This is a genomic window from Streptomyces sp. NPDC001513 (genome assembly GCF_042894695.1).
Lineage (GTDB): Bacteria > Actinomycetota > Actinomycetes > Streptomycetales > Streptomycetaceae > Streptomyces.
This window is the reverse complement of the sequence record NZ_JBIAVU010000022.1, coordinates 1-55,228: the sequence shown is the minus strand read 5'-3', so window position 1 is coordinate 55,228 and position 55,228 is coordinate 1. Positions and strand designations below refer to the sequence as shown.

55 protein-coding genes (1 of these 55 cut by a window edge) are annotated in these 55,228 nt (G+C 70.9%); 21 read left to right on the top strand and 34 right to left on the bottom strand.

Features of this window, described 5'->3' with window-relative positions; genetic code table 11:
* From ACFYZ4_RS36865 to ACFYZ4_RS36855, 3 genes are all read left to right on the top strand, one after another.
* Positions 1-1,298: the 3' portion of an MFS transporter gene (locus ACFYZ4_RS36865; RefSeq protein WP_351289410.1), read on the top strand. 199 nt of this gene lie to the left of the window's left edge; 1,298 of the gene's 1,497 nt are visible here — the last part of the coding sequence; the start codon falls outside the window, past its left edge; it ends in the stop codon at positions 1,296-1,298.
* 27 nt (positions 1,299-1,325) lie between these two features.
* Positions 1,326-1,955, top strand: a complete 630-nt coding sequence (locus tag ACFYZ4_RS36860; RefSeq protein WP_390786043.1) for a DUF6629 family protein — start codon at positions 1,326-1,328, stop codon at positions 1,953-1,955.
* Between the two features lie 87 nt (positions 1,956-2,042).
* The gene (locus tag ACFYZ4_RS36855; protein WP_390786042.1) at positions 2,043-3,683 is read left to right on the top strand and encodes a GMC oxidoreductase; all 1,641 of its coding nucleotides are present in this window, start codon (positions 2,043-2,045) and stop codon (positions 3,681-3,683) included.
* An 82-nt stretch (positions 3,684-3,765) separates the two neighbouring features.
* Here ACFYZ4_RS36855 and ACFYZ4_RS36850 read toward each other — a convergent pair whose 3' ends face one another.
* From ACFYZ4_RS36850 to ACFYZ4_RS36830, 5 genes are all read right to left on the bottom strand, one after another.
* Positions 3,766-4,245: a carboxymuconolactone decarboxylase family protein gene (locus ACFYZ4_RS36850; protein ID WP_351289404.1), complete on the bottom strand. Its 480-nt coding sequence runs from the start codon at positions 4,243-4,245 to the stop codon at positions 3,766-3,768.
* Positions 4,242-5,324 carry a dihydrodipicolinate reductase gene (locus ACFYZ4_RS36845; RefSeq protein ID WP_390786041.1) on the bottom strand — a complete coding sequence of 361 codons (1,083 nt, stop codon included), beginning with the start codon at positions 5,322-5,324 and terminating at the stop codon, positions 4,242-4,244. Before ACFYZ4_RS36845 ends, ACFYZ4_RS36850 begins: the two co-directional genes overlap by 4 nt.
* Positions 5,325-5,394: 70 nt before the next feature.
* Positions 5,395-5,568 (bottom strand): DUF6126 family protein, encoded by a 174-nt coding sequence (locus tag ACFYZ4_RS36840; protein WP_390786040.1) that lies wholly within the window; start codon positions 5,566-5,568, stop codon positions 5,395-5,397.
* A 17-nt stretch (positions 5,569-5,585) separates the two neighbouring features.
* Positions 5,586-6,218 carry a helix-turn-helix domain-containing protein gene (locus ACFYZ4_RS36835; protein WP_384352043.1) on the bottom strand — a complete coding sequence of 211 codons (633 nt, stop codon included), beginning with the start codon at positions 6,216-6,218 and terminating at the stop codon, positions 5,586-5,588.
* A 139-nt stretch (positions 6,219-6,357) separates the two neighbouring features.
* Entirely contained in the window at positions 6,358-7,893 is a 1,536-nt protein-coding gene (locus tag ACFYZ4_RS36830; RefSeq protein ID WP_390786039.1) for an ATP-dependent DNA ligase, read from the bottom strand.
* A gap of 152 nt (positions 7,894-8,045) precedes the next feature.
* Here ACFYZ4_RS36830 and ACFYZ4_RS36825 point away from each other — a divergent pair, with 152 nt between their 5' ends.
* The gene (locus tag ACFYZ4_RS36825) at positions 8,046-10,754 is read left to right on the top strand and encodes an alpha/beta fold hydrolase (protein ID WP_390786038.1); all 2,709 of its coding nucleotides are present in this window, start codon (positions 8,046-8,048) and stop codon (positions 10,752-10,754) included.
* Positions 10,751-11,614 (top strand): ABC transporter permease, encoded by an 864-nt coding sequence (locus tag ACFYZ4_RS36820; protein WP_390786037.1) that lies wholly within the window; start codon positions 10,751-10,753, stop codon positions 11,612-11,614. The genes ACFYZ4_RS36825 and ACFYZ4_RS36820 overlap by 4 nt, the downstream gene beginning before the upstream one ends.
* A gap of 173 nt (positions 11,615-11,787) precedes the next feature.
* Here the strand turns inward: ACFYZ4_RS36820 and ACFYZ4_RS36815 are convergent, their stop codons facing one another.
* The 4 genes from ACFYZ4_RS36815 to ACFYZ4_RS36800 form a co-directional block, all read right to left on the bottom strand.
* Entirely contained in the window at positions 11,788-12,765 is a 978-nt protein-coding gene (locus ACFYZ4_RS36815; RefSeq protein WP_390786036.1) for a D-2-hydroxyacid dehydrogenase family protein, read from the bottom strand.
* Entirely contained in the window at positions 12,762-13,712 is a 951-nt protein-coding gene (locus tag ACFYZ4_RS36810) for an aldo/keto reductase (RefSeq protein ID WP_390786035.1), read from the bottom strand. The genes ACFYZ4_RS36815 and ACFYZ4_RS36810 overlap by 4 nt, the downstream gene beginning before the upstream one ends.
* 44 nt (positions 13,713-13,756) lie before the next feature.
* Entirely contained in the window at positions 13,757-14,395 is a 639-nt protein-coding gene (locus ACFYZ4_RS36805; RefSeq protein ID WP_390786034.1) for a hypothetical protein, read from the bottom strand.
* Positions 14,396-14,486: 91 nt separating this feature from the next.
* A complete protein-coding gene (locus ACFYZ4_RS36800) occupies positions 14,487-16,298 on the bottom strand; it encodes a beta-galactosidase family protein (protein ID WP_390786033.1) in 1,812 nt (603 codons plus the stop codon).
* A gap of 221 nt (positions 16,299-16,519) precedes the next feature.
* Between ACFYZ4_RS36800 and ACFYZ4_RS36795 the strand changes: the two genes are divergently transcribed.
* A complete protein-coding gene (locus tag ACFYZ4_RS36795) occupies positions 16,520-17,611 on the top strand; it encodes a substrate-binding domain-containing protein (RefSeq protein WP_390786032.1) in 1,092 nt (363 codons plus the stop codon).
* Positions 17,612-17,627: 16 nt separating this feature from the next.
* On the opposite strand, the gene ACFYZ4_RS36790 is transcribed toward ACFYZ4_RS36795, so the two are convergent.
* Positions 17,628-18,530 (bottom strand): ABC transporter substrate-binding protein, encoded by a 903-nt coding sequence (locus ACFYZ4_RS36790; RefSeq protein WP_390786031.1) that lies wholly within the window; start codon positions 18,528-18,530, stop codon positions 17,628-17,630.
* Between the two features lie 323 nt (positions 18,531-18,853).
* Here ACFYZ4_RS36790 and ACFYZ4_RS36785 point away from each other — a divergent pair, with 323 nt between their 5' ends.
* Complete coding sequence (locus tag ACFYZ4_RS36785; protein ID WP_384352467.1) at positions 18,854-19,882, top strand: S66 peptidase family protein; 1,029 nt, start codon at positions 18,854-18,856, stop codon at positions 19,880-19,882.
* Between the two features lie 45 nt (positions 19,883-19,927).
* Here the strand turns inward: ACFYZ4_RS36785 and ACFYZ4_RS36780 are convergent, their stop codons facing one another.
* The 4 genes from ACFYZ4_RS36780 to ACFYZ4_RS36765 all read right to left on the bottom strand — a co-directional run bounded on the left by ACFYZ4_RS36780 (position 19,928) and on the right by ACFYZ4_RS36765 (position 24,208).
* On the bottom strand, positions 19,928-20,434 hold the full coding sequence (locus ACFYZ4_RS36780; RefSeq protein ID WP_351591231.1) for a DinB family protein: 507 nt from the start codon (positions 20,432-20,434) through the stop codon (positions 19,928-19,930).
* Positions 20,435-20,736: 302 nt separating this feature from the next.
* Positions 20,737-22,173 (bottom strand): carotenoid oxygenase family protein, encoded by a 1,437-nt coding sequence (locus tag ACFYZ4_RS36775; RefSeq protein WP_390786030.1) that lies wholly within the window; start codon positions 22,171-22,173, stop codon positions 20,737-20,739.
* 310 nt (positions 22,174-22,483) lie between these two features.
* Positions 22,484-23,008: a hypothetical protein gene (locus tag ACFYZ4_RS36770; RefSeq protein WP_351289374.1), complete on the bottom strand. Its 525-nt coding sequence runs from the start codon at positions 23,006-23,008 to the stop codon at positions 22,484-22,486.
* A gap of 213 nt (positions 23,009-23,221) precedes the next feature.
* Positions 23,222-24,208, bottom strand: a complete 987-nt coding sequence (locus tag ACFYZ4_RS36765; RefSeq protein ID WP_390786029.1) for an alpha/beta fold hydrolase — start codon at positions 24,206-24,208, stop codon at positions 23,222-23,224.
* 156 nt (positions 24,209-24,364) lie between these two features.
* Between ACFYZ4_RS36765 and ACFYZ4_RS36760 the strand changes: the two genes are divergently transcribed.
* Positions 24,365-24,976 (top strand): helix-turn-helix domain-containing protein, encoded by a 612-nt coding sequence (locus tag ACFYZ4_RS36760; protein ID WP_390786028.1) that lies wholly within the window; start codon positions 24,365-24,367, stop codon positions 24,974-24,976.
* Between the two features lie 311 nt (positions 24,977-25,287).
* Here the strand turns inward: ACFYZ4_RS36760 and ACFYZ4_RS36755 are convergent, their stop codons facing one another.
* The 3 genes from ACFYZ4_RS36755 to ACFYZ4_RS36745 form a co-directional block, all read right to left on the bottom strand.
* Positions 25,288-25,626 carry a peptidase inhibitor family I36 protein gene (locus tag ACFYZ4_RS36755; protein ID WP_351289368.1) on the bottom strand — a complete coding sequence of 113 codons (339 nt, stop codon included), beginning with the start codon at positions 25,624-25,626 and terminating at the stop codon, positions 25,288-25,290.
* A 304-nt stretch (positions 25,627-25,930) separates the two neighbouring features.
* Positions 25,931-26,575 (bottom strand): NADPH-dependent F420 reductase, encoded by a 645-nt coding sequence (locus ACFYZ4_RS36750; protein WP_390786027.1) that lies wholly within the window; start codon positions 26,573-26,575, stop codon positions 25,931-25,933.
* A 44-nt stretch (positions 26,576-26,619) separates the two neighbouring features.
* Positions 26,620-27,432 (bottom strand): inositol monophosphatase family protein, encoded by an 813-nt coding sequence (locus ACFYZ4_RS36745; RefSeq protein ID WP_390786026.1) that lies wholly within the window; start codon positions 27,430-27,432, stop codon positions 26,620-26,622.
* Positions 27,433-27,552: 120 nt separating this feature from the next.
* Between ACFYZ4_RS36745 and ACFYZ4_RS36740 the strand changes: the two genes are divergently transcribed.
* Together ACFYZ4_RS36740 and ACFYZ4_RS36735 are read left to right on the top strand one after the other, a co-directional pair.
* Positions 27,553-28,497, top strand: a complete 945-nt coding sequence (locus ACFYZ4_RS36740) for a LysR family transcriptional regulator (protein WP_390786025.1) — start codon at positions 27,553-27,555, stop codon at positions 28,495-28,497.
* Positions 28,498-28,799: 302 nt separating this feature from the next.
* On the top strand, positions 28,800-29,039 hold the full coding sequence (locus ACFYZ4_RS36735) for a hypothetical protein (RefSeq protein ID WP_390786024.1): 240 nt from the start codon (positions 28,800-28,802) through the stop codon (positions 29,037-29,039).
* Positions 29,040-29,224: 185 nt separating this feature from the next.
* On the opposite strand, the gene ACFYZ4_RS36730 is transcribed toward ACFYZ4_RS36735, so the two are convergent.
* From ACFYZ4_RS36730 to ACFYZ4_RS36720, 3 genes are all read right to left on the bottom strand, one after another.
* The gene (locus tag ACFYZ4_RS36730; RefSeq protein WP_390786023.1) at positions 29,225-29,905 is read right to left on the bottom strand and encodes a 2-phosphosulfolactate phosphatase; all 681 of its coding nucleotides are present in this window, start codon (positions 29,903-29,905) and stop codon (positions 29,225-29,227) included.
* Between the two features lie 124 nt (positions 29,906-30,029).
* On the bottom strand, positions 30,030-30,500 hold the full coding sequence (locus tag ACFYZ4_RS36725) for a hypothetical protein (RefSeq protein WP_390786022.1): 471 nt from the start codon (positions 30,498-30,500) through the stop codon (positions 30,030-30,032).
* A 90-nt stretch (positions 30,501-30,590) separates the two neighbouring features.
* Positions 30,591-31,295, bottom strand: coding sequence for a hypothetical protein (locus ACFYZ4_RS36720; RefSeq protein WP_384351014.1), 705 nt, complete (start codon positions 31,293-31,295; stop codon positions 30,591-30,593).
* 781 nt (positions 31,296-32,076) lie between these two features.
* Between ACFYZ4_RS36720 and ACFYZ4_RS36715 the strand changes: the two genes are divergently transcribed.
* Positions 32,077-32,337 (top strand): hypothetical protein, encoded by a 261-nt coding sequence (locus ACFYZ4_RS36715; RefSeq protein WP_390786021.1) that lies wholly within the window; start codon positions 32,077-32,079, stop codon positions 32,335-32,337.
* Between the two features lie 53 nt (positions 32,338-32,390).
* On the opposite strand, the gene ACFYZ4_RS36710 is transcribed toward ACFYZ4_RS36715, so the two are convergent.
* Both ACFYZ4_RS36710 and ACFYZ4_RS36705 read right to left on the bottom strand, forming a co-directional pair.
* Complete coding sequence (locus ACFYZ4_RS36710) at positions 32,391-33,290, bottom strand: hypothetical protein (RefSeq protein ID WP_351289354.1); 900 nt, start codon at positions 33,288-33,290, stop codon at positions 32,391-32,393.
* Positions 33,287-34,327 carry an SPFH domain-containing protein gene (locus ACFYZ4_RS36705; protein WP_390786020.1) on the bottom strand — a complete coding sequence of 347 codons (1,041 nt, stop codon included), beginning with the start codon at positions 34,325-34,327 and terminating at the stop codon, positions 33,287-33,289. The genes ACFYZ4_RS36710 and ACFYZ4_RS36705 overlap by 4 nt, the downstream gene beginning before the upstream one ends.
* 176 nt (positions 34,328-34,503) lie before the next feature.
* Here ACFYZ4_RS36705 and ACFYZ4_RS36700 point away from each other — a divergent pair, with 176 nt between their 5' ends.
* The 3 genes from ACFYZ4_RS36700 to ACFYZ4_RS36690 all read left to right on the top strand — a co-directional run bounded on the left by ACFYZ4_RS36700 (position 34,504) and on the right by ACFYZ4_RS36690 (position 37,322).
* Positions 34,504-34,971, top strand: coding sequence for a hypothetical protein (locus ACFYZ4_RS36700; RefSeq protein ID WP_384351029.1), 468 nt, complete (start codon positions 34,504-34,506; stop codon positions 34,969-34,971).
* A gap of 386 nt (positions 34,972-35,357) precedes the next feature.
* Positions 35,358-35,792, top strand: a complete 435-nt coding sequence (locus ACFYZ4_RS36695; protein ID WP_390786019.1) for a pyridoxamine 5'-phosphate oxidase family protein — start codon at positions 35,358-35,360, stop codon at positions 35,790-35,792.
* 720 nt (positions 35,793-36,512) lie between these two features.
* Positions 36,513-37,322, top strand: a complete 810-nt coding sequence (locus ACFYZ4_RS36690) for a hypothetical protein (RefSeq protein ID WP_390786018.1) — start codon at positions 36,513-36,515, stop codon at positions 37,320-37,322.
* 109 nt (positions 37,323-37,431) lie between these two features.
* Here the strand turns inward: ACFYZ4_RS36690 and ACFYZ4_RS36685 are convergent, their stop codons facing one another.
* Complete coding sequence (locus tag ACFYZ4_RS36685; RefSeq protein WP_351591271.1) at positions 37,432-37,659, bottom strand: DUF6480 family protein; 228 nt, start codon at positions 37,657-37,659, stop codon at positions 37,432-37,434.
* Positions 37,660-38,779: 1,120 nt separating this feature from the next.
* Between ACFYZ4_RS36685 and ACFYZ4_RS36680 the strand changes: the two genes are divergently transcribed.
* The 4 genes from ACFYZ4_RS36680 to ACFYZ4_RS36665 all read left to right on the top strand — a co-directional run bounded on the left by ACFYZ4_RS36680 (position 38,780) and on the right by ACFYZ4_RS36665 (position 44,712).
* Positions 38,780-39,613, top strand: a complete 834-nt coding sequence (locus ACFYZ4_RS36680) for a PIG-L family deacetylase (RefSeq protein WP_390786017.1) — start codon at positions 38,780-38,782, stop codon at positions 39,611-39,613.
* 234 nt (positions 39,614-39,847) lie between these two features.
* The gene (locus ACFYZ4_RS36675; RefSeq protein ID WP_390786016.1) at positions 39,848-41,482 is read left to right on the top strand and encodes a hypothetical protein; all 1,635 of its coding nucleotides are present in this window, start codon (positions 39,848-39,850) and stop codon (positions 41,480-41,482) included.
* Positions 41,483-42,679: 1,197 nt separating this feature from the next.
* Positions 42,680-43,666, top strand: coding sequence for a hypothetical protein (locus tag ACFYZ4_RS36670; protein ID WP_390786015.1), 987 nt, complete (start codon positions 42,680-42,682; stop codon positions 43,664-43,666).
* Positions 43,667-43,707: 41 nt separating this feature from the next.
* A complete protein-coding gene (locus ACFYZ4_RS36665; protein ID WP_390786014.1) occupies positions 43,708-44,712 on the top strand; it encodes a TauD/TfdA family dioxygenase in 1,005 nt (334 codons plus the stop codon).
* 411 nt (positions 44,713-45,123) lie between these two features.
* Here ACFYZ4_RS36665 and ACFYZ4_RS36660 read toward each other — a convergent pair whose 3' ends face one another.
* The 10 genes from ACFYZ4_RS36660 to ACFYZ4_RS36615 form a co-directional block, all read right to left on the bottom strand.
* On the bottom strand, positions 45,124-45,939 hold the full coding sequence (locus ACFYZ4_RS36660; protein ID WP_390786013.1) for a hypothetical protein: 816 nt from the start codon (positions 45,937-45,939) through the stop codon (positions 45,124-45,126).
* 230 nt (positions 45,940-46,169) lie between these two features.
* Entirely contained in the window at positions 46,170-47,459 is a 1,290-nt protein-coding gene (locus ACFYZ4_RS36655; RefSeq protein ID WP_390786012.1) for a YhgE/Pip domain-containing protein, read from the bottom strand.
* Between the two features lie 531 nt (positions 47,460-47,990).
* Positions 47,991-48,146, bottom strand: coding sequence for a hypothetical protein (locus ACFYZ4_RS36650; RefSeq protein ID WP_390786011.1), 156 nt, complete (start codon positions 48,144-48,146; stop codon positions 47,991-47,993).
* A 220-nt stretch (positions 48,147-48,366) separates the two neighbouring features.
* The gene (locus tag ACFYZ4_RS36645) at positions 48,367-48,762 is read right to left on the bottom strand and encodes a hypothetical protein (protein WP_390786010.1); all 396 of its coding nucleotides are present in this window, start codon (positions 48,760-48,762) and stop codon (positions 48,367-48,369) included.
* A 39-nt stretch (positions 48,763-48,801) separates the two neighbouring features.
* A complete protein-coding gene (locus tag ACFYZ4_RS36640; RefSeq protein ID WP_351289324.1) occupies positions 48,802-49,116 on the bottom strand; it encodes a hypothetical protein in 315 nt (104 codons plus the stop codon).
* A gap of 241 nt (positions 49,117-49,357) precedes the next feature.
* Positions 49,358-49,585 (bottom strand): hypothetical protein, encoded by a 228-nt coding sequence (locus tag ACFYZ4_RS36635; protein ID WP_351598742.1) that lies wholly within the window; start codon positions 49,583-49,585, stop codon positions 49,358-49,360.
* A gap of 379 nt (positions 49,586-49,964) precedes the next feature.
* The gene (locus ACFYZ4_RS36630; protein WP_384352064.1) at positions 49,965-50,567 is read right to left on the bottom strand and encodes a DUF4352 domain-containing protein; all 603 of its coding nucleotides are present in this window, start codon (positions 50,565-50,567) and stop codon (positions 49,965-49,967) included.
* Positions 50,568-50,793: 226 nt separating this feature from the next.
* Complete coding sequence (locus ACFYZ4_RS36625) at positions 50,794-51,030, bottom strand: hypothetical protein (protein WP_351289318.1); 237 nt, start codon at positions 51,028-51,030, stop codon at positions 50,794-50,796.
* A gap of 44 nt (positions 51,031-51,074) precedes the next feature.
* Positions 51,075-51,284, bottom strand: coding sequence for a hypothetical protein (locus ACFYZ4_RS36620; protein WP_351289316.1), 210 nt, complete (start codon positions 51,282-51,284; stop codon positions 51,075-51,077).
* 574 nt (positions 51,285-51,858) lie between these two features.
* Positions 51,859-52,170 (bottom strand): hypothetical protein, encoded by a 312-nt coding sequence (locus ACFYZ4_RS36615; RefSeq protein ID WP_351289314.1) that lies wholly within the window; start codon positions 52,168-52,170, stop codon positions 51,859-51,861.
* A 372-nt stretch (positions 52,171-52,542) separates the two neighbouring features.
* On the opposite strand from ACFYZ4_RS36615, the gene ACFYZ4_RS36610 reads away from it, so the two are divergent.
* The 3 genes from ACFYZ4_RS36610 to ACFYZ4_RS36600 all read left to right on the top strand — a co-directional run bounded on the left by ACFYZ4_RS36610 (position 52,543) and on the right by ACFYZ4_RS36600 (position 53,955).
* Positions 52,543-53,283, top strand: a complete 741-nt coding sequence (locus ACFYZ4_RS36610) for a nucleotidyltransferase domain-containing protein (protein ID WP_390786009.1) — start codon at positions 52,543-52,545, stop codon at positions 53,281-53,283.
* A gap of 165 nt (positions 53,284-53,448) precedes the next feature.
* Entirely contained in the window at positions 53,449-53,592 is a 144-nt protein-coding gene (locus tag ACFYZ4_RS36605) for a hypothetical protein (RefSeq protein WP_390786008.1), read from the top strand.
* A 51-nt stretch (positions 53,593-53,643) separates the two neighbouring features.
* Positions 53,644-53,955 carry a hypothetical protein gene (locus ACFYZ4_RS36600; protein ID WP_390786007.1) on the top strand — a complete coding sequence of 104 codons (312 nt, stop codon included), beginning with the start codon at positions 53,644-53,646 and terminating at the stop codon, positions 53,953-53,955.
* Positions 53,956-53,977: 22 nt separating this feature from the next.
* Here ACFYZ4_RS36600 and ACFYZ4_RS36595 read toward each other — a convergent pair whose 3' ends face one another.
* Positions 53,978-54,592: a chorismate mutase gene (locus tag ACFYZ4_RS36595; RefSeq protein WP_390786006.1), complete on the bottom strand. Its 615-nt coding sequence runs from the start codon at positions 54,590-54,592 to the stop codon at positions 53,978-53,980.
* Between the last annotated feature and the right edge of the window lie 636 nt (positions 54,593-55,228).

Below are 55,228 nucleotides of genomic sequence, written 5' to 3'. Positions count from 1 at the left end.
TGACCCTGGCCGGGCTGATCCTGGTCGGCGGGTCGCTGAGCGACCGGTTCGGGCGGCGCCGGATCTTCGTCCTCGGCGTCGTCTGGTTCGCGGTGGGTTCGCTGCTGTGCGGGATCGCGCCGAACGCCGGGGTGCTGATCGCCTCCCGGGCCCTGCAGGGCATCGGCGGGGCGCTGCTGGCGCCCGGCTCCCTGGCCCTGATCCAGGCGTCGATCCGCGCCGAGGACCGGGGACGGGCGATCGGCCTGTGGTCGGGGTTCGGCGGGGTGGGCGCGGCCGTGGGACCGTTCCTCGGCGGCTGGCTGGTGGACGGGCCGGGCTGGCGGTGGGTGTTCCTGCTGAACGTGCCGCTGGCCGCGGTGTGCGTGCCGGTCGCGCTGCGGCACGTACCGGAGTCCCGGGACCCGCAGGCGCACGGGCGGTTCGACGTGGCCGGGGCGGTACTCGGTGCGACCGCCCTGGGGCTGGTCACCTACGCGCTGATCGAAGCCCGGTCGGGCACGGTGGCGGTGGCCGTCGCGGCGGTGCTCGGGGTCCTGCTGGCCGTCGCCTTCGTCTTCGTGGAGCGGCGGCGGTCCGACCCGATGGTGCCGCCGGACATCTTCGCGTCCCGGCAGTTCACCGCGGTCAACCTCGTCACCCTATGCGTGTACGGGGCCATCGGCGGGTTCTTCTTCCTCGCGGTGCTCCAGCTCCAGGTGGTGTCCGGCTACTCGGCGCTGGCCGCCGGGGCCGCGATGCTGCCGACGACCCTCCTGATGCTCCTCCTGTCCGCCCGCTCGGGTGAGCTCGGGGAGCGGATCGGGCCGCGCATTCCGCTCACCGTGGGGCCGCTGCTGTGCGCGGCCGGGACGCTGCTGATGCTGCGGGTGGGGCCCGCGGCCTCGTACGTACGGGACGTGCTGCCCGCGATGGTCGTGATGGGCATGGGCCTGGTGGCCCTGGTCGCTCCGCTGACGTCGACCGTGCTGGCCTCGGTGGATCCCGGCCGGGCGGGCCTGGCCAGCGGCATCAACAACGCCGCGGCGCGCGTCGCCGGGCTGCTCGCGGTGGCGGCGCTGCCGCTGCTGTCCGGCATGGGACCGGAGTCGTACCGCTCGGCGACCCAGTTCGACGCCGCTTTCGGGCGGGCCATGCTCTGGTGCACCGGGGCGTTCCTGGCCGGCGCCGCCGTGTCCTGGGCGACCGTACGCTCCCCCGCGCCCGCCGAGGCGTGCCACCCGCAGTGCCATACGTACTGCGCGGTGACGGCCCCGCCGCTCGAACCGCCGCGGGAGGAGAAGCGGGGACTTGGCTGAGTTCCGGGTCGGGTCCGGCTGATCCCCGTGTGCTGGAGCGCGACGGCCGATCTGGTGGCGGGCACGGTCATCGCCGCCGTCGGAGTCGTGTGCGTGGCGCGCGTGCGGCGGGCCCGCGATCTGCCGATCGCCGCGCTGCCGCTGCTGCTGGGCGCGCACCAGCTGGTGGAGGCCGCCGTCTGGAGTTCCGGTGGCGGCTGCTCCGCGGCGACCACGGCCTGGGCCGTGATCGCCCTGCCGCTGCTGCCGGTCTGGGTGCCGGTGGGGGTGCTGCTCGCGGCCGCGCCCGGGACGCGGCGCCGCCTGTGGGGGCCGGTGGCCGTGGGTCTCGCCACCGCCGCGGTGCTCGTGTACTGCCTCGCGACCCGGCCGGTGACGGCCGAGATCCGGGGCCGCACCATCGGCTACGGCGTGAATGTTCCGTGGATGCCGCTCGTCCTGACGGGCTACCTGTTCGCCACCCTCGGCGCCCTGCTGCTCGCCGGGGACCGGCGGCTGCGGACGCTCGGCGTGGTGCTGGCCGCCGGGGCGCTGGCCTGCTCAGCGCTGTGGCGGCTGGAATTCGCCTCCACCTGGTGCGCCTTCGCCGCGGTCGCGTCCGTGCTCGTCCTGGGCTGGGTACGGCGCCGGGAACCTCTCCCCTCCGCCACACGCTGACCGAAAGTTACCTAGACGTATGTAGTGACTTCACATGCACCCGGCAGTAGAACTCGTTCCTATTCCACCGAGAGTGAGGAACGTCACATGGGTGACAAAACCCTGCCCGGAAATAGCTCCAGGGGAATTTCCCGTCGTGGATTCATCGGTAGAACAGGTTCTATTTTGGGAGCCGTGGCCCTGGCGGGCCACATCACCCCGGCCCAGGCCGCTCCCGCGGCCGCCCCGATCGCCGACGGCGCCCGCGTACCGGCCCTGGTCATCGGCACCGGTTACGGCGGCTCCGTCGCGGCGCTGCGCCTCGCGCAGGCCGGCGTGGACGTGCAGATGATCGAGATGGGCATGTCCTGGGACACCCCGGGCTCGGACGGGAAGATCTTCCCGAAGGTGACCACTCCGGACTACCGGTCCTTCTGGCTCCGCACCCGGACCAAGGCACCGCTCAGCAACTTCCTCGGCTTCCCGATCGACAAGGACGTCCCCAAGTACACGGGAATCCTCGACGCCGAGGACTTCGCCGGCATCACGGTCTACCAGGGCCGCGGCGTCGGCGGCGGTTCGCTGGTCAACGGCGGCATGGCGGTCACGCCCAAGCGCGCCAACTTCGCCGCCGTCCTCCCGTCGGTGGACGCCGACGAGATGTACGCGACCTACTACCCCCGGGCCAACGCCGGTCTCGGGGTGGGCATGATCGACCCGGCGTGGTTCGACACCGCGGACTGCTACCAGTTCTCCCGCGTCGGCCGCAAGCACGCCCAGCGCTCCGGATTCGCCTGGACCTTCGTACCCGACGTGTACGACTGGGACTACATGAAGCAGGAGGCCGCCGGCACCGCCACCAAGTCCGCCCTGGCCGGCGAGATCCTCTACGGCAACAACCACGGCAAGAAGTCGCTGGTGCAGACGTACCTCGCGCAGGCCAGGGCGACCGGAAAGGTCACCATCTCGGCGCTGCACAAGGTCACTTCGGTCTCCCCCGCCGCGGGCGGCGGCTACACGGTCACCATCGACCAGATCAACACCACCGGCGACACCGTGGCCACCAAGACGGTGACCGCGGACCGGGTGTTCTTCGCGGCCGGCAGCGTCGGCACCAGCAAGCTCCTGGTCAAGCTGAAAGCCACCGGAGCGCTGCCGAACCTCAACAGCGAGGTCGGCAAGGGCTGGGGCGAGAACGGCAACGTCATGTGCGGCCGCGCCAACCACCTGTGGGACCCGACCGGCAAGCTCCAGTCGACCATCCCCTGTTCCGGCATCGACAACTGGGACGCCGGCGGCGCCTTCGCCGAGGTCGCACCGCTCCCCACCGGGATCGAGACCTACGCCTCCTTCTACCTGTCGATCACGAAGAACCCGAACCGCGCCGAGTTCACCTGGAACGCCGCGACGGGCAAGGCCGACCTGAGCTGGCAGACCGCCTGGAAGCAGCCGTCCATCGGCATGGCCAAGACCATCTTCGACAAGATCAACTCGAAGGAGGGGACGATCTACCGGACCGACCTGTTCGGCGGCAACAAGATCTGGAACGACACCCTCACCTACCACCCGCTCGGTGGCGCCGTCCTGAACAAGGCCACCGACAACTACGGCCGCCTGCACGGCTACACCGGCCTGTACGTGATCGACGGAGCGCTGATCCCCGGAAACGCCAGCGTCAACCCGTTCGTCACCATCACGGCACTCGCCGAGCGCAACATAGAGAAGATCATCGCAACCGACCTCCCGTAGGGCCGCGTCCTCCCCCCAGCGGCCGGGGCCGTTCGGATTCACCGAACGGCCCCTTTTCATTCCCCGTCGCGCTCCGCCCCGCTCAGTGGCCGGGCAGTACGCACACGCTGTCGAGGCCGAGCACGTGGTTGAGCCGGCCGAAGGCCAGCCAGGACCCGATGCTCATGGTCAGCTCCACGATCTCCAACTGGCTGTAGCGCGCGGTCATCCGGTCCCAGAACGCGTCGTCGAGGCCGTGGTGGTCCAGGGTGTACCGCTCGGCGTACTCCGCCGCCAGCCGGGTGCGCTCGTCGAAGCGGTCGGTGGTGCGCCACTCGGTGACGGCCTCGGAGAACTCCTCCTCGACCTTCTCCCCGTCCCGCTCCGTGCGCCAGTCGAGGCAGAAGACGCACCCGTTGATCTGCGCGACGCGCAGCCGGGCCGCCTCGAACTCGCGCAGGCCCAGGGTGGTGTGGGCGTACACGGACAGGGAGAAGTTCGCGGCGGCCATGCCGATGCCGGGGACCATGTCGCCCCACACGTACTCGATCGGGTGCTGGCCTTCGGGGATGTCGATCCTCATGACTTTTTCCTTCCGAGTCTGCCGGTGGCGGGGCGCAGCGGGATGTCGAGGGCGTCGTAGAGTCCGGGCTCCGCCTCGGTGAGCCAGTCGATGGCACTGACGAGGCGGCCGACGGCGGTGGCGTTGCCGCCGACCGAGCGGTTCTCACCCTCGTCGGTGGCCTCGATGGTGACCTCGATGCGCGGCCGGCCCTCGATGACGACCCGGTGGGCGCCGTCGCCGCCGTCGGGGGGCGTGGGCCAGTCCGGTGCGCAGGAGGCGTGGATGCGGGTGACGTGCTCGATGACGATGCGGGGCTCGCCCTCGACGATGCCCTGTACCTCGAAGCGGATCGCACCCTGGGTGCCGGCCCCGAACTCGCCCATGGTCCGGGTAGTCACGGTGGTGTCGAGGGCGCGGCGCTCCGACGTCTCGCGGATCTCGTCGAGTTCGACGCCGAGGGCCCGGGCCATCATCCGTATCTGCCCGCCCCACACCATGGTCGGGATCGAGGGCATGAGCATCATCGGCTCGTAGTCCATGGGGTGGCCCATGCCGATGAGGTGGCGGACGGAGTCCGGCTGGTCGTAGGTGGAGTAGTCGAAGATCTCCTGGCAGCGGATGACGTCGATGGTGGTGCCGAGCCCGCTGAGCAGGAGCGGGAGCACGTCGTTGCCCCAGCCGGGGTCGACTCCGGAGGCGAAGAGCGAGCCGCCGCCCTCCGCGATGGCGGCGAGCACCGGATCGCGGAACTCCGGCGGGGCGCTGCGGTGGTCGTAGAGCGGATAGAGGGCGGGGCTGACGACGACGGCGCCGGACCGGATGGCCCGGGTGATGTCGGCGAGGGCCTCGTCGGGCCGGACGTCCCCGGACGCGGCGTACACCACGGCCCGGGGGCGGGCGGCCAGGACGGCTTCGATGTCGTCGGTGGCCTCGACCCCCAACAGGTGGTCGAGGCCGCCGAGTTCGCCCGCGTCGCGGCCGACCTTGGCTGGATTGTGGACGATGACGGCGGAGAGTTTCAGCGCGGGATGGGCCTCGACGGCGCGGATGGCCAGACGGCCGACGTTGCCGGTACCCCAGACAACCGTGGAAATCATGCGCGGAGGGTAGCCACAGGGCCCTCACGTTGCCAGAGCCGCGCGGCCCGAACTCGTCCGCCCCGCCGGGTTACTGGTTCTGGCCACCCAGGACGAAGAGGAGGTAGACGAAGAACGCGAAGAGGTGGCCGACGAACAGGTAGGCGATCAGCCGGATGATCAGACCGCGCGGGAACTTGGACTCGAAGCGGTCCCGGACGCTCGTGGGCGCGGCCGTGGTCGCGGGCTTCTCGGCTTGGGACATGGGGTACGGCTCCTCCGCTATCGGTGGTGCGTGGTGGTGGTCGTGCCGCCGAGGCACAGCCCGGCGAGGCTGCTCTGCAGCAGGGTGTGGACGAACAGCAGGTCGGCGCCCCCGGAGGAGGCCGCGCCGATCCGGTGCGGGGTGAGCGAGTCGAAGTGCGCGCTGTCCCCCGGCTCCAGCAGGTGCTCGGCCTCCCCCAGGTACAGCCGCAGCCGTCCGTCCAGGACGTACAGCCATTCCTCGCCGGGATGTACGCGGACCAGCTCGCCCTGGCTGCGGCCGTGCGGGACGTGCACGCGCAGGGCCTGCATGCCGCGGCCGGAGCCGCCCGCCTGCCAGTACGTCCATCCGTCGGCCTCGCGGGCGCCGGGACCGCCGGCCCGTACGATGGGATCGGCGACGGCCGGGGTCTCGCCGAGCAGCTCGGAGACCGTCGTACCGTAGGTGCGGGCGAGCCCGAGCAGGAGCGGCAGCGAGGGCTGGCGCCGGCCGGTCTCCAGGCGGGACAGGTGGGCGGGCGAGAGCCGGGCCCGGGCGGCGGCAGCCTCCAGGGTGAGTCCGGCGCGGCGGCGCAGTTCGCGCAGTTGCGGCGCCACTGCGGGCAGCTCGTCGGCCGCGTCTTCGGGGCCGGGGGCGGGACCGGGGTTCATGCCCTGATTGAGCCAGAGCTTTGCCTTTCTGGCAATCCGCCTTGCCTCTGAGGCAAATCCTCGGCTCCAGGGCCTCGACTGCCCGGACCTCGACTGCCCAGGCCTCGGCTGCCCGGGTCCTGCGGCCCTCAGCCGCCGATCAGGGTCCGCTTCCCTCGCCGAGCACCGTCTCCACCGTATCGGCCTGCTCCGCTTCCTTGTCCGGGCGGTGCCTCAGCACCCGCGCGAACCGCAATGCCACCCCGGCCGGGTAGCGCGGGGAGCGCTGCAGCCCGTCGTAGGCGATCTCCACCACCAGTTCGGGCCGCACCCGCACGGTGAAGCCGTCGTCGGAGGTGGCGAGCGCGCGCAGCGCCCCGGTCTGCCAGCGCAGCATCTCGTCGGTGAGCCCTTTGAAGGTCTTGCCGAGCATGGCGTAGGTGCCGTCGGCGGCCCGCGCCCCCAGGTGCAGGTTCGAGAGCAGTCCGGTGCGCCGCCCGTGGCCCCATTCGGCGGCGAGGACCACCAGGTCCAGGGTGTGCACCGGTTTCACCTTCAGCCAGTGCTTGCCGCGGCGGCCGGCCGCGTAGGCCGAGTCCAGTGCCTTGACGACGACCCCCTCGTGGCCGCGGCGCAGGGTCTCGGCCCAGAACTCCTCGGCCTCGGCCGCCTGCGCCCCCGGATCCTCCACAACGAGGCGCCGGACCCGGGCGCTCTCGGGCACGAGGGCGGCCAGGGCCTGGTACCGCTCCCGGACCGGGAGGTCGAGGAGGACGTCCTCACCGGCGGCCAGCACGTCGAAGAAACAGGGGACGACCGGGAGCGTCCGCCGTGCGGCCTCGACGTCGACGCGGGAGCCGACCCGGCTCGCGATCTCCTGGAAGGGGACGGGGCGGCCGTCCGCCGCACGGCCGATGACCTCCCCGTCGAGGATGAACCGCTCGCCCGGCAGGGACCGGGCCAGTTCCGCCACCTCCGGGAGCCGCCCGGTGATCTCGTCCGGGGAGCGCGTGAAGATCCGTACGTCGTCGCCCTCGCGGTGGACCTGGACCCGGATCCCGTCCAGCTTCTCCTCCACCGCGCACGGCCCGAGCACCGCCAGCGCCTCGGCGACCGACTTCGCCGTGCCCGCCAGCATCGGCTGTACGGGCTGCCCCACGCGCAGCGTGACCGTGCGCAGGGCCTCCTCGCCCTCGGCCAGGACGGCCACCGCCACCCGGGGCAGCGAGCCGTCCAGCATGACCGCCCGGCGCAGTGCGGCGGCCGGCACTCCGGCGGCCGCGGCCACGCCCTCCAGGGCCACCGCGTCCAGCGCCCCCTGGCGTACCTCGCCGGACAGCAGGCTGCGCAGGAACGCCTGCTCGGCCGCAGTGGCCCGGCCCAGCAGGTCGGCGAGGATCCGGCCGCGCCGCTCCACGGAGCCGGCGCCCGACACCGTCGCCAGTTCGCCGACCGCGGTGTCGACGTCCCGGACGGTCAGGGCGGGGTCGGCCGCCGGTTCGATCTCCTGGGCGAGGGCGCGCCAGCCGATGCCCGGGCGGCCCTGCGGGAGGCGCCCGGAGAGGTAGGAGATGACCAGGCTGGCCTCCTCGGGCGGAGCGGCCGCGAAGAGCTCCGCGAGCAGCGCGGTCTTGCGGGACCGGGCGGAGGTCTCGGCGACCTCCCGGGACACGCGTGCGACGTCGGCCAGCAGCATGCGGCCATCCTCCCGCCCCCGTTCGTACCGCGCAGGTCGGCCGCGCATACCGCAGGTGCGGTACGTCCGGGGCCCGGCGTGGTCCTTGAGAAGGTCTGGGGTTCCGCCTGTGGGTGCTCGGAGCGCGGGTACCGGCCCTTTAGGGTTCCCATATGAAGCTCCGAATGCCCCGGCGCCGCCGAGACCGCCTCCTCGCGGGCGCCGCCGCGCTCGCCGTCGTGGCGGGCGCCGGTACGTGGACGGCCGCGTTCGCGTCCGACGACGCGCCCCCCGTGCACCGCGAGGACCAGGTCCTGTCCATGCCCGGTGCCGGGATCGACACCTCCTTTTTCACCGCGGGCGCGGGCGGCGGTGCGGAAAAACGTCCCGCCGTTCTCCTCGGGCACGGTTTCGGCGGCAGCAAGGACGATGTCCGCGAGCAGGCCGAGCGCCTCGCCCGGGACGGGTACGCCGTCATGACCTGGTCGGCACGCGGCTTCGGCCGTTCCGAGGGACAGATCGGCCTGAACGACCCCGAGCACGAGGTCAAGGACGTCTCCCGGCTCATCGACTGGCTCGCGGCCCGGCCCGAGGTACGGCTCGACGCGGACGGCGATCCGCGCGTCGGCGTGTCCGGGGCCTCGTACGGCGGGGCGATCTCGCTGCTCGCCGCCGGGTACGACCGGCGGGTGGACGCGATCGCTCCGCAGATCACGTACTGGAACCTCGCGGACTCCCTCTTCCCGAACGGCGTCTTCAAGAAGCTGTGGTCCGGCATCTTCTTCACCACCGGCTCGTCCGGCGGGTTGCAGCAGGCCCGACCCGGGCGGCCGGACCCGTCGGCCGCTCCCGGCTGCGGACGCTTCCAGCCCGAGCTGTGCGCGATGTACGAACGCGTCGCGGTGGCCGGGAAGCCCGACCCCGAGGCGCGCGCCCTGCTGGAGCGGCGGAGCCCGTCGGCCGTCGGCGACCGGATCAAGGTGCCGACCCTCATCGTGCAGGGCCAGGACGACTCCCTCTTCCCGCTTGACCAGGCCGACGCGATGGCCCGGGCCATCGCCGCGAACGGGGCACCCGTCTCGGTGGACTGGGCGGCCGGCGGGCACGACGGCGGCATGCGCGAGGCGGACCGGGTCGAGGACCGGGTGGCGGCCTGGTTCGACCGCCACCTGAAGGGGGAAGGGGCCGCGGACACCGGCCCGGCCTTCCGGGTCACCCGCTCCGGCGGCATCGATTCCACCGACGGCGAGGTCACCCTGCGCGGCGCGAGCGGCGACGCGTACCCCGGGCTGGTTTCCGGCCCGCGGCAGTTCGCCCTGACGGGACGCGAGCAGACCTTCGCCAATCCGGCGGGTGGAGCGCCTCCGGCCCTGTCCTCGCTGCCCGGTATCGGCGGGCAGCTCGCGGCCTTCGGGGCCGGCTTCTCCCTGGACTTCCCCGGGCAGAACGCCCGGTTCGAGTCGGCTCCGCTGACCGAGGACGTACGGATCACCGGGACGCCGACTGTAACCCTGAACGTGAGGTCGACAGCTGCCGACGGATCGGCCGTACTGTTCGGCAAGGTGTACGACGTGGGGCCCGACGGGCAGCAGCAGGTGCTGCCCAATCAGCTGGTCGCCCCGGTGCGGGTGGAGAACGCGCAGCAGGGTGTGAGCGTGCGGCTGACACTGCCCGCGATCGACCACTCCGCCGCGGCCGGGCACCGGCTGCGACTGGTGGTCGCCGCCACCGACCTCGGCTACGCCACCCCGGCCGCACCCGCCGCCTACACCGTCTCGATGGAGGGCCCGCTGGCCGTGCCCGTCGCGACCGGGGTGCGGACGGCCGCGACCGGGCTGCCCGCCTGGATCTGGTGGCTGCCGCTCGGCGCGGTGGCGCTGGCCGCCGCGCTGCTCGGGATCCGCAGGACCGGCCGGGGGGCCGCGGGGACCCGGCCCGGACCGGCGCAGCCGGACCCCGCGCTGGCCGACGTACCCCTGGAGATCACCGGACTGACGAAGCGGTACGCGAAGGCGCAGGACCGGTACGCGGTGCGGGACCTATCGTTCCGGGTGGAGAAGGGCCAGGTGCTGGGGCTGCTCGGGCCCAACGGCGCCGGCAAGACCACCACCCTGCGCATGCTGATGGGGCTGATCTCGCCGGACGCCGGGGAGATCCGGGTGTTCGGGCACGCGGTACGGGCCGGCGCGCCGGTGCTGTCGCGGGTCGGGGCGTTCGTGGAGGGCGCCGGATTCCTGCCGCATCTGACGGGCCGCGCCAACCTGGAGCTGTACTGGCAGGCCACCGGCCGCCCGCCCGAGGACTCGCACATGGCGGAGGCGCTGGAGATCGCGGGACTGGGCGACGCGCTGGAGCGCGCGGTGCGCACGTACTCGCAGGGCATGCGCCAGCGCCTCGCGATCGCGCAGGCCATGCTCGGCATGCCGGACCTGCTGATCCTGGACGAGCCGACCAACGGTCTGGACCCGCCACAGATCCGGGAGATGCGGGACGTGATGATCCGCTACGCCGCCGGCGGGCGGACGGTCATCGTCTCCAGCCACCTGCTGTCCGAGGTGGAGCAGTCCTGTACGCACCTGGTGGTCATGGACCGCGGCCGGCGCGTCGCGGCGGGCGAGGTCGCCGAAATCACCGGTGGCGGGGACACGCTGCTCGTGACGCTGGCGGAGCCGGTGGACGCGGTGGGCCTCGAGAAGGTGGCGGCGCTGGAGGGAGTGGGTTCCGTGGTGACTGCCGACGACGGGCTGCTCGTGCGGCTCGACGGCGCGACGGCCGCGGGGCTGATCGCCGAACTCGTACGGCTGGAGGTGCCGGTCACCGGAGTGGGACCGCACCGGCGACTGGAGGACGCGTTCCTCACCCTGATCGGAGGTCCGGCGTGAGCGCCGTACAGGAGGTGGCCCCGGGCTACCGGGCGAGCCGTACGCTGCCACTGCGCGTGGAGGCGCTGCGGCAGTGGCGCCGGCGGCGGACGCTGGTGATGGGCGGGGTGCTGGCCGGGCTGCCGTTCATCCTGATGATCGCGTTCGCGGTCGGCGGCGGTCCGGGCAGCCGGGACGGCGGGAACGGCCGGGTCACCCTGATCGACACGGCCACGGCCTCGGGCGCGAACTTCGCCGCGACCTGTCTGTTCGTCTCGGCCGGGTTCCTGCTGGTGGTGCCGGTGGCACTGTTCTGCGGGGACACGGTGGCCTCGGAGGCGAGCTGGTCCTCGCTGCGCTACCTGCTGGCCTCGCCGGTACCGCGGATGCGGCTGCTGTGGAGCAAGCTGGTGGTGGCGCTGGGCTTCAGCCTGGCCGCGATGGTGCTGCTGCCGCTGGTGGCGCTGGCGGCGGGCACGGCCGCGTACGGGTGGGGGCCGCTGAAGCTCCCGGCCGGCGGGGCCTTGGCGGCCGCGGACACCGTGCCGCGGCTCGCGCTGGCGGTGGCCTTCGTCTTCGTGTCGCAGCTGGTGACGGCCGGGCTGGCGTTCTGGCTGTCCACGCGGACGGACGCGCCGCTCGGCGCGGTGGGCGGGGCGGTCGGTCTGACGATCGTCGGCAATGTGCTGGACGCCGTGACCGCGCTCGGATCCTGGCGCGAGTTCCTGCCGGCGCACTGGCAGTTCGCGTGGGCGGACGCCTTGCAGCCGCAGCTGGAATGGGGCGGGATGATCAAGGGGACCGTGGTGTCGGTATCGTACGCCTTGGTGCTGTTCGCCCTTGCCTTCCGGGGATTCTCACGCAAGGACATCGTGTCCTAGGGCCGTGGAAACACGGTTGTCCCCGGGGTGCGTCGGGCGCCGGGGACATGAGGGGGCCGGGCGTGAACGAAGGTTCGGGCGTGGCCGGAGGCGGCCGGACGGATCGGCCGCCGGCAGGACGTGCGCGACGCGGTCCTGGAGCCCGGGGAAACGTGGCGGCCTGGTGGCGGCCGTCAGCCGAGGACGCGCACGGGTGAGCCGTCGAGGAACGCCCGGATGTCCTCGACCGCATCGCCGTAGTACGTGGCGTAGTTGGACCGTGTCACATAGCCCAGGTGTGGGGTGGCGAGCAGCCGGGGGGCGCTCCGCAGGGGGTGCCCGGCCGGCAGCGGCTCGATGTCGAAGACGTCGATGCCCGCGCCCGCGATCCGGCCCGCGTGCAGGGCTTCGAGGAGCGCCTGCTGGTCGACGATCGCGGCGCGCGAGGTGTTGACGAGGTAGGCCGTCGGCCGCATCAGCGCGAACTCGGCGGCGCCGATCAGGCCCCGGCTGCGCTCGCCGAGGGCGAGGTGGACGGAGACGAAGTCGCTGCTCGCCAGCAGCTCCTCCTTGGACGGCGCGAGCCCGACCCCCACCTCTTCGGCCCGTTCCTCCGTGAGGTTCGGGCTCCAGGCCACCACCTCCATGCCGAAGGCGAGCCCGACCCGGGCGACCCGGCTGCCGATCTTGCCGAGGCCGAGCAGTCCGAGCCGTCGCCCGTGCAGGTCCGCGCCGACGCCCTGCTGCCAGGGGCCGCCGTCGCGCAGGGCGGTGTTCTCCCGTACCAGGCCGCGGGCCAGGCCCAGCAGCAGGGCCCAGGTCAGCTCCACGGGCGGGGTGGCGGAGCTGCCGGTGCCGCACACGGTCACGCCGTTGCGCGCGGCGGCTGCGTAGTCGATCACCGCGTTGCGCATGCCGGACGCGATGAGCAGGCGCAGGCGCGGCAGCCGGTCGAGGAGCGAGGCCGGGAACGGGACCCGTTCGCGCAGGGTGACCACGATGTCGAAGCCGGCCAGCCGTCCGGCGAGCACGTCCTCGTCGTCCGTGTGGTCGGTGAAGCTCACCGTTTCGACACGGCCGGCGAGCGGCGACCAGTCCGCCGCGGTGCGCCCGACGTCCTGGAAGCCGTCGAGGAGCGCACAGCGCAGGGGCCGCCGCCCGCCGCCGGTCACGCGCCGACGCCCGGGGCGATGGCGTCGATCTCGGCGAGCAGCTCCGCGTCGAGCGGGCGGTCGGCGACGGCCGCGTTGGCACGCACCTGCTCGGCGGAGGTGGCTCCCGCGATGACGGAGGCGCAGCCGGGCTGGGCGGAGAGCCAGCCGATGGCGAGTTCGAGGACGGTGCGGCCGTGCTTCTCGGCGAGCGCGGCCAAAGCTTCGACCACGTCGAGGCGCTCGTCGGTGAGGTACGCGTCGCGGCCCTCGAGGCGGGAGCCGGCCGGGACGGGCGCGCCCCGGCGGATCTTGCCGGTCAGCAGACCGTTGGCCAGCGGGAAGTACGGGAGCACGCCGACACCGTAGTGCAGGGCGGCCGGGACCAGCTCGCGCTCGGCCGACCGCTCCAGCAGCGACCACTCGTTCTGCGCCGACACGAAGGGGACCGAGCCGGTCTCGCGGGCGACGTGGGCGGCTTCGGCGAGCTGCCAGCCGGAGAGGTTGGAGTGACCGAGGTAGCGGACCTTGCCCTCGGCGACGAGCTCGGTGAGCGCGGCCAGGGTCTCGGCGATCGGGACGGCCGGGTCGGGGCTGTGCAGCTGGAAGAGGTCGATGTGGTCGGTGTCGAGGCGGCGCAGGGACTCCTCGACGGCCCGCCGGATGTAGGCGCGGCCACCGCGGGATCCGGCGGCGGGCCCGTACTTCATGTCCACGCCGTCGTAGCCGAACTTGGTGGCGAGGACGACCTGGTCGCGGCGGCCCTTGAGGGCCTGCCCGAGGTGGACCTCGGAGCCGCCGGCGTTGCCGTAGATGTCGGCGGTGTCGAGGAGGGTGATGCCCGCGTCCAGGGCGGCGTCGACCACGGCGCGGGTGGCCTGGGCGTCGAGCCGGCCACCGAAGTTGTTACAGCCGAGGCCGACGGCGGAGACCTGCAGACCTGAATTGCCCAGGGGGAGATAGCGCATGCGTTTCGTTCCTCAGACTCGTCGGGTACATGATCAACTGCATTTCAGTCTAGGCGGCCCGGCCCGGCGGTGGTACGGCGTCGGCGCCGTACGACGTGAACACCATGTGTCGCGAGCGCGGCCACCGCGGCGCCGCCCAGAGCCCAGACCTCGGGGCGGCCGGCGACACCGCCTGCTCCTTCCCCATCCCCGCCTTCCCCGCCCCCGGTCGCGACGGTGATCGTGCCGCCACCGGCCACGTACGGGCGGCTGCCCGCCGTGTCACCCGAGTCGAGCGGGTTCACGTAGTCGAAGGTGACGGACAGCGGATACTCACCCGGCTGCGCGTCGGCCTTGATCCGCACCCAACCCAGGTGGGACCGGCCGTTGTAGCCGATCTGGTTGTCCTCCGAGTCCTCCGCCAGGACCGGGCTGCTCACCTTGACCACGCGCAGCTGCCGTCCCTCGGGAACGCGCGCCTGGTGCTGCGGATCGTCCTTGGCCATCACCGGTACGAGTTCACCCGCACGGCCGACCTGCTCCGAGGAGGCCCAGCCGCTCGCCCAGGACGGCGCGGCCGCTGCCCCGAGCGCCAGGGCCGCGGCGCATACGACGACGACGGCGGCCGCCGCGGGCGCGGTGCGGCCGAACCTGCGTTTCTGGTTGGTGCGGCTGTTCGTGAGGCTGTTCGTCCGGCTGTTCATGTCCCCGACTCCCCTTATGTCGCCTGACCGTTCCGTCAGGGAGGAGGTGCATCGGCGAGCACAGGTTGCCTCGGCCCGGCCATGGAGGGGATTACTCGAGCGTGACGACGGTCGTGGGGCCGAGGTCGGGCTGGTCGCGCAGCGGCAGTTCGGTGCCGGGGCGCTCCAGTTCGAGGACGACGATCTCGTTCTCACCGTGGCGCCACAGGGGCCCGGGGGCGTAGAGGGTGCGCTGCGGGCCGCGCGGAGTGTCGTAGTGGCCCAGGAGGAAGCCGTTCAGCCAGACCAGACCGGTCCCCCAGCCGGACACGTCGAGGAAGGCGTCGGCCGGCCCGTGCCCCTCGGCGAGCGCGTGCGTGAAGCGGTGGAAGGCGGGCCGTCCGGCCGGCCGGTTTCCGGCCTGGTCACCGGACTCGTCGAGCCAGTCGAGTCCGGTCAGATCGGTGAGGGGCAGCGGCCGGATCTCCCACTCGAACAGCTGCTGGTGGCCGTGGCGTACGCCGCGCCAGATGCCCTTGCGGTCGTCGAGGAGCGGGCCGTAGTTGACCCGCCCCTGGGCCCGGACGAGTACGTCGATGACCACCCCGTCCTCGCCGACCGCCAGATCGAGCCCCTCGTCGGGGCTGTTCCGGTCGAGGACGCCGAGGGGTACCCCGTCGGCGAACACGTACGCGCGGTCGCCGAGGCCGTCGATCCTGACGGGCATGGCGGGCCGCGGGCCGGTGACGGCGGTGCGGTAGTGGATCAGGCCGTGGCTCTGTCCGAGCCGCTCCATGGACTCGGGGGCGGGGCGCAGGACCGGGGCCCCGGCGAGGACGTCGAGGCGGTCGAGCAGCTCCACGGTGCCCGCGGGCACGGCGAGGGCCGGGGTGATCCGGGGCGGCGGCTCGGGCAGCGGGGTGTCGGGGAGGGGCACGTACGTGCCGATGACCTCGCGGAACGCGTGGAACTTGGGGGTGAGTTCGCCGGCCTCGCCGATGGGTGCGTCGTAGTCGTAGCTGGTGACGGTGGGCTCGTAGCCGGCGTCTCCGGGGCGGGATCCGGTGTGATTGGCGCCGGCCCAGAAGCCGAAGTTGGTGCCGCCGTGGGCCATGTAGAGGTTGACGGAGGCGCCGGTGGCGAGGAGTTCGTCGAGTGCCGCGGCCGCGTCCTCGACGGCGCGGACGTGGTGGTCCTCGCCCCAGTGGTCGAACCAGCCGATCCAGAACTCCATGGCGGCGAGCGGGCCGGTGCGTTGGTAGCGGCGGAGCGCGTCGAGGCGTTCGGCGGGCCGGGCGCCGAAGGTGGCGGTGGCGAGCCGGCCGGGGAGCATGCCGCCCTGGAGCATGGCGTCCTCGGGGCCGTCGGCGGTGAACAGCAGGCAGTCCACGCCGCGTTCGACGAGGGCCTGTTCCACGTGGGCGCGGTAGCGGGTGTCGTTGCCGTACGAGCCGTACTCGTTCTCGATCTGCACGGCGACGACGGGGCCGCCGCGGCTCGCGAGCAGCGGCAGCAGCTCCGGGACGACGAGGTCGAACCAGCCGTCCACCTCGGCCTCGAAGCGCGGGTCGGAGCAGCGCAGGTGGAGGCCGTCGACGGCGAGGAGGCGGGCGGGCAGGCCTCCGAAGTCCCACTCGGCGCAGATGTACGGGCCGGGGCGGACGACGGCGTCGAGGCCGAGGTCCTGGGCGAGGCGCAGGAAGCGGCCGAGGTCGCGCCAGCCGGTGAAGTCGGCCTTGCCGGGCGCGGTCTCGTGGAAGTTCCAGGGGACGTACGTGTCCACGGTGTTGGCACCCAGGGCGCGCAGGCGCGTGAGCCGGTCCTCCCACAGGTCCGGGTGGACCCGGAAGTAGTGCAGGGCGCCCGAGACGATGCGGTGGGGGCGGCCCGCGCGTCGAAATCCGTCCTGGTCGTACGTGAGCATGCGCTGACTCCCGAGAGAGATCGAGATGCCGAGAAGTACGGAACGCCGCCGAATATATGAACGCACCGTCCGAGCCGTCAATGACCAGTTGATCGGATTCGATCGAATCGATCGATTCGATTCCCTATGCTGTCGCTGACACGACATGATGTCGCTGACTGACACGACGATGTCGCCGACACCAGCCGCTCCGGCGGACCGGCGGACCGCAGGGGGACACCTTGAGAAGACACGTGAACCAGCGTCAGGCACAGGTGCTCGAGCTCGTCCGGGCACGCGGCAGCGTGCGCGTGGCCGACCTGGCCCGGGAGCTCGGCATCTCCCCCGTCACCCTGCGCCGGGACATCGAGGCGATGGCGGCGCGTGGCGAGATCCAGCGGATGCACGGGGGGATCAGCCGAGTGGACCCGGGCCGGGCTCCTTCGCCTGCCTCGACTGCCGCCGTCGCGGGTGGTACGGCGGAGGGGCTGGTGGTCGGCATGGTGGTCCCGACCACCGAGTACTACTACGCCGATGTCGTACGCGGGGCCCGCGAGGCGGTGGAGGCGCGCGGGGCCCGGCTGACCGTGGGGCTGACCCGGTACCTGCAGGGCGAGGACCGGACGCAAGCGGACCGGCTGCTGTCCACGGGCGCGCACGGGCTGCTGCTGACACCGAACTGGGAGGCCGGGTCGCCGGGGCCCGGTGAGGGCGCCTGGACCGCCGAACTCCCGGTTCCGACCGTACTGGTGGAACGCTGGGCGCCCCCGGGGCACCCCGCGTCCGCACTGGACCGGGTGGCCTCCGACCACGCGCACGGCGCGGCCCGGGCGGTGCAGCACCTGGTGGAGCAGGGGCACCGGCGGATCGCCCTCGCCAGCCGGGCGACCCCGACCACGGCACGGCTGCGGGCCGGTTACGAGGCCGCCGTGTCCGCGCTGGGCCTGGAACCGGCCCCGCCGTGGCCGCCGGCCGGCCCGGGGCCGCTCTCGGACGCGGACATGTTCGCCCGGACCCTGGACTACCTCTGCGAGGCGGTGACGGCGGGCGGGGTCACCGCCGCCCTGGTCCACAGCGACACCGACGCGATCATGCTGATCCCGCGGCTCCAGGCGCGCGGGGTGCGCGTACCGGAGGACCTGGCGGTGATCACGTACGACGACGAGGTGGCCGGGATGGCCGACGTCCCCCTCTCGGCGGTGGCACCGGCCAAGCACGAGGTGGGCGCGCGAGCGGCAGCCCTCCTGCTGGACCGCCTGTCGAGCACCGCGTCCCCGGACACCGCTCCCCGCCAGCACCTGGACCTCCTCCCCCGCCTCACGATCCGCTCATGAACAACGGCGCATTCACTCAATACGCGTGGGAGATCCCGGCACCGGCACTCGCCATGTCGAAGAAGCCGTCGGCCTGCTTCGCCCACGGCCCGATCTGCTCGCCGTTCGCGTACCTGTGCAGCGTCTCGAAGGCGAGTGGTCCGAACCGGGGGTTGCATTCGACGACGGCGTTCACCCGGCCGTCGGCCACGGCCTGCAGGATCTCCCTGCCGCCGCCGACGGACAGGACGATGACGTCCAGTCCCGGGGTGCGGCCGGCGGCGTCGAGGGCGGCCACGGCACCGAGCGCCATCTCCTCGTGGTGGGCGTAGACGACGTTGGCGTCCGGGTGCGTCCCGAGGAGGGTTTCGGCGACCCGGCGACCCTTGTCACGCACGCAGTCCCCCGACTGCGAGGCGAGAACCTTGAACCCTCCAGCGGCTGTGAGGGCCTCGTCGAACCCCTTCTTGCGGCCGACGGCCGGTGCGGCGCCCGCGGCCCCCTCAATCTCGATGATCTTGGTCTTCCCGTCGGCGTTCCTCACCAGCCATTCGGCAAGACGCCGCCCTTGCTCGACGAAATCGGACCCCATGAAGGTCAGACAATCCCCGGCGGCTGTTGCCGGGGACGGGTCAAGTCTCCGATCGAGCAGGACGACAGGAACACCGGCAGCCTTGGCGTCCCCAACGGCCGGGACAATCGACGTCCCCTCGATCGGCGACAGAAAGATCAGATCAACTCCCTGCGCAACCATCGAGTTCACGTCCAGGACCTGCTGGGCCGCCGAGCCGCGCGCATCCGTGCACACGAGCCGGCAGCCGACCCTCGCGGCTTCGTCCTGCATGCTCGCGGTCTGGGCGATGCGCCAGGGGGTCTCGTTCGCCGCCTGCGCGAAACCGACCGTGTACGCGTCCTTCTCACATAGCCCTGGCACGCCCACGCTTCCTTCTCCCTTGCACGTTCAAACGGGGCGCCGGAAGAGCCACGCCCATCGGTCCGACTGCCCGCCATACGACGACGACCGCACCAGCCGGGTCTACCTCAGCGCCACGCCTGACCACCCACGGCGGCTCCGCCCGTCGTACCAGAGGGGCTCTGACGGGACGCGAAGGACACGCAGCAGAACCGCCGTATGGCCGCCGCCGCGTGTCCCTGCCATCGCCGACGGTGCGTGCGAAGCCCGCCTGCGGCCGAACGTGACCGAGAGGCCATGCGCTGAAACTCGCTGCCCGGCCGACATGGTGCCGTGCCAGAATCCAGCGCATGCCCATTCGATATCCTCGCCCCTTGCGCCCCGGCGACCGCGTCGGAATCACCTCCCCCTCCAGTGGAGTCAACGAGGAGCTCAGCGAGCGCCTCCACGTGGCCATCCGCGATGTGGAGGCACGCGGATTCGAGGTGGTCCTCGGAAAGTGCATGGACGGCTCGGGACATGTCAGTGCTCCCGCCGCCGCGCGCGCGGACGAACTGATGTCTCTGCTGACCGATCCCGAAATCGGTGCTGTCGTGCCGCCCTGGGGCGGGGAGCTGGCGATCGACCTCCTGCCGCTGCTCGACTGGGACCAACTGCGCGCCGCTGAACCGACCTGGCTCGTGGGGTTCTCCGACCTCTCGACCCTCATCACCCCGCTGACCCTCCTCACCGGGACCGCGACCGTTCACGGCAACAACCTGATGGACACTCCTTATCGGACCCCGGACGGGCTGGTCTCGTGGCTCGACATCGTCAGCGCACCACGGGGGCACCAGTTCACGCAGATCCCGCCGGGCCGGCACCGATCGACTGGCTGGGACGACTACGCCGCCCAGCCCGAGGTACGGGACCTCACGCTCGACGCCTCCGGCACATGGACACGGTTGGACGGAAGCGAGGATCTGGAAGTCGAAGGCCGCCTCATCGGGGGGTGCATCGAAACACTGTGCAACCTCACCGGGACCCCTTATCTCGACGTGTCCGGCTTCGCACGGACCGAGGCTGCGGACGGCCTGCTGGTGTACGTGGAGGCCACCGGCGATGACGCCTTCACCATCTGCCGCAACCTGCACGGCATGCGGCTGGCCGGCTTCTTCGACGCGGCGAAGGCGGTCCTCATCGGACGGACCACGGCGCCGGACGCCCCGTCTCTGTCCCAACACCAGGCCGTACTGGACGCGCTGGGCCCATTGAACGTTCCGCTCATCGCCGACGTGGAATGCGGCCACGTCCCGCCGTACATGCCGATCGTCAACGGGGCGCACGGCCGCCTGGTCCACACATCAACGCGGAGCGAACTCACTCAGACCCTGATCTGAATCGGCGACAGCACAGCATCCGGCGCACGAACACGGAGACACGCGCTAGTCGCCTGTCGTGCCGTCGAGCAGCTCGCGCAGGATGTCCAGGTGGCCGTTGTGGCGGGCCGTCTCCTCGGTGAGGTGGAGGAGGATCCAGCGCAGGTCGACGTGGAGGCCGTTGCGGACGGCTCGCTTGGCCTGGTCTTCCAGGCCGCTCCCGGCGACCAGTTCGCGGTAGCGGGCGCTCTGTTCGGCGTACTCGTCGAGCAACTGCGTGAGCGGGAAGTCGACGGCGATGCGCATCTCGCGGTCAGGGTCCTCCTCGGTCCAGGGGCCCCGGTCTTCCTCGCCGAGGAAGACCACTTGGAACCAGTAGTACTCGACCCAGCGGAGGTGGTTGATCAATCCGCTCATGGTCATCAGCGGTGAGCCCGGCAAGAGCGCCTTGCGGGCGTTCTCCGCCGAGACGCCTTCGCACTTGGCGCGGGCGGTGTCACGGGTGTAGTCGAGAAACGTGGTGAGCTGGGTGCGCTCGTCCCACGCGGGCGGTGTGTCGTCGATTCTGGTCATCGCGCGAAGCGTCCCCGATCACCGCGCCCGTTGTCGAGGCATTTATCGACGGGCCCAACCTGCTCCACCTGGCTCCTTGTCCGAAGGGTCGCCATGGAGATTCAGTACGCCGCCGCACGCCTCGGCTGAGCCTTGACGGACCGCTCGACGTTCCTCGCCGCCGCCCGCACCTTCGAGCCCGCGTACGCCGGTTCCCGGGAGCGCTTCACCTTCGCCTCGGGGGTGCAGACGAGCCGGGGAGCTCTGCGTCGGCAGGCGACCGACTGCGCAGCTCCCGTTCCGGCCGGCTGGGGCCACGTCGCTCAGCCGCCGTCCGTCGGCAGCCAGCAGCCGTGCAGGCCGAGCGGGACCCGGACCGGGATGCGGACGCGGGCCACGGGGCCGGAGGCAGGGTCCTGCGCCGGGACGATCAGGAACCACGCGGACCCGTCGGTGCGGTCGGTGGCGAACGTCAGCCAGTAGCCCTGCTCCTCGGAGTCCCGCCCCGGCACCGGTGCGAAGACCGGCTCCCCGACGGACAAGTCCCCGGCATCCCAGACGCGGGCGGTGCCGGTCTCGGTGTCGTGGAAGCGCACGGCGTCGTACTCGCCGGGCAGCAGGTCCGTCCGGCCGGTCTCGGTGGCCAGCGCGGCGTAGCGGTGGCGTCGGCCGATGCGTCGGTCGTCGATGCGGGGGAACTCCACCCGGGCGTCGTCCAGCAGGGTCCGGGCCATGGTGCCCGCCACCGGGTCGATGCGCGCCCGTACGAGTCCACCTCTCGCGGGGGCCGCGCCGGGCTCCGGTTCTCCGCCTACGGTCAGCCGGCTCCACTGCACGTAGTCCAGGACCACCGGGGCATCCGGGCCGGGTCCGTCGTCGTACGCGTTCACCGTGTGCCAGAGCCAGAACGCCTCGTCGGCGGCCCAGCGCGGCGGTCCGCCGTCGCGCGGGACGAGCACCACGCGGGTCCCGCGCTCGGGCCTCCAGGCGAGGACCGAGCCGCCCGCCATGGCCGCGGCAAAGTCGAAGAAGGCGGGGGCGAGGACGATCACCGCGTAGCGCTCGGTCAGGGCCATGTCGTGGATCATCATCGGCTCGTCCACGCCGTCGACCGGCGTGGGCCCCCGCGTGACCACACCATCGCGGCCGATGACCGACCAGGTCAGGTACGGCGCCTCCAGGCCGTAGCAGAAGACGACCATCTCGCCGGTGACCGGATCGATCTTGGGATGGGCGGTGATGCCCATCGGCAGGGCGCCGTTGAAGTCCTCGCGGCCGAGCGTCTCCAGGCCGGCGCCGATGCGGTAGGGGCACGCGGACTCGGCGAGCGCCAGCAGCCGCCCGCCGTGCCGTACGACGTTGATATCTGGCATGTCCCTGAAAGTGCCCGCGAGTTCGGGCCCGACCTGGTCGGCGTCCGGCATGATCATCGACTCCACGCCGCCCCACAGGGCCCGGCCGACCTGTTCCTCGGCCCGCAGCGCTGGGGTGCGTACGAAGCGGTTGCGGTAGCGGGCGCGGCCCTGCGAGAGCCAGACCCCGTGCACCATGCCGTCCCCGTCGATGGGGTACAGGTACGAGCCGATCGGGGTGAAACGGGGATTGGGTCCGTTGCGCAGGTACAGCCCGTCCAGCTCCGGCGGGATCTCGCCGGTCACCTCGAGGCCGGCGACGTCGACCTCCTCGCTCACCGGCGCGAACGAGCCCAGCAGGTGGGGAACCCTGGTCGGGTCGAAGCGCGGCGGCGTGTGCGTATTCACGGGACCTCCCGGCGTGCCGGCTTCGGTCTTACCGGCTCCTCCCAGTGAAACGCGGTGGCCGGGCCGGTGCCAGCCGTCGGCCGGAGCATGTGCGGCGCCAGCTGATCCGAGAAGCAGTGCCTGGGGCCTGGTGCCCAGTGCCGACCCGTGCCCCCGGCTCCTGGCCGCCGGGGGCACCGTGCTGCCCGTGCCACGGAGCGACGATGAGCCGGTGCTCCGCAGAACACAGGACGCGAGGGGGCACGGGTCCAGCGGCGGGACGGCCGCCAGGAGCTCTGGCCTCGGTGGCGGCCGTCGAGGCCGGAGCCGGCTACATGCAGACCGGCGGGTCCGGGTACGAGCACCCGGCGTAGGTGTCGCCCTCGTACGTGATGCCGCCTTCCATCGGCTGGTCGCAGGTGGCGCAGCTGACGGCGAAGTACGGGTTGACGCGGAGGAAGGCCACGTTCTTCAGCTCGAAGATCGCCTTCACCGCGTCCAGCCCGTGCTCACGGATTCCGTGCTGCAGGAAGTCGAACGCGCCGAACTCGTGGCCCTTCTTGCACGCGAAGCGGCCGAACCGGAAGGCGCCGATGTCCGCGATCCCCAGCTCGGACTCGATCCGCGCCTTCTCCTCCTCCGATACCTGCTCTAGCCGGGAGCTCTTGACGAGCTCGGGTGTCCAGTGCAGGTCCCGGAGGGTACGGGCCTGCTTGCGGGACAGGTAGAAGGAAGCGGTTCTGCCGCTCTTGATGGTCTCCTGTACGAGGGCCACGACCGCGTCGTCGTCTGCCGAGACGACGACCTTCCCCCTGCCGACGGCTGCTTCGATCTGGGCCAGCAAAGAATTGTCCACGACGCATCCTTCCGGGTTTGCACCCTGAATCCGATCCTGCGTTCGTGGAGAACTATTCTGTTCGGCCGCTCTGTTCGGCGGCTGCCACACGGCCGGCCTCACCCACACGGCAGCCCATGCCCACCAGCACGGCCCCACCGGCCGGCACGGCCTCAGCTCGGGCTGTGCATTGTGTGAGGGGGTGTCCGGGGCCGGGTGCTCGGCGTGTTTGGTTCAGCCCTGGAGGGCGGTGAGCCAGTCGGTCAGCAGGCGGTTGACCTCGTCCGGGCGCTCCTGCTGGATCCAGTGGCCGCAGCCTTCCAGCAGGTGGGAGGCGGACAGGGCGGGGAGGGTGGCGGGGTAGGCGTTGATGGCGTCGGCCATCCAGGTGGTGGAGGCGTCCAGGGTGCCGCCGATGAACAGGGAGGGCTGCTTGATCGGGGCTCCGCGGTGGGGGGCGAGGTCCTCCCAGTCACGGTCCATGTTGCGGTAGCGGTTGAGGGCGCCGGTCAGGCCGGTGCGCTCGAACTCCGCGGCGTAGACGCCGAGGTCGCCCTCGCTCAGCCAGGCGGGGAGCCTGCCCGTGGGGAAGCGGTCGCGCAGCCGGCCGCCGTGGGCGACGAAGTGCGGGTCGGGCTCGCCCTGGGCGGGCATGGTGTCGGCGGACAGCGCCGCATAGAAGCCGGCGAGCCAGCCGCGGACGTCGGGCTCGATCTCCGCCTCGGCGCGGCCGGGCTCCTGGAAGTAGGAGACGTAGAACTCCTGCTCAGGGCCGCCGATCTGGCCGAAGATGTCGGTGGGGCGGGGGCCGCCCGGCGGCGCGTAGGGGACGCTCAGCAGGCCGACGGCGCGGAAGACCTCCGGGTGGAGCAGGGCGGAGGAGGCGGCGATGTTGGATCCCCAGTCGTGGCCGACGACCACCGCGCTCTCCTCGCCGAGGGCGCGCACCGCGGCGACGTTGTCCGCCACCAGGTCGAGCATCCGGTAGGCGTCGATCGCGGCGGGCTTGGAGGAGCGGCCGTAGCCGCGTACGTCGATCGCCACCGCCCGGTAGCCGGCGGCGGCCAGGGCCGGAAGCTGGTGGCGCCAGGAGTACCAGGACTCGGGGAAGCCGTGCACGAGCAGGACCAGCGGGCCGGTGCCCTGCTCGACCAGGTGCAGGCGCCCGGCCGGGGTCTCGACGGTACGGTGGCGGAGCTCGGCGGCCGGCTCGGACTGCATGGGTTTCTCCTCGGTTCGCTGGCAGGCGCGGGTACCCGTCGATCATGCGGCGCGGCAGCCGCCCGGCGCGATGAGCGTTGCCATTCTGGCAAACTCGCAGGGCAGGGCAATGCAGGGCAGGGCGGTGGAGCGGTGCGGAGGGAAGGAGCTGCAACGGTGACAGGCGACGACCCGGACGGCGCGCTGGCGGCGATGGGGCCCAGGCTGCGGGCCGCGCGCGAGCGGCACGGCGCCACGCTCGCCGCTATCAGCCGTGCGACCGGCATCTCGTCGAGCACGCTGTCGCGGATCGAGACCGGCCGCCGCAAGCCCACCCTGGAGGTGGTGCTGCAGCTGACGAAGGCGTACGGCGTCTCCCTGGACGAACTGGCCGGCACCGCACCCGCCCCGGTGACTGAGCCGCGCACCTCGGCGCCGCTGAGCTTCGGCGACGACAAGGCGGTGCTGCCGCTCACCCGGTACGTCGGCGGCTTGCACGCCCACAAGCACGTACTGCCCGCCGTCGAGGATCCGCCCGCGCGGCCCCGGCAGGTCTCCCACGAGGGCTACGAGTGGCTGTGCGTCCTGTACGGGCGGCTGTGGCTCGCGCTGGGCACCCAGGATCTTGTCCTGGCCGCCGGGGACGTCGCCGAGTTCGACACCCGCATTCCGCACGGGGTGGCGAACGCCGGCCCCGGCGGGCCGGTCGAGTACCTGATCTTGTTCGGGCCGCAGGGCGAACGTCTGAGGCCGCGGACCAAGCCGGCCCCCGGTCGCGGGGCCCGGTAGCCCGCAGCCCCCGTGACCGAACCCGACCCTGTGCCGCTCAGCGTCGCACAGCGGCCGCAGGCCACCAGGCGTCTTCGGCTGCCCATGCCTCGATCGTTGACCTGCGACCCGGCCGCAGGACTGCAACGACCTTCGTACCAGCACCCGACGCCGAGCGCCTTGTCGAATCCCGCCCGATGAAGGGATGATCGGCGGGGTGCCGGGCCGGCGGGCGTGGGCGCGCAGTCCCCGGCGTCAGCGACCGGGTGCACCACCAACTCATGGAGGCCGGCGCCCCTGGCAAGCGAGCGCCGGCCTTGCGCATGGGCCGGTCAGCGGCAGTTGACCCAGTTGTTGGACTTGAAGTAGTAGCTCTGGCTGCCGGAGCCCTTGGCTCCCCTGGCGACGATCCTGCTGTCGCCGGAGTAGTTGGTTCCCGAATACGCCTTGAAATCACAGGAAGCGCCATGGTTGTACCAGGACTTGAAGTTCTGGAACACCGCGTACTGCGTCAGGCTGGCGTTGGTCCCGGCGACCTGCTGCCTCTGGCCGGTGTAGTTCGATCCGGACCAGACGCAGAAGTAGCCCGAGGGGCAGTCCGACGCCGCCGCACTGGCAGTTCCCGCGCCCCCGACCAGCAAACCGCCAGTCAGCGCGATACCGCCGACCATTCCTGCAAGAGTCCTCGTCATACGCATGCTTGTATCCCATCCCCTTTGACGTGGAGGTGCGCCTACTGACTCGACCGGCCGGCTCACGAGACAACAGCCCGGAGGAGAAGACGCGGTTGGTGGAACTCGGCATGAGTCTGGGGGCGTGTCCCAGGGCCGGTCTTGTATAAAACGGCACTCAGGAGTGACAGCAGCAGGGTGGTGACAGGACGGGGCCGTGGCACCTCAGGCACAGGAACTGTTCGGGCGAACCTGATGCCTGGTACCTGATGCCTGGTTTTGGTCTGGACCCGGTCTTGGTGGGTCAGCGGGCGAGGGAGACGGCGAAGGGCTTGAAGCCGTGCCGGCGCAGGATGTGGGGCACGGTCAGGATCATGGCTTCGGTGGCGCGGGCTGTGGTGATGTCGCCGAGGTCCTCGATCAGTTCGGGCTGCCAGCCCAGGTCGCCGAGCAGGCCGGCGACGGTCTTCTTCGCGTGTTCGTCGTCGCCCGAGAGGTAGGCGGTCGGTGGGGTGGCCAGGGTTTCGGGGGCGGTCATGACCATGAAGAGCATGGTGTTGAGGGTCTTGACCACATGGGTGTCGGGGAGCGCGGCCTGGAGCTTCTCGGCGAGGCTGCTGCCGGGGTAGCACAGGTCGCCGGGCAAGCCGTCAGCGGCGTCGCGGGTGGCGTTGGAGACGTCGATGAGGATCTTGCCGCCGAGCTCGGTGCGCAGGTCGGTGAGGCGGTCCAGGGAGCTGTCGCCGGGCGTCGCGTTGATCACGATGTCCGTGGTGCGGGCGGTGGTCCGCTGGTCGGCCAAGGCGATCCGCGGGGCCAGTCCGGTGGTGCGGGCGGCGGTGCCTTCGGGGTTCCGGCTGCCAAGGGTGACGTGGTGTCCGGCTGCGGAGAGTTTGCCGGCGAGGTTGGTTCCGACGCGGCCGGCGCCCAGGATGCCGATGTTGGTCATGCGGTGATGCTCCTTGCGGTATGGGGAAGAACGGAAACGTCCGGTCAGGCGATCGGCGAGAGGACCTTGAGGGCGGCGGCGTGGATGCCGGGGGCGGCGGCCAGGAAGTCGCGGCTACCGGTGTTCCAGGGCTCGCCCGCCAGGTCGGTGACGGTGCCGCCGGCCTCGGAGACCAGCAGGGCGCCGGCGACCAGGCCGGAGCGGACGTCGGAGAACTGCCAGAACGCGTCCATGCGTCCGGCGGCGACGTGGATGAGCTGCATCGTGGCGGGAACGGACACGCGCACGACCAGGCCGTTGATGAGCATGGCAGTGACGGAGTCACCGATACGCCGGAAGGTGCGCTCGTCCTCGCCGGGCTTGGCCTGGCCCGTGCCGATGAGGGCGGCGCCCAGGTCGGTCTTGGCAGACACCTTCAGGGGGCGGTCGTTGAGGCGGGCACCACCGCCGGCGACGGCGCTGTAGGTGTCGCCGGTCAGCGGCAGGTGGACGACGGTGAGTACCGGCTGGTTGTCGCGAACCAGGGTGGCGGTGACGGCCCAGTCGTCCAGGCCGTGGACGTGGTTGATGTTGCCCTCGGCGGGGTCGACGACCCACCACTCCCCTGACGGGAGCGCGCCGCCGGCCAGCTCGTCCTCGGCCCACTGCGACCCCGGCCGGGCCCGCAGCAGCGGTTCCCGGAGCACGTCCAGTACGGCGTCGTCGTTGGCGTGGATCTCGCCGACGACCTCGTCCAGACTCACGCCCCGGGCGTGCGAGGTGTAGCGCTCGCGCAGCGTGACGCCGGCGACCTTCACGGCGGCGGTCACGTCGGACAGGAGCGTCGTAGCGGCGTCGAAAGGCATGGCTGTGCTCATGGCGGGCTCCCTGGGGAATCGGTAGAAGCGGCGGGGCGGTTGTCTCGCCCCCGCACTTCGAAGGTAGGCCGCCCGATCATTAACAACAAGTGCATGCTTGTCACTTGTAGAGTTACTCTCATGCAATTGGATTTGAACCTGCTCACCGCCCTGGACGCCCTGCTGGAAGAGGGCAGCGTCGCCGGCGCCGCAGCACGCCTCCACGTCACCGCACCGGCGATGAGCCGGTCGCTGGGCCGCATCCGCAAGGCCACCGGCGACCAGATCCTGGTCCGCACCGGCCGCAGCATGGTCCCCACCACCCGGGCGCTGGCCATGCGCGCCCAGGTCCACGCCCTCGTACAGGAAGCCCACCAACTTCTCTCCGCGCAGCAGGAACTCGACCTGGCGGCTCTGGACCGAGTGTTCACCGTGCGCTGGCACGACGCCCTGACCGCAGCCTCCGGCACCGCCCTGATCAGCGCGGTCCGCCGCCAGGCCCCCGGCGTCCGGCTGCGCCTGTCCGCCGAACCCGGGACGGACGACGCCGAGCTGCGCCGGGGTGAGATCGACCTCGAATCGAGCTCCACCGCTCCGACGCTCCCCGACATCCGCCACCGCCTCGTCGGCAGGGACCGACTGATCGTCGCCGTCCGCCCGGGCCACCCGCTCACCGAAGGCGCGCCGAGCCTCGAGCGCTACGCAGCCGCCGAACACCTCACCGTCTCGCGACGCGGAGGCCTGCGCGACCCGATCGACGACGCCCTGACCACGCACGGCCTCGAACGACGCGTCGTCGCCGCCGGGCCCACCGCAGCCTTCGCCCTGCAACTCGCCCTCGACACCGGCCTGGTCGTCACCCTCCCCGACGCGGTGACGCGCACGGCCCGGGAACAACTCGGCCTGGTCACGCTGCCGCTACCACTCCAATTGCCCGAGGTCCCCCTGTACCTGCTGTGGCACCAGCGCTACGACGACGACCGCGCCCACACCTGGCTGAGAACCCTGGCCACCGAAACCGTCCAGGCCCTCTTCGCACCACCGACCACCTCTCAACAGCCCCTCACCAACCAGAGCGGGCAGTGACGGAGACGCCCGGGGAAAGGCCTGCGGCACCTGACTCCCGTTCCCGGGTTCCGGCACACATCTTGTGATCGGCTGCGGCCCGCGAGGACGGACAGCCGATGGGAACGTCTTGACGACCCCCACCCCGCGATCCGGATCCGCGCCGTCTACGCACTGGCCACCGCCGCCGGCCCCGACCGCGCGGTCCGCACCGCCTTCCGCACCCGTCTCACCGCCGAGCAGGACCCGATCGTCCGCGCCGCCTGATCCTCGCCACCGCCGAAGCCACCCGCGCCCACCCCCACCCGCCGACCACCGCGTGGATGCGAGAGCGGTGGCAGGGCCGGATGGAGGCGCCCGAGGTCCGGTTGGCCGCCGCGATCGGCTGGCTCTGCCTCACCGATGAACCCGCCCCCGTCGAACTGCGCGCGGCCGTCGCCGATCTCACCACGGACGACCGGACTCGCGCCATGGACGCCCTGCCCTGGATGGCCCGCACCGGTGAGGTACGACGGCCCGTGGGCCCTGCATGGGCCGGAGCCGGGGGTGGTGACGCTGGGTGAGACCAGGCGTGAACGCGCTGGTACGGGTGTGAGCCCCACCCGGACGGAGTGCAGTGCAGTGCTCGAACCCGTCCGCTGACGTTTCCTTGAACGCCAACTGGGCCCCGCCCTTGCCCAGAACCCTTGATGACTGTCCTGCTCTCGCGCAGCGTTCTCGTTCTCTGATGCTCACGCGGTGTTGTCGCTCAGCCGGATTCGCCGCACGGACGTAGGACCATGAGCGAGCCTTCCAAGGTCGCCACCATGGCGAAGGGGAACCTGTCGACCTCAAGACAGAGCGCAACGTCGTCAGGATGGACTCCTTGACGCACACCCTCCGCCAGCTCGGCGGCGGCGCGCGACTCGGCAGCGCGGCGGACGAACTCGGCTGCATCCGTCCCAGCCTCGGTGGCCCTCCGGGCGATGTACTGAGCGCACGCCAGATCTTCATCGGCCTGCCCGTCTTCGCCAGTGACCACGAACGTGACGCTGTCGCTCTTGCGCGTCCGCAAGAGCCGAGCCGTTGCCTCCGCCACCACGAAGGCGGCGCACAGCACCAGCTGCGCGTCCTTGACCGCAAGGGCGCCGACCGTTCCTGCCGTGGTCTTCTGCACGACGGTCCTTCCCCGGAGGTCAACGGACCGCAGCAGGCCCGGCGAGTTGACCAGGTCGAACCCGGGCGCGGGCGGACCGTCTTTGAGCGCCACCCAATCCGGGTGGCCGGCCTTGAGCGCCAGGGCTTCGTCCAGTGACTCGGCAAGAACGATCTGCTCGGCCCCCTGGGCAAAGGCCCAGGCCGCCACGGTGAAAGCCCGCATGACATCGACTACGACCGCCACGGACGGAACTTCGGACAGATCGGCTATGCCAAGGAATCGCGTGTCCATTCCGTCATGATCGCGCATGCCCGACCCGATGCACCGGACGTCGGAGACGAATGACGGGCAAGATCAACATGAGACAAGACATTGACCCGCGGGTACGGGCTCAGAACAGCCACTCGGCTTGCCTTCACTTGTCGGGGCAGTCAGCCTCGGTCCAGGTCGCGACGAGGTCACGGCAGACGACCGTGAGTGAGCCGTTCCAGAACGCGATCTCGTGGCTGCAACCGTTCCGGTGGGGCAGGACCTCATCGAGGATTACGGTCCCCAGGTCTGCCCAGTTGTTGTTCTCGACGCCTCCGGCATCGAAGCTGGAGACGCCTGCATAGCGGATGATCAGGTCCTCGTCGTGCTTCCAGCAGTTGTGCCGGAACCGGATCTCCATCTGCTGGTCATCAGCTCCGACAGTGCGGATGTACTGGACCTCCAGATCCTTCACACACCGCTTGCTGTGGAAGTCGTAGTGCTCTGGGGCAGTCGCGAAGCCCCGGGCTCCGACTGGCAGATCGTCAGCCAGCGAGGGCAGACGTTCCAGGTACCGAGCAGGGGATATGACACCTGACAGGTTGCCGACCTGCGCATCCAGGTTGATGTGTTCCATCGTCCTTCACCCCCGCTCGTGGCTCTGTTGGCCAACGAATCGTCGCACGATCACCATCCTGTCGGCCCGGGGATCCGCAGCCGGGCCATCTCAGGCCAGGACGTTCACGGCCCTGGCGACGACGAGTCCCAGGATCATGAGGGAAAGGATGGACTGGACGGTCATGACGCTCTTGGCCCAGGGGGCGAGTGGCATGACGTCGGTGGGGCTCAGCGCGGTGGAATTGGTGTAGGCGAGGTAGAGGTAGTCGATGTAGTGGGGGCGCCAGTGCGAAGCGTTCAGTTCGGGGCTGAGCTGCTGGGGAAAAGCGAGCGCCGGAGTGGGGGGCATGTGGTGGGCCCGGGCCGCCGGCCCGCCGCTGTCGAGCTCGAAGTACAGGAGGGAGAAGGCGAGAACGGTCGAGGACCAGACGCTGCCGCCGGCCAGCAGGAGGGCATTGGCGGAGTTGGTCTCGTGCCCGCCGTGGATGAGGTCGTCGAGCAGTTGGACGGTCGACCAGATGGCGCTGCCCGCGAGTACGACGACCAGGGCGATCGCCACTGAGCGCAGGACAGTGGAGCGGCGGCTGATCCGGCCGGGGTCTCCCGAGATCAGCGCCACCAGCAGGAGGGCTTCGGCAAGGGGAAGGGCCCAGCGGGGTCCAAGACGCAGGTCGTCGGGCAGGAGCAGGGTGAGGACCGCAGAGGCGACGACCGCTGCGGCCATCGGCCAGCGGCTCTCGGTGCGGACAGCAGATCTCGGCCCCGGCTCGCGTGGGCTCGTACGGTCCGTTTCGGTGGGGTTCTGGCCGGTCACGGCCGCCTGCTTCCCGGGCTCGATGGCAGCTCAGATCGCATGTGCCGTCGGGGTCAGACGGTGTCGGCGTTGCGGATGGTTCCGGTCGTCCTTGATGTCGGGTTCATGTGCCGCTCCTCGCGGGTGAAGGCGTACGAGGCGGCTGCCCCGACGGACTCGACGACCACGCCTGGGACCCTCTCTGTCCGGGGCGGCGCAACGCCGGACCTCGGATCCACCGTAGACCGGGGTGATCAAGGCCCGCGGCCGACACGCTCCGCATCACCCCATCGCACGCCGACACCGGCGGTGCGTAGCGCGGCCGGCGGCAGCGGCAGCGGCAGCGGCACGGTGGGATCGCGGGCGACGGACGGGTGCGCGGGCCAGTCCGCGACCGGTCCGGTGAGGTCGACGCCCGCTTCGTATCGGGGTTGGTCGCCGATCGTGTCCCAGTCCAGGAGGTACTGAGCCGGGCCGCGCCATCCGCACGCGGACGGAAACCGCCCAGTCGCAGGCGCGCCACCGTTCCCCGTATGCCTCACGGCCTCATGCGGCAGCGGGAGCGGGATTGCGGGCTTCCGGTCCGTCAGCGGAAGCCCCTCCGGGAGCCCGGCCGCCGGCCGCGCCGCGCCCCGGCTCGCATCCGCAATCACGCCTCCACACGGCCGTCAAGCCCCGACTTCCCGGGCCGTGCCTCGGCCCGCCGGGCCAGAGCTAATGGAGGTACCGACAACGGCTCGGGCGGGCGGACAACGCCACCCCGCAGCCGGCCCCACAGCCGGCCCCTGGAAGGACCGCCGCCATGATCTCCCACCGCATCCGCTACCTCGTCCCCCTCACCGCCGTGGCGGCGGTGGCACTCGGCGGCTTGTCCATGACCTCCGCCACCGCCGCCGCCCTCCCCGAAAACCTTCCTGCTGCGCCCCAGGCCTGGGATCCCGCCAATCCCGGCAAGCCCCCGGTGAGGGAACACACCGTCTATTTCGGCTATGGACACCAAGGCCAGAAGGTCTACTGCATCCGTTCGCTCAACCACTGCACGAAGGCCTTCGACTACCGCTGAGGTCGTCCCCCTCCAGTGGCCCTGCGGCGGCGACAGCCTGTCGGGCAAGCCGCTCACGTCACCAGGTGCAGCGACGTTCCCGCGATGCCCAGCCGTACGCTCTGGCCCCACGTCAGCTCCAGGGCGTCGCTCTCCATTCCGTCGCCGAAGACCACGATCCGGTCCGACTCCACGGTCAGCTGCAGTCCCTGCCCCCGCCCCAGCTCGCCGGCGACTTTCGTCGTCCCTGTCGTGGGGGACGGCCAGGCCTCGCGTACGAACCACAGGAGCCGCCGGTCGCAGGGTGCGGGCAGCCCCGCGTGGCTGCCGCGCTCCAGCCACAGGGAACGCAGCCAGCCGGTGGCGCCCGTGCCGGTGCCCACCAGCACCCCGGAGGATGCCTGGGCCTCGCCCGGGCCCTTCTCGTCGTCGGAGCTGAGGCGGTAGCGGGCCGTCTGGTGGCCGGGTGAGCCCAGGTAGATCTCGTTCAGCGCGAGAAGGCGCTGGGTGTCGTCGGCGACGGCCTCGACCATGGTCAGCGCCTCTGCCCGGTCCCCAGCGGCGGTCGCCGCGCGCAGCAGCGCGGCCGCGTCGGCGCAGCGGTGACGGACCAGGACCCCCGGGTTGCGCCCCGGGTCGGTGTCGATGCCCACCACGGGCTGTCCACGCAGGTACTTCGCGGTGTTCGCGACCAGGCCGTCCTGGCCGACCACGACCACCACGTCCTCCGGGGCGAACAGGAAGCGGTCCAGGTCCGCCCGCTCCACGCGGGAGCTGCGCCAGGTGAGCGGCACCGCCGCCGCCACTTCCCGCAGCGCCTGCCGCGTGCGTTCGTGGCGACGGACCACCTCGTCGATCGACCGCCCCCGGCTGGAAAGGAAGAACGCGGCCTGCCCGTGCGTCCCGTGCCGGGCGAGCAGTTCGTCGTACTCGGTCCTGCGGTGCACGATCACCGCCCGCGGGGCCAGGCTCACGTGCCCGCGCCGCCTTCCGGACGTTCGAGCCTGGTGCCGCCTTCCGGACGTCCGAGCCTGGTGAGGAGCCCGGTGAGGACGTCGGGAGAGAGCGTGATGCTCTCGATCCGCGGCAGGTTCTCCGCCAGCCGGGTCGCCGCCAGGGCGTGCAGCGTGCCCGGTCCGGCTTCGTCGTGTACGCGCAGCCAGGCAGCCTGAACCTCGGCGCGGGCCGCGCCCGTCTCGCGCGCCGCCTCGGCGTCCGCGTGGGCCAGGCGGACCTTGCGCGCCGCCTCGGTCTCGGTCCGGATGCCGTCCGCCGCCGCCTTCTCCTCGGCCTCGCGGCGGGCGTTGGTGCCGCGCTGGTCGATCAACTGCTCTTCGCGTCGCGCCAGTTCGATCTGACTGGCCAGCTCGTTCTCGGCGATGGCGCGTTCGCGCTCGACGGCGACGGCCCGCCGTTCATAGGTGGCCCGGTCCGCCTCCTGCTGGATCTGCTCGCGGGCCGGCGTGCGCAGGGCGCGCTCCACCTCGGCCTCGGGGCGGATCGCCACGACCCGCACGGCCACCACCTCGATGCCGGTGGCCGGGAGCCTGGGCTCGGCGGCGAGACCGGCGGCGACGCTCTCCCGCACGGAGGCGACGCCGTCCACCAAGGCGACGGCCAGCGGAGTCCGGGCCAGTACGTCGAGCGTGTGCTGCTGGGCGGTCTCGGTGAGGAGGGTGGCGATCTGTTCCAAGGGCGCGCCGCGCCAGCTCCCGGTGTCCGGGTCGACGGAGAAGTCGAGGCGGTCCGCGGCTTCGGCCGGGTCGCTGATCCGGTAGGTGACGGTGGCCTGTACCGCGACGTCCTGGAAGTCGGACGTACGGGCGTGGAACGCCATGGCCAGCTCCCGGTCGTCGACCGGCACTTCGGAAAGCGCCGCCGACAGCGACCGGTACCAGAAACTGAGCCCCCGCCCGTCGTGAACGAGTCGGCCGCGCTTGTGGTGGCGGATGTGGGCGGTGTGCGCGGAGCGCAGATGGCGCCAGCCGAGGCGCCGGGTGATGTCGGCCATGACGGACCCCCTTCATTTCGTCAATGCGACGATAACGAGAAGCGTCCATATCGTCAAGGGGACGAAAAGGGGGCTTCCGGGGCACTGCCCGGGCAACAACGGAAGCCGCTCGAACGGATCGATAACATCGCGGCGCGACATTTCCGTGGTCAGCGGCCTGACGAGGTGGGGAAGACATGAGCGATGACGTCCTGTCGATCATTCCGAGTGATCCGCAGTGGCAACCGGATCGCGATGCGGTGGATCGCGTCGTCGCGCTCGTCGAGGACCTGACGCCCGGAGTTGCCGGCGGCGTGGACGTGGAGATCGACGTGACGTGGCACGACGTGGTGACCGCCGTCGACTGCGGGGAGAACCTGGAGAGGATCGGTTGCCCCCTGTGTCAGGCGGCCATCGACACGGAGTGGTGGGGCGACCTCCTTGAGGCTCACTGCGACGACGGGTTCACCACGCTCGCCGTCGAGGTCCCTTGCTGTGGAGGATCGACCACGTTGGACGTGCTGGACTACGACTGGCCGTGCGGTTTCGCCCGTTTCGAGATCGCCGTCTGGAACCCCGAACGCCTCTGGTTCAGCGAGGACGAACTGACGGCTCTGGGGGACCGACTGGGCCATCCGGTGCAACAGATCCGAGCCCACATCTGAACCTCCGCGACTCAGCCGATCGCCTTCGCTCCGGCTACCCCCGACGGCGGCATGCCGCTACGCCTCTATTGCGAGAGCCGCACCAGCGGCCCGACCTCGGCCTGACACGGCCGCCCGGCAGAGGCGGTGAGAGCGCCACGGCCCACCGGCCCGCCTTCACGCGATCCGTCCACGCCCGACGGCGTCCGCTTCCGGGGGGTGGGGGCGCAGCCGCCGTCATCGCTGGTCGCCCGCACTCTTGGCAGGCGCAGCCTGCTGTCCGTGGGTGGGCGATAGGAGTGTGATGGGAGGGCTACGAGGGGCCAGGCGGGGAATGGGCGCGCAGCGGGGCAGGGTCTTGGGGAAGGGATCTCTTCAGAGGGATCCGACTGTCGAAGGAGTGTGCCGTGGCCCTGTCCCGTACCGAACGTGAGCAGTTCCTCGCCGAGCCCCACGTCGCCGCGCTCGCGGTAAACGCGGGAGGAGTGGAAGGTGACCGCGCGCCGCTCGCGGTCCCCATCTGGTACCAGTACGCACCCGGCGGCGACATCTGGATCATGACCGGGCGGGACTCGCGCAAGGCCGATCTGATCCGGGCCGCAGGCCGGTTCACCCTGATGGTGGACCGTCTGGCGCCCACGATCCGGTACGTGTCGGTCGAGGGACCGGTCACCTCCACCGTTCCCGCCACGCGCGATCAGCTGGTGGAAATCTCCGCCCGCTACCTGCCGGCGGAGAAGGTCGAGGGCTACGTCGACTTCGCCTGGAAGGAACACGGGGAGCAGCTCGTGATCCAGATGCGGCCGCAGCGGTGGGTGAGTTCGGACCTCGGCAACCTCTGAGAACGCCCGCCCCACGGGCTGCCCGACGTCGCCTCCCCGAGGCTGCGGAGGCACCGTGCACCGTGCGGTGCAGGAGACGTCCACTGCCCGCGTAAGAGGAGTAGAAGGGGCCCCGACCAGCCCGGGGGGGGAGGGCCGGTCGGGACCGCGCCCCAACCTGGCGGGGGGGATGCCGGGCGGGGCGGTCAAGGTGTGGGGGCGGGAGGGGCGGTCGCCTCGCGGCGGAAGGCTCTGAGGGGCTTCAGCCGAACGATCTTCCCCACAGGCATGGGACAGGCCCGGGGACACAGTCCCTTCCCGCACCCCACACACGAATGAACGGTCAACCAAGCCGGAATGTTCCCACCCGCCGAAAACCCTGCGCGGACGGCAGCCAGCTCGGCCCGGACATCGACCGGTGGACGTGGACACCGAGCATCCCGGGCACCCACCCCTCGAGGGCGCCCCCGACGTACGCAACGCGGTCAGAACAGGGCGACCACGCCGCGCCCGGAGGAGGGCCGGACAACGGTGACACCAACGCCGACGTCGACGTGCGCGTGGAGGTTGGTGAGGCTCAGCGGGACAAGGCGCAACCGCGCGGTACCGGCCACCCACACCAGGGCGGCTTCGTCAGCCGGAGCCCCGGCTCGCCCATTCCCGGCAGCGTGATGGTCATGGCGGCCGGGTAGACCGCGTGGAGGGGTGCCGGAGGACTCTTCCGGTAGGCGAGGGGGAGCGATGCGGGGATTGTGGCTCGTCTGCACGGCGGTGATGGCCGCCTCGTGCCTGTACCGGCTGGTGTTCTGGATGTGGGCCCAGAACCCCCCGGTCCGGAAGGCACGGGAACCGGACGGACCGCTCACGCTCTACGAGGTGGCCGCCTTGCAGAGCGGCGCCGCGCACCACCTGAGGAAAACACTGGTGGAGGGCATGGCCATCAGCGGCGCCCTGGAACGGGTCGGCCACCACCATCTGCGGGTCCCCGTCGAGCGCAAGAACGTGGATGCCCTGCAGGCGGCAGTGCTGGATGAGCTGGAGCCAGGGGCGCTCTACACGGGCTACAGCCTGCTGTACGGCAGGGTGAGCAGGCCGGAAGGGCTGGACGAGGTCGCCCGTACCGTGCGGGAGGCAGGCCTGGTCACCCGCAGCGGCAGCGAGCTCTCCCGATACGTACTGAGCTCCGTCATGGGGATCATCGCGGTCCTCGGCCTGATGACGGGGTTCGGCACCCGATCGTTCCTCCCCTTCGGCATCGCCGTCTGTCTGCTCGCCCCAGGCGGCGCCGTCCTGCTGGCCACTCCGGAACGCTGGACCGGGGCGTCACGGCGCGGTGAACGGATGCGGAAGGCCGTCGGCAGCGAATCCGGCACCCTTCCCGCGCTGCCGCCCGGTCTCGTACTGGACGAAGAGGCACATCGACGGTTCGCCCGCATAGCGCTCTACAACACAGGAGACCACCCGCTGTTCACGGACCCCTACTCCGGGTACTCCCCGCCCGTGGAGAGCAGCCCGGACATCCACGAAGGGCCTGGCCTCGGCGGCTTCTGACACCGTCAGCCCATCCGAGGTCGCGGGACGGGGCGCACGACCACTTGCCTGCGCTCGTGTGGCCGCGGCAGCCGGGCGGATCCGGCTGTGCCGGCCGCGTCGGTACCGCTCAGAGGTCCAGCACGATGGCGTAGGCGAGGAAGAAGAGGGCGCAGACCAGGGCCAGCAGGCAGATCAGCACGAGAGGGCCCATGGCCCAGCCGCGGGTGAGGGGGCGGTAGGGACCCGCGCCGGAGCCGGTACTCGACTCGCAGGGAGGAGTCTCGCCCGGTGGTACGCCGCCACCTGGCGGTCGGGGCGTGATCCGCGGCCTCGGGTCTGGAACATGTGCGGACATCGTCTACCTCCTCACCACGAAGGCCGGGCCCGCCCTTCCGGCAGGTCGGCCGGGGCTGTCCGGCGCCTCCCCGCCGCCTGGCGGCCCGCTCCTCGGGACCGCCCGGTCAGACCAGGATCCCACCACCGCGACTGCGGCGCCGGGCGGGCTCAGCGGGGGCGTCCGCCGCCCCCACAGACACGCCTCCGCGACCTCCCCCGGCCGCTCCGGCGCGTGTCCCGCCGCAGGCCCAGCACCCGTACGCCTGGTGCGCCCTGCGCGGTCACGGCCCCGGCCCCGGCCAGGGCCTCGTCGACCACGGGCAGTTCGTCCTCACCGGCCCGCGGCGTGGCACCGCTCCAGGACCGGCAGACGACTGCGGTGGCTCCCAAGCATCCGGGCCCGGCCGGGCGCGTTCCGGGTGGAGTCGCACGAGGTGGCCCGGCTCCGGCGCGGCACGACCCGGTCAGTCCCCGAACCTCCTCAACCCTCCGACGTCGGCATCTTCCCCGGCGGCAAACCGGTCCCACCGCCCTCGCACAGCAGCCCATGTGCGGGCGGGCTCTGGCACTCGAGCCGAGGGTGGGCAGCCCGGCCGAGTGGCCCGCACGGCCCGGGGAGCTCCTCGCAGGCACAGCACCAGGCGTCGTTCCGGCCCGACGCCGTCGAGGTCCCGTACGTACACGCGCGCCCGGGACAGCCCAGTGCCGATCTGAGCGAGGCCATCCACGCCCCGCGCCGAGGTAGGCGAACGCCCGCTACCCCGGCGGCCGAAGGATGTTGCCACTCCCCCCGAGACGGCCAAGGCCGTCGCGGCCGAGCTCGACGTCAACCCTCTGGAGACCCGGGCGTGGTTCGGCTACACCGCGCCCGTCGGCTGGTATTCCTGCGTCGCGTAGTGACGGATCCGGGTCGTCATTTCCCCTTCGAGGAGTCCCACGCGTACGTTCTGGAAGACCGAGTGGTCTGGCCGGGAACAGCCGGTCCTGTCGGCGCGGTTGCATCGACGGAGGGATCGGAACCACGGGCGGGGAGCACGGAGACCACAAGGTCGTCCGCCCCGCCGGGATCCGGGCCCCAGGATCGCGGTACGCCCGCCGCGCACTCGGACCAAGAAGTATTTCTGCAGGAGGACTCCTTCATGACTGACCGGCCCTTGACGCTCATGGCAGTGCACGCCCACCCCGACGACGAGGCCACCGGAACCGGAGGGGTCCTCGCGCGGTACGCGGCGGAAGGCATCCGCACGGTTCTCGTGACGTGTACCGACGGCCGTTGCGGTGACGGACCGGGCGGTGTCAAGCCGGGTGATGCCGGGCACGATCCGGCGGCCGTCGCCTTGATGCGCGGTCGAGAACTCCAGGCGAGCTGTGACGTCCTGAAGGTCAGCGATCTGGAGACCCTGGACTATGCCGACTCCGGAATGATGGGCTGGCCGAGCAACGACGCCTCCGGATCCTTCTGGCAGACCCCTGTGGAGGAAGGCGCGGCCCGACTCGCGGAACTCATGCGGCACTACCGACCCGATGTGGTCGTCACCTACGACGAGAACGGCTTCTACGGCCACCCCGACCACATCCAGGCCCACCGCATCACGATGGCGGCGCTCGAGATGACCTCGCTGACACCGAAGGTGTACTGGACGACGATGCCCCGCTCGGGGATGCAGCGGTTCGGGGAGATCATGCGCGAGTTCCATGAGGACATGCCGGAGCCGGATCCCGCCGAGGCCGCCGCGATGGCCGAGATCGGCCTCCCCGACGATGAGATCACCACGTGGGTGGACACCACCGCATTCAGCGGTCAGAAGTTCGATGCGCTGGCCGCGCACGCCAGTCAGGGCGAGAACATCTTCTTCCTCAAGATGGGCAAGGAGAGGTTCGGCGAGTTGATGGGCATGGAGACCTTCGTACGTGTCAAGGACGCCACCGGCGCGGCCGTACCCGAGAACGACCTCTTCGCCGGACTGCGTTGACCTGACCCGCCAGTCCGCCGGCGGCTCTCTCCGGGAGCGGTGGACTGCTACCGATCCCGACCGCGCCGGGCACGTGGCCGGCGGGGCGCGGGCCCCGCCGGCACCCGGAAAGCGGTGCTGCCCGGCGCCGATACCCTGGTGATCAACCGGCCGTTGCCTGTGTACCCTGGGCGAGCTTTCGAACCTGTTCAAGCATTAACAGAAAATGGGGGGCCGGTGCGCAATCGCCGACTCATGGTTTCCGCCGCCGTCATCGCGGCTGGTGCAGGTCTCGTACCCGGCATAGCCCAGGCCGACGACCCGGCCACGTCCGACGCGCACGGGGTCAGCGCTCCGGACGTGGACCTCGGCAAGGCCGCGGCATCGAACTTCAGCACCTTCACGAGCGCCGCCGAGCGCACGGTCCGGCCCGCAGGCAAGGGCAAGGCCCAGGCGCAGGGAACCGCCGCCGCGGAGCCGACGGTCGGTCTGACCGCCAAGGGCACCAGCGCCCGCGGGATCAGCCTGGACCTCGCCGTCAGCATCGATCCGGACGCCCAGATCTCGGCCTACATCGAGTGGGGCGAGGGCAGCAGCGACGTGTTCGACACGTACGGCCCCACCAACCAGACCGTGGCCCACTCCTACTCGGAGATCGGCTCCTACACGATCAAGGTCACTCTGAAGGACGCTTCGGGCGTACGGGGCACCAACACGCTCGCCGTCGTCACTCCGGGTTCCGACTTCACGCCGTACGCACCCACCCGGCTCCTGGACACCCGCAACGGCACGGGCGGGCCGAAGGCCAAGGTCCCCGCGTACGGCACCACCCGGGTGAAGATCTCCGGCAACGGCAACATCCCCGCAGGGGTCACGGCCGTGGTGCTCAACGTCACCGCCACCAACACCACCAGCGGCGGCCACGTGACGGTCTGGCCCGAGGGCAGCGAGCGTCCGATCACGTCGAACGTCAACTTCGCCAAGGGGCAGACCGTCCCGAACCTGGTGATCGTGCCGGTCGCCAAGAACGGCTACGTCGACCTGTACAACGGCGGCTGGGAGTCGGTCGACCTGATCGCCGACATCACCGGCTACTTCACCCGGACCACGTCCAGCGGCTACACCCCGCTGAACCCGGCGCGCTTCGTCGACACCCGCAACGGCACCGGCACCGTCCAGGGCCAGGTCCGCGGGCAGACCACATTCGGCACCAAGTTCACCGGCAGGGACGGCATCCCGGACGACGCCACGGCGGTCGCACTGAACGTGACCGTCACGAACCCTCGCGAGGACGGCCACCTGACGGTGTTCCCCGGCGGGGGCAGTGTTCCGATCACGTCCAACGTGAACTTCCGCGCCGGCCAGACGGTCGCCAACTCGGTGATCGTGCCGGTCGGCCCCGACGGCTCGGTCAACTTCCGCAACGGCGCCTGGAACGGCACCGACGTCATCGTCGACGTCGTCGGCTACTACCGCGTCGGCAGCCGCGGCGCCTACATGCCCTTCGTCCCGGAGCGTCTGCTCGACACCCGTGACAGCGCGCACTGGTCGTCGGGCCCGCTGGAGGGCCAGGGATACATCTACATGCCGCTGTCCACCCAGCGGCCCTCCAACACGGCCTACGTGCTGAACACCACAGTCACCAACACCCGGGGCGACGGGCACCTGACGGTCTCCCCGGACCCGAACACGCTGAACGCCTACAAGGCCGGCTTGGACACCTGGCCCAGCCCGCCCAACTCCTCCAACCTGAACTGGAAGCGGGCCGAGACCGTCCCGAACCTGGTCCAGGCCGGCATGGGCGACAACGGCATCGTCGACTTCTGGAACCGCGGCTGGGACGACATCGACCTCGTCGTGGACATCTTCGGCGGCTACCAGATGGACTGATCCACCAGCAGGACCCGTACGACACGGCCTCCCGGGAGCCGGACCCCAGCGGTCCGGCGCCTGGGAGGCTGCCCGCTTCCCGCCACACAGGAGACACCCGGGCGCGCGTGCGGCGCGCGCCGGCGTCACCTCCCGCGCCCCGCCCCCATATCGGGCCCGGGCCGCTGCCGGTGGGCGGAGACCCCGGCCCCGGCCCGGTCTCCATCTGCCCGAGTTCTGCCAGTCCAGCCGACGAGCATGCGCAGCTGGACGTGACCGATCGCGCCAGCGTGGAGGCCTCCGTCTCCGGCGCGCTGGAGCGCCACGGCCGCGTAGACGTGCTGGTCCTCGAATTCGGCACCTGGGTCCCTGGTGCCGTCGGGACGTGAGCGGCGACGCCCCGCGGCTGGACAGGTTCAGTGCAAGGGAAGGGCCGGCCCAGCGGGTCGGCCCTTGGCTCCGCAGGCGCGACCTACGGACCGGCAGCGTGTCCCCCGCCCGCGGTAGGAGTCGTGCTGTCAGTCGCCTCCGCCGCCACCGCAAGAGGAGCCCCCACCGCAGGACGCACCATCCCCGCAGGAAAAACTGACGCCGTCGTTCTTCCACGATCGGGAACGTCGTCGCCTCTGCGATGACCTGCCGCCGAATGCGCCGCCGCGCCAGGCCTGGAAGAGCCCCCAGGCGAGACCGATCCCCAGAACTACCAGGAATTCCATTTCCGTTACCCCCGTTTCCGTTCCATTCTCGCCTATACGGCGGATTCGCCGCTCGGACCAGCACAGCAGATGGTGCAGGCCGTCGTCCTCCGTGACGAGACGGGTTGATCCCGACCGCGTGATCATGGACGGTGGGAAAGCCAGGCGCCCGAAGGCCGCCGAGTACAGCACGAAAATCGCCAGGTGCGTGTATAGCAGGGCCGCGAAAGGCTCCCCAGGACCAGCCGCGGGCCTTTGCACTCGGACCGGGGTCCGCAGGATGTGCGGGGGCCGCCGCCACGGACCTCTCCGGCCAACTCCGGCGCACCGCAAAGGAATGATCTTGCCGGTCAGGTTTCGTCTGGAGTGTTCTTGGCGAAGTACTTCAACCATGGGCTTACCACCGGTTGCCGGTCATCCTGCTGTCGCTGTTTTCCGTGAGCCCCGAGGCGGGCGGTCCACCCCGATGCTGGGCCCGCGGGTCGATGCTGAGGCGAAGCGCACCGAGCGCGTGCTGGCAGGGTTGGCGACCCATGCCAGACCTGTCGAGCGCACCCTGGCGCTGCGGCAGGCAGCTGCCGCTGCCTTCGAGTTGGTGGCCGCGCTGTCGGCGCTGGCCCCCGCCTTGGCCGGTGAGGGACTGCCCGCGGAGTCCATCAGTCAGTCGTTCTTCCGGGTCCGTGAAGGGGAATTGTCGGATCAGCAGGCCGCCCTGCACGGAGTCCTGGTCGTCCACCGCGCCCTGGAGGACCTGTGCGAGGCCCCGCTGTCGGGCGCCGACCTGGCTCTGGAGGCGACCGGGATGCGGCAGGCGGTGCTCGACCTCACCGGCGCGGCGCCGGGCGCCGACCCCGACTCCATACCGCTGGTGGCCGTCCCCGAGCCTGCTGCAAGGGCGTCGATGGAGAGCGTGTGGAGTGCTCGGTGGCTCATCGGGCACCAGGTCCACGTCCTGTTCAACATCTGCGCCGCGGTCGCCGTGGCCGACGCCACCCGCCATCTACGGCACGGCGACGGCGATGCCGCTCTGTCGCGGCTGGCAGATGCGACAACGTACGTACGGGGCTTCCCGGCGGCCATGACCCACGCGAGTACGGTCCCGGCCGACTACTACATGGCTGCGATACGCCACACCATGGCGCCCCCATCGGTGGACGTCCCGTTGAGCGGGCGCCAACACCGCGGATACAAGCTGTTCCGGGCGGCGATGAAGGATCTGCTGTCCGCGGTTCCGGACTCCTACGAGCAGTTGGCGGCCCGTGCCCCTCAGCTGGCGGAGACACGGAGCGCGCTGCTGGAAGCCGACATCGTGGACGGTGAACGGCACGTCACCCTCGCGTACTCAATGGTGCATCTGCATCGTTCCATCGCTCAGAAACCAGAAGGCCCCGACAACGCCGTCGCCGAACTGCGGAACATGCGCCATCGCCGTGCAGCCCAGTACGCCTCCCTGATCCGGTTCGGGGACCACTACGTCGCCGGCGCCGTGGCGGGCCTGCGTCACTCGTGAGTCCGCGTGTCCGCCGCCCACACCTCCGGCAGGAGACCCTGATGCCCGAGACGACGCCCGGCACCACCGACCGCTCTGCCGCCGACTGGGCACTTGACCCGGCCGATGCCGGCGTCTGCGAGCGGATGGCCCGCACTCTGTGCACCGGCGAGGACGACCAGGTCGACAACCCCGAGTGGGTGGGCCGGGCCCGGGACGCCTGGGAGGACCTTCCGTTCCCGCTGCGCCGTGGGGTGCGCCGATTTCGAAGGCACTCCGGCCCGCACGGCACCTTGGTGATCGGCGGCCTGCCCGTCGATCAGGCGGCCCTGCCCGCGACACCGTCCGTACCCGGCTCGGTGCAGCGCCGGGCCACCGTCTCGGCCGCGGTGCTCACCATGGTGGCCTGCGGGCTCGGCGAGCCTCTCGCCTACCGGGCCGAGAAATCCGGCGCCCTCGTGCAGGACGTCGTGCCCGTGCCCGGGCAGGAGAGCTTTCACGGCAACGCCGGATCGGTGCCACTGTCCTTCCACACCGAGAACGGCTTCCACCCCCACCCACCCGACTACGTGGTCTTCCTGTGCCTGCGCGCCGACCACGACCGGATCGCCGGCATGCGCGTCGCCGGCATCCGCCAAGCCCTGCCGCTCCTCACCCCGGCCAGTCGCCAGACCCTGTTCGCACCGGAGTTCATCACCACGCCACCACCTTCCTTCGGCCCCGGCGCTGCCGCGAGCGAGCCCGACGTTGAGCCCCGACCGGTGCTGTCGGGAGCGGTCGAGGATCCGGACATACGGATGGCCCAACTCGTCACCACCCCGCTCACCCCTCGAGCCCGCGCAGCGTTGACCGAATTCGGCCGCGCCTGCGAGGCGACCTCCCGCACCCTGCGCCTGAATCCGGGCGAGCTGGTCATCATCGACAACCGCGTAACCGTCCATGGCCGTACCGCCTTCCACCCCCGCTACGACGGAGCGGACCGCTGGCTGCAACGCACCTACGTCACCACCGACTTGCGCCGCTCCCGCGACCACCGCCCCCATGACGGCCACATACTCGCCCGCTGACCGACGTCCACTCCCGCGGGTAGGTGTGCACGTACACGGTGAATGTCTTCCCCGCGCTCCCCGGCGGCGCAGCAGCGGGGGTAGAGCACGACCCCGCGCTTGAAGGCGCCGGTGAGGGCCATCGCCGAGGCCGCCGCGCTGAGCCGCACTCAGCCATGCCCGGTCTACCAGATCGGTGACGGCCGGCGGTGACCGAACCGGTCACCTGTCGGGGAGGCCGAACCGCTTCGCGGCTACGCGGCAGACAGCCTCAAGGCCGTGATGGTGCAGCAGCGGGGTGCTGGCCTGACCCGGTTGCCTGCCGTGCTCGCCGCCGCCCGCGTCGACCTCATGGACGGCTGATCGCATCGGTGCCGGTGCCGCCGTAACCACATTGAAGCGGCCTGGTCGGTCCTACCTCGGGCGGTCGAATCAGTGGGCCCAGGGCAGTCGTACGGCCTCAATCTCCGGGTCGTCGAGGAGGGCTTGGACGAGTGAGGGCGGGCCGACGAGTTTGGTGGCCCACAAGTCGTAGTCCGTGCACAGGACCCAGGATCGGTCGTCAGCCCAGAGGTTGGACGGGGTCCACCATTCTTCGTCGGGGTGGTCGTACAGGGCCTTGGCATCCGCGAGCCGGCCGGTCCGGACGTGCAGGTTGTCGAAGTCCTCGGCCGCTTGGCCCAGCGGGGTGTAGTAGGCGAGGCAGCGGGTGTCCGACCCCTGAGGGCTGTGCTCGGTGAGGATCTCGATCAGCCGGTTCCAGTCGGCACGGTCCAGGCTGCCCTCGGACGGACCGGTGATGCCGACCGGCCAGCCGCCCGACTCACGGAGTGAGGGGAAGGACGTGTGGCCGGGCAGACGGCCCTCGGCGGCCACGGGATCCCCCGTCCGCCGGGCGAGCTCAGCCCAGCGCAGGCGGCGCCAGCGTGGTCCAGGGTGCTCACCTCTGGACGGGGCGAAGGTGTCCGAGGGATCGGTGAACACCTCCGCGGGGTCGAGGCCCGGGATGATCTCGGGGCTGGAGCTCTTTCTGTTCAGAAAGGCCCGCTGGTACTCGACGTACGACATGTCACAGGGCCCGAGCTCGTGTTCGTACATGGCGTGAAGCACCCAGGCCGCCTCGGGCAGCGCCGGTGGCATGAACCCGGTGAGCCCGTCGTCCTCGGCCAGTTCCCGCAGCCAGTCGGTCTCCGCGGACGCGGCGAGCGGCCACAGGGCGGTCACCAGATCCGCTGAGGTCTCGTACATCGGCTCAGGATATGGGCACAGAGGCGTCCTACATTGCTCAGGCTGCACGCGACCACAGGCTGGTGGGGCCACAAGTGGCTCTGGTCGTCCCTGCCACCAGGACCGACTCCCACAGCTGTGGGCGAGCCTCCTGAGCTGGCACTTCGCGGCCAGCGCAGGCCTCACCACCCCATGGGCAAGCCCAGCGTGCACCGGCCTGGGCAGACCTGCGTACACGGTGGGCAAGCCCGTCAGTCCTGGACTGGCTGGGGCAGGGGCGGCTGCGGGGTGAGCCGCTTGAGGCCCTTGCGGTCGTAGTACCTGGTCATGGCGAAGCCGAAGAGAAGCGCCAGCACCGTACCGATCGCGATCATGATCCAGGAGCGGGTGAGCCCGGCGTCGCCGCGCGCGTCGAAGTAGAGGATCGCCCGTACGCCGTCGCTGAGCTGACGCATCGGTTCGAAGTGCGAGAGGAAGCGGTAGAAGGCGGGGACGGCCTGCAGCGGGACCGTCGCGCCCGACGAGGGCAGCCCCAGCACGATGAACACGAACATCGACACGAGCTGACCGATGCCGCCGAACGCGGCGTTGATGGCCTGCACGCCCAGACCCACGGCGAGCGCCGCGCAGTACGAGTACACCCACAGCAGCGGCAGGTGGGAGGCGTCCATCCCCAGGATGCCGACGCACGCCACCAGCACCAGCGTGGTGCTGACGAGCGTGATGCCGGCCGTCATCAGCATCTTCAGGAGCAGCGTCTGTGTCCTGTTGATCGGGACCGTCGGGCGGCGCGTGTGCCAGGGGCCGATCTCGTTGTCGGCGTAGCCGAGGGCGGTGTCCACGCCGTTGCTGATGACGTTGCCGCCCATGAATCCGGCCAGCACCAGCAGCAGGGTGTAGTAGAAGGCCGTCAGGCCCAGTCCGCTGTGGGTGCCGATCGGGTGCCCGACCTGTGTGACCACGTCCACCGGATCGGCGAGCAGCAGCTTCGTGGTGGGAGCGGCGGAGGCGCCGGCGGCCGCCGTGAGCTGTTGGCCGACCGCGCGGGACGAGCGGTGGGCGGCCTGCGTCGTGATCTGACCGGCCAGCGAGGAGCCGAGGCTGCCCTTGCCGGGGTTGGTGAGCACGGTCAGGGTCGGCAGGCGGGTGGCCCCGGCCGTGGACAGCGCCGTGACGGCGTCGGTGAACCCTGCGGGAACCACCAGCGCGCCGTAGACCTTGCCGGAGTCCAACTGGTCCTGCGCCTGCGCGAGGCTCAGCTCGCGCCAGTCCGCCTTGCCACCCGCCGGATCGGCGGCGATGGAGGCGGTGATCTGCGCGCCCAGGTTCTGCTGCTGCCCCGGCGGCGGCTTGCCCGTGTCCTCGTTGACCAGGGCGATGGGGAGGTCCTGCAGCTCCGCGTTGGGATTGACGATGCCGCCCATGTAGAGGAGGGACAGCAGCAGGGCCAGCAGCCCCGTGAGGATCGTGGGCACCAGCCACAGCTGGGGGCGGCGCACGAGGGCCGCGGCGGTGGCTTCGGGGGCGACGGTCTGGGGCATCGGTCTCCGTAGCTTCCCGGCGGGCCGGGCTCGAACGACGGTGGAGGCGGCCGCGCCGCACGGGATCCCAGGATCTCCCCGTACCGGTGAAGGCCGCCGCGCACCTCGCGCAGCGCCCCCGAACCCGCCCGACGGACCACCGGAACAGCCCATCCCCAAACCCCGCGGTGCCCGACGCGCCGGGGTGCCACCAGGTCCAGCGGAAGCACGCCGCCGCGTGTTCCAGTACCGGGACGAGGCGGTGGACCGAGCCGTCCGGCGACAGGGCAACCGGTGTTTCGCCGAGGACCGTGCCGTTCCCGGTGGTGGTCTCAGCCGTCCACCAGGCCACCAGGCCACCACCGCGCACGAGACCGGCTGACGTCCGGGTACCCCTCGGAGTTCCTCTCTGCACCGATCAGGGTCACCGTGCCGATCGGTGACCGCCCGCACGACGTCGGCCAGGACGTCCGGAGGCCGCCTGGATCTGAGGCCAGGCGCGGCCGGGCGCTTCGTCGCCTGGCCGGCTGGCGCGACGTCGTACGCGGGCGACTACCTGCGGGGGGCGGAGATGAAGCCGACGACGACCCCCACGATGGTGGTGATGAGGGCTATGCCGCCGATCGCGGCAGTGAGCGGTACAACCAGAGCGGGGTGCGCGATCGTCACGTGGAGCAGAGCCGGCTCCGCTGACGTGACTTTGTCCACGAGAACCGGTTCTGGCGTTCATGAAGGGCTGAAGCTGCGACGGTCAGCGGCATGAATAGGGCTCTGGCAGACAGGCTCAGGTTCGCCGCAGAGGTCGGCGGGGCGGGCCAAGTGTGCCAGGTCGACCTCTGGGCAGCTGGAAGGTGGCTGACCTGCGATGATTACGTGGCTTACGTTCCGCAGTTCCGCCGCGACGTGCGGGACACGCCGCCCGGGGGCATCACAAATCTGCGTCGGCAGCCGTCCGTTCCACCCACTCGCGCACAGTCTCTGCTCGCTCGATGCGGGTGACGATGTCTTTCTTGGACGCCGTATCCAAGGTCTCCGGGATCTTGTCGAAGGTGCCGGGAAGGATGTCGAGCAGACCCCAGATCTGTTCGCCGGTGCTGACGGTCAGAAGCTGCTGGCACCTCCACTGCAGCGGCATCTCGGGACGGTGCGTGAGCCGTTGTACGAGGGTGGGGAACAGGTAGTGCGTCGCCTCTGCGGCGAGGTGCTTGTGGAGCCAGTCGACCGGGAGGCGCTGGCTGAAGCCGTGCATGGCGGCCTCTTGGGCCAGGTCCAGAAGCTGAGCGGTGTTGACGGCTCGGACAGTTCGGGGAAGGGGCGGGGTCATGTCGAGATGATGCCAAGAAGCATCCGCAGGGCCGATAGGTCAGCTGGGTCGGGATGCGATCTGCCGGCGAGCAGGACCCCAGACTTCCTCGAATTCCTCAACGGTAAGTTGCTCGGGGGCGTGGCCATCCCATTCCGAGGCGGGCAGTTCGGCTGTGATCCCGAACCTGCTGTCGTACTCATCCAGTCCGCCTGCGTCGTAGGCCCGCTGCCACTCGGCGAGAGAGGCAGCCGCGATCGGGGTCAGTTCAGGCCCTTTGAGTTCGACCTGCCGGATCACCCAGCCTTCGGCATCGACCTCGAAGTAGAACCAGACGTCTTCTTCGTCCCAGTAGCAGCGCATCCATGTCGTCATCAGCCCATGATGCGTCTGCCGTAGGGTCACATTCTCCTTGGGCGGCCCGGTAGGACCCGGCGCGGCGTAGAGGGATGCAGTCCTGCGGAGCGGGTGACGGAGGGTGGCGGGGCTGGTCCGTTCCCGGACGGCGATGGCGTGCGGGGACAGGTGGTCCTGCTCGTACCAGATGTGGCCTGTCGACGATCCCGGGATCGACTACACAAGGGGAATCGCGGCTTGGCCCATAGGCCGCCCGCTCTTAGCCCTGGTCGTCGCCGCGCCGCCAGGGCCGGTCTCCGGGCCGGAGCAGCGTCTCCGGGGGCTTGCCGCTGGCCCGTCGCTGGCTGGCGGTTGACGCGCCCACGAAGAGGATCATCAGGAAGCCGACAATGCACAGCGGCCACAAGGTGAAGGCTCCGACGATGAGGAGGAGCAGCCCCACGGCCAGGAGTCCGCGTGCCCAGTCCGGCCCTTGTCGATCAGTCATCCCGGCCCCCGTCGTTGAGACCGCACACGGTACGCGATCGGCGCCCGGCTTCGCCTGCGAATCTCGCACCCTGCCACCCCCCACCTACCAGGGGGAGGTGGCACGTTCGATTCGGACTGTGGCGCCGGACATCGCAGAGGCCCTCACCTGGGATGATCGTAACCAGGCCGCCCGGGCCGACTGGCTCAACGTCCCACGACACACCTTGTCCGCACTCGTCGACGCGGTGGTGGCCCGTTCCGGACGCTGACCGAGCAGCGCTCGCGCTGCACTGGCTGCGACGTCCTGTGGACCGAGGCTGGGGGCGTCGTGGCCTGAACGCGGCTGCGCCCCACCCCTCGGAGCGGCCGGGGAGGTGGGGCGCAGCGGCCTGGAGGGGTCAGGACACGTCGGCCCGGACCGACTTACCGATCAGTCCGTCGGTGTACGTCACCGACTTCGGCGTAAACGATCCCTTCCCGGTGATCGCGCCGGTCACGTTCTCGCCGGGGGCCAACTCGACCGTGGCGATCTGGTTCTCGTCCGCCCCCAGCTCGGCAACGTGCTTGGTGCCGTTCGTGTCGGTGATCGCGAAGTACAGCGGGTTGACGTTGATCGGCTTCGACGAGTTGTTCGTGACCGTTACCGACACGCTCGTGTACTCGCTGCCCTGAGCGATGATGCTCTTCTCGAACTCCGTCTTCTTCGCCGCCACCACGACCTCGGCCTTCTTCTCCGGCTCAGCTGATGACGGCTTGGCCTCCGGGGCCTTCGACGGCGCAGACGACGCGGCGGCAGGCGGCGCGGCCGGCTCCTTCGACGTCTTGTCACTGCCGCTGTCACCGAGGAGCGCGCCGAGGATGGCGAGGAGCACGAAGAGCCCGACGATACCGAGGCAGCCGAACCCGATGATCTTCCCGGCGTTGGATTTCTTCGGCTGGGGCGGGGGCGGGTATCCGTACCCCGGCTGCGGCTGGCCGGGCGGCGGGAACTGCTGAGACATGGAACCCCCAGAGGACGCGGGTGCGAATTCGGTCACCGTATGGGGGCGCGGGCGGCCGGGGGTGCGAATGGCCGAACCGTGACAATCGAAGATTCAACGATCCCGCCGAGGGCTCCTGGACTTCGAATTACCACAAAGCTGCCGCTGCCGTACGGCAAAGGCCAGCCTGCTTCACGATCGACGATCAACCCACAGCGCAAACGTGGCTTGACAAGATCAACGCCGGCTAGACCCCAGCATCCCTCTCGTACACGTGTGGCTTCCCACCTTGCCAGGCGATGACCTCGGAGTTGCCGAGGACCAGCTCATCCGGATCGGGGACGTCGAGCCGCCGCAGGAACTCAATCAGGTCCCCGTCCGAGTGCGCGATGCCGAGAACGGTGTCGACGCCGCGGATCCGGATCACGACCCGCCGGCCGCCTGACGCGGAGATCCGGTGCACGAGGATCGGGGCATGCTCCATGGCTCCAGCCTGCCGCCGACGCCCCGGCAGAGCATCCGGAGCAGTCACTCGCTCCACTCCTCCGAGCCCCCGCCGAGCCACCGGATCGGGGGCCAGCCCTCCGCCGTCGCCAAGCCGGCTGCACGGAGCAGCTCCACCACACCGGGGAAGCTGTGCGCGACACCCAGCGCCCGGTTTTCCGCGTGAACGTGCGCCACGACGGCTCGGCCGTCTCCAGCGAGCGGGTGGACGACGATGTACACGCTGTCGGCCATACCCCCAGGGTGCGACTGTCCGGTCAGTCCTGCACGCCAAGCACAGTGCCCGGCCGGCAGCGCGTGCACGCCTCGACGTCCTCAGCGAGCGCCCGGCGGACGCTGGACGGTGTCCCGGTCCGCGGGCAGGCAGCGGGAGCCGGTGTCCCAGCCGTCCCCGACGGGCCCCGAAAGGGGACGCGGCCGACGCCGATGCGCTCGTCAGCCAGCCTCGACGCGGACCACGTCAGGCGTAGGTGGGTAGCCAGCACCTGAGGTGGGGCAGATCAAGCAGCGGATCGGACGTGCGCTCGGCTCTACGTTCAGCGAGAGCCCTCACCAGCCCCAGGCTCCCAGAGGTGACTGACCGCCGAACGGCGATCGGTGCCGCATGCCTTGCACTGCAACCGGGCCGACGTCACTCCGTCCTCCATGGAGAATTCGCTCCACTCCACATCCTTCGAGTCCTGGCTCCCGCACACTTGGCACGGCCACCAGCCGATCGAGTCCGTCACGACGCCTCCCGTAAGCCTTCCAACCGCGACCCGGACGAGTCCGGCCGCACCTGGACAGGTGAACGCCGATCCGCCCAGTCCTATCGCTTCGACAGCGGGATCTCTTGGCCGTCCACCAATACCCTGCACCCGACACCGAGGCCCTTGTCGAACAGGAAGGCCTCGACAACATGGTTGTGACCCTCTTGCTCCACACGGCCGCGGAGCATCGCAGTTCGTCTGCTGGTGAGCAGCGCCGGGTTGGTGTCGACGCATACGCCATCCAGATACAGCTTGGCGTGGCTACTGAACTTTGGCAGAGGGATTGATCCGAGCGTCATCAAGCCAACGCCCATCGAGTTGACCACCGCAATCCGGCAACCGAGGAATTCGCCCAACCACTCCTGCTGCATCTACGCTCCCTCCGCGGGGATGGCGATGACAGGTTCTGGGCGCCCAACTCTCAGCTTGCGACAAGCTGGCTCCAACGGCATGCCGAGCAGGTCGTCCACTCGGCACCTGTCTCCGCCCTCGAATCTATGGGAGCCAGGAGCCTCCGAGCCGCCAGGGACCGATGACTCAAGCGCGCGTGGCGACCGGGGAGGCGCGACCACCCGGCGCCACTGCGCGCCATGGCAGGGTCTCGAGTTCGCCACTGAGGACCAGGCCCTTGCGGCAACCGCTGTTCGCTGCTGGACAGTCCGTAGCTTCAGAATCGAGCCGCTCGGATCACGCCCTGCGGAATCGGCTCGCCTCTCATCAAGGACCCTGGCACTCTGCCCTCCATGCATGCAGACCCCATCGACCAGGCGCGACGTCTCGCCCGCAGCCGCTTCCCCGATGCACTCTCCGTGATCCTCGCCGGCTCCACGGCTACCGGACGAGTCACTGCCGGCAGTGACCTGGACATCGCCGTGCTCATCGAGGACGGCGGCGTGACCTGCCGGGAAACGATCCGGTTCGAGGAACGTGTCGTTGAACTCTTCGTCCACACCCGTACCGGTCTCCTGGAGCTCTTCGCCGCAGACGTCGCCGCACGGCGGGCGGTCCTTCAGAACATGTATGCCTCGGGCCTCGTGCTGGTCGATTCCCATGGCGAGGCCGGGCGCGCCCGCGCCCTGGCCGAAGCGGACCTCCGTGACGGTCCGCCTGCACTGGAACCGGAGACCGTCGAAACAAAGCGCTACGGTCTGACGGACGCCCTGGACGACCTCACTGACGCGCGAGACCCCATCGAGCGTCTGGCCGTGGCCGGATACGTGGTCAACGCCGCCGCCGATCTGCTCTGCGACCACCATCACGCGTGGATCGGAGGCGGGAAGTGGTTGCCCCGCCGCCTGTTGGAAGCCGACCCACAGCGCGGAGCCGCCCTCCTCGAAGGACACCACCGCTTGTGCGGGTCAGGCGACCCCGCAGCACTGATCAGCGCAGCGTTCAAAGTGCTCGACCTCGTCGGCGGCCCTCTCCGCGAGGGATACCGCAGGACCTGGCACGACACCACCGACTCGGCTGCCGCGACGCGCTGACACAAAGCGCAAGCACCGCAGCCGACAACGGTCAGCGCCCGAGTCGGAAGCACAGCGCCACGCCCTGACTCACCGGGCTCCGGATGGCGAGATCCCACAGTTCCGGCGGGCCCGGCTACGCCAGCGAGTCCCCAAACCGATCCGCGCTCGCATCCCGACGGGCTGTTGGACGAGTTCCTTGCCGCGCTCACCTGCGACCGCCGTCCTGCTCCACATTTCCAGCGGATCTCCGAACAGGCCGACGCCGCCCGAGCCGCCCAGCGGGCACCCGTCGCCCTCGGCATCCGGATCACGCGCCAGCCCGAATGAGCCTGAAGCCCTTCGATCCGAAGGCTCGATCTCGGTTCGCGCCTGATCGACATGGCTGACCGCGACCGCCCACGGGCACCGAGACCGTCTCGGGCGCAGGGGCTCGGCTGCAGCCAACCACCGCGGCCTGCCGACGTCGGCGATGTCGTCGCCGTCTATTCCGAGACGCCCGGTGTCTGGACCGCCTCGCAAGTCACCGGCATCGACGCCGCAGCAAAGTGCGCTGCCGCCGAGGCTGAGCTGGTCGCACCCGAGTGCACGCGCCCCCTGCTGGAGGCGCTGCGCCAGGCCCTGGCCGACCTGGCGACCACCGAGCGCAGGGACGGCATGGCAAAGGCCGGCTCGGCCGCCACGCCGTCGTAGCCACCAGCAGCGCCAGCGGCTGTCACCGGGCCGGGCAGGTGTGGGCGAGGGCTTGGTCGAGCCCACTGCGGTGGATGGCGTCCAGACTCATGGCCTGGACGGTCGTCGCTTTCCCTCGCTCGATCAGAGCGTCACAGTCGGGGCGGGACAGCAGGGGCTGGGCCTGCTGGATGGCGGTGAGCAGCTGGTTGTCGACGCGGTCCAGGACCGGGCGGACCTGGGTAGCGAGGTCGGGGCGACGGGTCGGTTGCTCTGCAGGGTGTTCCTGCCACTGTGCGTAGAGCGCGCGTTGGACGTCCTTGTTCGCGGCGATCTGGTCCTTGAAGATCCGCTGGACGGTGGCCCTGTCGATCCCGAGTTTCGCGGCCTGGGAGGCCGCACGGTCCAGGACGGTCTTCTCTCGGGACGGGTCGTCGATGGGCTGGACGGTGCCCCATTTCGCCGCGGCTACCGTATCCGCGGTCATCACGCGCTCAGCGGCGAGCCGCACAATCGTTCCCAGTGCCTGCTCGGCCGACGGGCTGCTTGACCGGGCCGGGCCGGCGCCCGCGGTCAGGGAGGAGCCGCAGGCCACGAGGACGGCTGCACCGACACCGGTCAGGGCCAGCACGGCAGCCCGCATTCGGATAGTGCTCACGACAACCACTATCCACACTCGTCCGCCATGGCGCAGTCCCCAACGGGAGTGTCGCCGTCACCCCTCTTCATGACCATGCAGAGAGTCGTCCAACACGCGAGCCCGTCAGAGGCCCCCTCCTTGCCTCGCTAGCTCGCTGCGGGACGGGATCCGTCACCGTCCACCCCGCTCCCACTCGACCCGCCGGGAAGCCTCGCCCGTCGCGGTCTCGGAACACCGCAGGCACCCCGTCGACCACCGTACGGGGGCCGACCCTGTCGCTCTCCCCATGCCCGAGCCTGCGGCCGCGCCTCCGACCGGCGCCGTTCCCGAAGTCGGCCGTGCGCCCGCGCCGATGGCGGAGCTGTGCCGCGCCGCACACGGAGTCACCAGCCCTGCCGTGGCCGGCCGCTGGGCCCGCTCCTGAGCAACCCTCACAGGTGCGAGCCTCATCTCGTGCCGGGTTCCACATCTACCTACAGCGTCAGCCATCCCCGGAGCGGGTGCCGGGGCGGCCGGCATTGTCGTCAGGGAGTGGAGGGTCGGGGGGGGGGGGGGGGCGCCCCGCGGCCCCCCCCCCCCCCCCCGCCGGGGGCGGGGGGGGGGGGGGGGCGGGCCCGCCCCCCGGGGGGGGGCCCCGGGCCCCCGCACCAGGCC

Coding starts and splice junctions, on each gene's coding strand:
- ACFYZ4_RS36855 (WP_390786042.1), top strand. CDS start 2,043: ATGGGTGACAAAACCCTGCCCGGAAATAGCTCCAGGGGAATTTCCCGT.
- ACFYZ4_RS36850 (WP_351289404.1), bottom strand. CDS start 4,245: ATGAGGATCGACATCCCCGAAGGCCAGCACCCGATCGAGTACGTGTGG.
- ACFYZ4_RS36845 (WP_390786041.1), bottom strand. CDS start 5,324: ATGATTTCCACGGTTGTCTGGGGTACCGGCAACGTCGGCCGTCTGGCC.
- ACFYZ4_RS36840 (WP_390786040.1), bottom strand. CDS start 5,568: ATGTCCCAAGCCGAGAAGCCCGCGACCACGGCCGCGCCCACGAGCGTC.
- ACFYZ4_RS36835 (WP_384352043.1), bottom strand. CDS start 6,218: ATGAACCCCGGTCCCGCCCCCGGCCCCGAAGACGCGGCCGACGAGCTG.
- ACFYZ4_RS36830 (WP_390786039.1), bottom strand. CDS start 7,893: ATGCTGCTGGCCGACGTCGCACGCGTGTCCCGGGAGGTCGCCGAGACC.
- ACFYZ4_RS36825 (WP_390786038.1), top strand. CDS start 8,046: ATGAAGCTCCGAATGCCCCGGCGCCGCCGAGACCGCCTCCTCGCGGGC.
- ACFYZ4_RS36810 (WP_390786035.1), bottom strand. CDS start 13,712: ATGCGCTATCTCCCCCTGGGCAATTCAGGTCTGCAGGTCTCCGCCGTC.
- ACFYZ4_RS36805 (WP_390786034.1), bottom strand. CDS start 14,395: ATGAACAGCCGGACGAACAGCCTCACGAACAGCCGCACCAACCAGAAA.
- ACFYZ4_RS36800 (WP_390786033.1), bottom strand. CDS start 16,298: ATGCTCACGTACGACCAGGACGGATTTCGACGCGCGGGCCGCCCCCAC.
- ACFYZ4_RS36785 (WP_384352467.1), top strand. CDS start 18,854: ATGCCCATTCGATATCCTCGCCCCTTGCGCCCCGGCGACCGCGTCGGA.
- ACFYZ4_RS36780 (WP_351591231.1), bottom strand. CDS start 20,434: ATGACCAGAATCGACGACACACCGCCCGCGTGGGACGAGCGCACCCAG.
- ACFYZ4_RS36765 (WP_390786029.1), bottom strand. CDS start 24,208: ATGCAGTCCGAGCCGGCCGCCGAGCTCCGCCACCGTACCGTCGAGACC.
- ACFYZ4_RS36755 (WP_351289368.1), bottom strand. CDS start 25,626: ATGGTCGGCGGTATCGCGCTGACTGGCGGTTTGCTGGTCGGGGGCGCG.
- ACFYZ4_RS36750 (WP_390786027.1), bottom strand. CDS start 26,575: ATGACCAACATCGGCATCCTGGGCGCCGGCCGCGTCGGAACCAACCTC.
- ACFYZ4_RS36745 (WP_390786026.1), bottom strand. CDS start 27,432: ATGAGCACAGCCATGCCTTTCGACGCCGCTACGACGCTCCTGTCCGAC.
- ACFYZ4_RS36740 (WP_390786025.1), top strand. CDS start 27,553: ATGCAATTGGATTTGAACCTGCTCACCGCCCTGGACGCCCTGCTGGAA.
- ACFYZ4_RS36735 (WP_390786024.1), top strand. CDS start 28,800: ATGCGAGAGCGGTGGCAGGGCCGGATGGAGGCGCCCGAGGTCCGGTTG.
- ACFYZ4_RS36730 (WP_390786023.1), bottom strand. CDS start 29,905: ATGGACACGCGATTCCTTGGCATAGCCGATCTGTCCGAAGTTCCGTCC.
- ACFYZ4_RS36725 (WP_390786022.1), bottom strand. CDS start 30,500: ATGGAACACATCAACCTGGATGCGCAGGTCGGCAACCTGTCAGGTGTC.
- ACFYZ4_RS36715 (WP_390786021.1), top strand. CDS start 32,077: ATGATCTCCCACCGCATCCGCTACCTCGTCCCCCTCACCGCCGTGGCG.
- ACFYZ4_RS36705 (WP_390786020.1), bottom strand. CDS start 34,327: ATGGCCGACATCACCCGGCGCCTCGGCTGGCGCCATCTGCGCTCCGCG.
- ACFYZ4_RS36700 (WP_384351029.1), top strand. CDS start 34,504: ATGAGCGATGACGTCCTGTCGATCATTCCGAGTGATCCGCAGTGGCAA.
- ACFYZ4_RS36690 (WP_390786018.1), top strand. CDS start 36,513: ATGCGGGGATTGTGGCTCGTCTGCACGGCGGTGATGGCCGCCTCGTGC.
- ACFYZ4_RS36685 (WP_351591271.1), bottom strand. CDS start 37,659: ATGTCCGCACATGTTCCAGACCCGAGGCCGCGGATCACGCCCCGACCG.
- ACFYZ4_RS36680 (WP_390786017.1), top strand. CDS start 38,780: ATGACTGACCGGCCCTTGACGCTCATGGCAGTGCACGCCCACCCCGAC.
- ACFYZ4_RS36675 (WP_390786016.1), top strand. CDS start 39,848: ATGGTTTCCGCCGCCGTCATCGCGGCTGGTGCAGGTCTCGTACCCGGC.
- ACFYZ4_RS36665 (WP_390786014.1), top strand. CDS start 43,708: ATGCCCGAGACGACGCCCGGCACCACCGACCGCTCTGCCGCCGACTGG.
- ACFYZ4_RS36660 (WP_390786013.1), bottom strand. CDS start 45,939: ATGTACGAGACCTCAGCGGATCTGGTGACCGCCCTGTGGCCGCTCGCC.
- ACFYZ4_RS36655 (WP_390786012.1), bottom strand. CDS start 47,459: ATGCCCCAGACCGTCGCCCCCGAAGCCACCGCCGCGGCCCTCGTGCGC.
- ACFYZ4_RS36645 (WP_390786010.1), bottom strand. CDS start 48,762: ATGACCCCGCCCCTTCCCCGAACTGTCCGAGCCGTCAACACCGCTCAG.
- ACFYZ4_RS36640 (WP_351289324.1), bottom strand. CDS start 49,116: ATGACGACATGGATGCGCTGCTACTGGGACGAAGAAGACGTCTGGTTC.
- ACFYZ4_RS36635 (WP_351598742.1), bottom strand. CDS start 49,585: ATGACTGATCGACAAGGGCCGGACTGGGCACGCGGACTCCTGGCCGTG.
- ACFYZ4_RS36630 (WP_384352064.1), bottom strand. CDS start 50,567: ATGTCTCAGCAGTTCCCGCCGCCCGGCCAGCCGCAGCCGGGGTACGGA.
- ACFYZ4_RS36625 (WP_351289318.1), bottom strand. CDS start 51,030: ATGGAGCATGCCCCGATCCTCGTGCACCGGATCTCCGCGTCAGGCGGC.
- ACFYZ4_RS36620 (WP_351289316.1), bottom strand. CDS start 51,284: ATGGCCGACAGCGTGTACATCGTCGTCCACCCGCTCGCTGGAGACGGC.
- ACFYZ4_RS36615 (WP_351289314.1), bottom strand. CDS start 52,170: ATGCAGCAGGAGTGGTTGGGCGAATTCCTCGGTTGCCGGATTGCGGTG.
- ACFYZ4_RS36610 (WP_390786009.1), top strand. CDS start 52,543: ATGCATGCAGACCCCATCGACCAGGCGCGACGTCTCGCCCGCAGCCGC.
- ACFYZ4_RS36600 (WP_390786007.1), top strand. CDS start 53,644: ATGGCTGACCGCGACCGCCCACGGGCACCGAGACCGTCTCGGGCGCAG.